Source organism: Pseudomonas putida (assembly GCF_028682455.1).
GTDB classification, from domain to species: Bacteria; Pseudomonadota; Gammaproteobacteria; order Pseudomonadales; family Pseudomonadaceae; genus Aquipseudomonas; species Aquipseudomonas putida_AA.
Genome location: NZ_JANHLD010000002.1, coordinates 1,197,198 through 1,254,321, shown reverse-complemented (window position 1 = coordinate 1,254,321; position 57,124 = coordinate 1,197,198). Strand labels below are relative to the sequence as shown.

The following is a 57,124-nucleotide window of genomic DNA, read 5'->3' as shown; positions in this document are numbered from 1 at the left end:
TAGGTCGAGGCACGTTGCACGCCGACCCTGTGGCCCTTGAGGTCCGTGGCGAGGTCCTGAAGCTGACTGCCGACCTTCATCGCGAACTTGCCGGGGGTGTGATAGTACTTGTCGCTGAAATCGACCGATTTCAAACGATCCTCCGTGATCGACATGGACGACAGTACCGCGTCGATCTTGCGCACTTTCAACGACGGGATCATGCCGTCGAATTCCTGCACGACCCATTGGCACTTGACCTGCATTTGCGCGCACAGGGCATTGCCGATGTCGTAGTCAAAACCTGCGATCTCACCTTGCGGGGTGCGGTAGGAGAAGGGCGGGTAGGCAGCCTCGATGCCAATGCGCAGGCTGTCCTGGGCGGCGTGGGTCATGGCGCTGCAGGCACACAGGGCCAGTGCGCCTAGAAGTCCGGTCTTGTTCATATTCTTGACTCCGGTGGGTAGGGCTATACCAGCCAACGCCGTCGTGGGCGACTGGTCAGGCGGGTATAGGAATGACATGAATTATTTCAAAAATCAAATTCATGAAAATATAAATATCAAAAACGCGACTGGCGGTGACCGGGGGTGGCGTTAGACTGGGGAAATAGCGAGCAAGAAAGGGGAAGCGGTATGGACCTGAGTGGTCGCGAGTCGGGCGAGCCGTTCAAGCGGCTGTTTTTCGCCCTGGAATGTGCGCCGGCACAGCGCCGGGACATTGCCCACTGGCGTAGTGCGCTGGGATCGGGGTTGGGGCGGCCGGTGGCGTCGGCCAATTTTCATCTGACGTTGATGTTTCTGGGGGCGGTTTCCACGGCGCAGTTGCCGGCCATCCTGGCGGCTGCCGCACAGGTGAAGGTGCCGCAAAAGCCGTTGACGGTGATGCTGGACCGGTTGGAAGTCTGGCGCCCGGCCAAGGCCCTGGTATTGATGCCTACCCAGCCGCCGGCCGCTTTGCGCCAACTGGTGTACACCCTGCAACAGGCCATGTTGCCCTTGGGCTTTGCCGATGCCCCACGAGAGTACCGACCGCACCTGACCCTGGCTCGCGACTGCCACAGCCCGGTGCCAGAGGCTCCGGTAGCGGCGAATTTCACCTTGCGGGCCCGGCACTTCACCTTGCTCGAGTCACGCAAGGGGCAATACTGGCCACTGGCGCAGTGGCCGCTGCAGGTTCAGGGCTGAGTGCAGGCCACCCGCATGGCTGCCCACGTTGGCGCATCGGCGGTGTTCGTCTCGGTGGGAGCGGATTCATCCGCGATCGGCCGTGAAGCGGTCGAAATACGGCTACGCCGGATTCGCAGGCTGTGCCGGCCTCTCGAGGGGCAAGCCCGCTCCTACCCTGTGTTCATGCCGCTGGCGAGGCGGGTCAGAACTGCGGCGTGTATTTCACGCTGAACATGAAATTGCGCGGCTCGCCAAAGTTGTTGTTGCCATTGAGCTGGTTGTAGGCCGCCACGTAGTAGCGCTTGTCGAACAGGTTCTTGCCGTTGACTGCCAGGCTAACCTCAGGTGTCAGCTGATAGGCCAGGCGCGCATCCCACACGGCATAACCGGCGACGTCGTAGGTGTGTTCGTACCCCAGCGTGTGGCTTTGTGCGCTAAAGCCAAGACCTGCACTGACCTTGCTCCAGTCACCCGGCAACTGGTAGTCGCTCCACACCCGCAGCATGTGCTTGGGCGTCCAGGTGCTGAAGACCTTGCCTTCGTTTTCCGGGTCATCCATGTACTTCGTGGTGTTGTAGGTATAGCCGGCAAACAGTTGCAGGCCGGTGAGCACTTCGCCGCTGATCTCGGCCTCGATGCCCTGGCTGCGCACCTTGCCCGTGGCAGTGGAGCAGTACCAGTCGTCGCAGGCAAAGCCTGAAGCCAGGTCCTGGATCGCGCGGTTTTCCTGATCGAAGCGGAACACCGCAAGGGAGGTTTTGACCCGTCCGGCGAAGAGCTCGCCCTTGATGCCCATCTCGTAGTTGCTGCCGATGATCGGCTTGAGCACCGAGCCACTGCTGTCACGCTCGGACTGAGGCACGAAGACGTCGGTGTAGCTGGCGTACACCGCCCACTCGCGGCTCAGGTCGTAGACGATGCCGGCGTACGGGGTAACTTCGCCGGATTCGGTAATTTTGCTGGGTGCATTGACGGTGGCGGCGTGGGTGAGCGGGGCATAGTCGGTCGAGTCGTAGGTCTGCTCGAACCAGCTCACGCGAGTGCCAAGCACCAGGGTCAGCGGGTCGGCCAGCTTTACCCGCCAGCTGCCATACAGGCCTTTCTGGCGTACGTCATAGGCGCTGCCGGTACCGCGGCCATTGGCTTTGGCCAGCAGGCTGTCGAAGTCGATGTCCGGGCGGTGGTGATCGATATCGAAGATGTTGTCGGTGCTTGCATTGAACGTACGCGCCATCAGGTCATCGGTGGTCAGCTTGGAATAGTTGCCGCCCAGGGTGACTTCCTGCTCAAGGCCGAACCCTTCGAAGCGTCCAACCACGTTCATGTCCACGCCGACCTTGGTGGAGTCAAAGTCGGTCACCCAGTCGGCGTAGGTAATGCCAGTGCCATCGGGCTCTAGGCCGTCGCCGGTGGATTGCACGCGCTGGTGGGCAGAGGTGTTGGTCTCGCTCATGCGCACGGCAGCAACGCGAAACTTCCAGTCGTCGTTGAAGCGGTGCTCAAGATCGGCGTATAGGGTAGTGACGTCGATTTCCGAGTGATTCCAGCGCGACCCGGCAAAGGTCGAGCGCGATACATCCAGGGGGCTGCCGTCGGCATAGCGCGGCAGGCCGCGCAGCATGGGTCGCGATTCGGCGTCGGAGCGGCTGACCGCCAGGCCCAGGGTGGTGTCTTCACGCAGGTCGAAGTCCAGGGCGCCGTAGAGCGAGTGGGTCTTGCTCCACTCGTAGTCGACGAACGAATCGCTCTGGTCTTCATCGGCGACAAAACGCCCGCGAATGGTGCCCGCGTCGTTCAGCGGACCGCCGGCATCCAGCTGCAGGCCATAGTGGTCCCAGCTGCCGGCCTTGCCGGTGAGCGTCACGGTCGGGGCGCTCTGGCCGCGCTTGCGCACCAGGTTGACCGCGCCACCGGGGCTGCCGGTACCTTGCAGCAGGCCCGAGGCGCCGCGCAGCACTTCCATGCGGTCGAAGAAGATCAGGTCCTGGGTCGCCCAGTTGCCCAGGGAGTAGGTGTTGCGTGGAATGGGCACGCCGTCGTACTGCCAGTCGTCGATCTGAAAACCTCGCGAGGAGATGATCAGCCCCGGGCCCACGCCCTGCAGGCCGACCAGGCCGGTGGTCTTGTTGACGGCGTCCTTGAGGTCGACGATGTCCTGATCGTCCATCTGCTTGCGGGTCATGACCGAGACCGACTGGGGGATCTCCTTGAGGGTGTGGCTGCCCTTGCCGATGGTGGTCGCCCGCGCCGCGTAGGAGCCCGAACCCTCGGTGGTGGCGTCCAGGCCGCTGTCGTTGATGCTGGTGGCGCCCAGCTCCAGGGCGTTGCCCGCATCGATGGCCGGCAACACGCTGAAGTTGCCCTGATCGGTCACCAGCAACTGCAGGCCGCTTCCGGCCAGGGCCGTTTGCATGGCCTGGGTGGCACTCATGCGGCCGCTGATGGCAGGCGCCCGTTTGCCCTGGACCAGCGCAGGGTCGAGCGACACGATGCGCCCGCTCTGGCTGGCGATGGCGTTGAGGGTGCTGGCCAGCGACGCGGCGGGCAGGTTGAAGCTCAGGGTCTGTTCCTGGGCGTGGGCAGCGCTGGCCAGTGTGGCCAGGGCCACGGCGACAGGCAAGGCGTGGGACCAAGGGTTGAGCACGGAATTCTCCCGATTAGGTTGGCGTTGTCAGGAGATAGGTGCGACGAAAAATGAAAACCGGACACAAATACGAGTGATTTTCATGAATATTTATTCAAGACGCGTGTTTCGCCCGAATCAAGGTCAGCCAGGGGCTGTAGTGATCGATGCGCACCGGCAAGGTTTCGGCCAGGGCGTCAAAGGCGCGCTGTGGCTCGTCCAGCGGGAACACCCCCTGCACGCGCAGCCCACGCACCTGGGGTTCGACCCGCACAAAGCCCCGGTAGTAGGGGCGCAATGCCTCGACCACCGCCTCGAGCGAATCATCGAGCACATTCAGGCGGCCGTTGAGCCAGTCGGCACGGTGAGCCTCGCCATTGCCCAAGGCATCGATTCGCTGGGACAGCAGCAGGGCGGCCCGGCCTTCCTGCACGTCCTGCCCGGTGCCGTTGAACAGGCTGGCCCGCACACTGTGCTCAAGCACCAGCAGGCGCGTTGCCCCCGCTTCCTGGCTGACCAGGAAGCGGGTACCCAGGGCGCGTAACTCACCTTGGGCGGTGCGTACCCGCAACGGCCGCCGTGGGTCGCTCGCCACCTGGATCACCAGCTCACCCTGACGCAGGATCAACAGCCGCTGGTGCTCGTCGAACTGCAGGTCGACCGCACTGCCGGCATTGAGGCTCAGGCGGCTGCCGTCGGCCAGGTCGAAGGTACGCCGCTCGCCGCGACCGGTACGCAGATCGGCCAGCAATGCTTCGCCCATGGGGCTGCGCGCGCCGAGCCACACGCCGCCGCCCAGCATCCCGAGGGCGGCAATGCTGCGCAGCACGTCCCGGCGCGAGGTACTGGGTTGCAGCAATACCCGGCGGGCTTCCCCGGCCTGGCCCGGTACGCGGCGGTCGAGGCTGCGCACCGTCTGGCAGGCGCCGCCCAGGCGTTCTTGCAGCCGGTTCCAGGCCTGGGCATGGCTGGGTTCGCTGGCCAGCCACTGATCGAACTGCGCCTGTAGCGTGGCGTCGGTGTTGCCGGCGCTCAGTCGCACCATCCAGTCGATGGCGCCTTCGGCGGCCGGGTCCAGGCGCGCTTGGCTCATGGTGCCAGCTCGCTCAGGTAGCACTGCAGCAAGGCCTGCTTCATGTAGCGGCTCACCGTACGCTCGGAGAGCTCCAGCTTGCGCGCGATGTCTACATAGCTCAGGCCGTCCAGCTGGCTGTAGAGGAAGGTGGCCTTGACGATCGTCGGCAACCCGTCGAGCACTTGGTCGATGGCCACCAGCGCTTCGATCAGCAGCAGTTCCTCTTGCGGGGAAGGCGCCAAAGGCTCGGGCAGTGCCGATAGGCGCTCAAGATAGGCCAGCTCCAGTTGCCGGCGACGGTGACGGTCGAAGATCAGTCGGCGGGCGATGGTCGAGAGGTACGCGCGCGGCTGCTGGATGCTGTCCGGATCGACCCGGGCGGTGAGCATCTGGCAGAAGGTTTCGGCGGCGGTATCTTCGGCGTCGGCGCGGTTGCGCAGGCGTTTGTGGATGTGCTGCAGGAGCCACCGGTGATGGTCGCTGAAGAAGAAGCCCAGTTTGCGGGTCGACGGAGTATGCACCGGTGGAAGTCCAGATGTTAGTGTGAATCGTTCTCAATGCTACCTGTCTCCGGTCTGACAACGCAATTGTCCGATTCCCACAAAAGCGAAGGGCCGCATCAGCGGCCCTTCGGCAGGTGTATCAGGCGATCGGGATCAACGGGTCGGCGGCGGCCAGTGCGGCGGCGCGGTCGGCGGCTGGCGGGTAGATCCAGGTGGTGTTGATCTGGGTCTTGAGGTCCTTGGCCTCTTTCTGCAACAGCTTCACCTGGCGGTCCCAGCCTTCGGTGTACACCGCGCCCCAGGCGCCCAGGTCCAGGCAGGTCACGTACTTGGGCTGGCGGTACGGCGTCGGGGCCACGCCGAGCAGGTCGGCGGCCACGTTGTTGCCGCTGTGGCGGCCCAGGACGATGGCGTGCTGGCACGACATCACCGCGAAGTTGCCCAGGTCGTCGGTGGCGGCGTAGGCCACGTCACCGGCGGCGTAGACATGCTCCTGCCCCTTGACCTTGAGGTTGCGGTCCACATGCAGGCGGCCCTGGGCATCACGCTCGGCAGGCACTTGCGCGGTCAGCGAGCTGGCCCGCACGCCCACCGTCCAGACCACGGTCCTGGCCTCGATGCGCTGGCCGTCGGCGAGGGTGACGCCATTGGCGTCCACCGATGCCACCGAGGCATTGACCCGCCACTCCACGCCCAGTGCCTGGCACGCTTCGATGATCGTCGGGCTGATGCCTTCACCCAGTGCTGCGCCGATCTTCGCGCCACGGTCGACGATGATCACCCGCACCGCCGTATCGGCGCCGAGGATGGCGCGCAGGCGAGCCGGCATCTCGGTGGCGGTTTCAATCCCGGTGAAGCCGCCGCCGGCGACCACCACGGTGTTGCGTGCGGCCGAGTCGGGCTGGCTGGCCAGCAACTTGAGGTGCTGCTCGAGGCGAGCTGCAGACTCGATCTGGTCGACATCGAAGGCATGTTCGTGGAGGCCGTCCAGGTTGGGGCGCCATACGCCGCTGCCAGCTGCCATCACCAGGCGGTCGTAGGCGAGGGTGATTCGCTGGCCGTTGGCGTCGGTGTAGCCGACACGCTTGCCAGCCACGTCGATTTCATCGGCGGCACCCTGGATGAAGTTCACGCCCACGGCATTGAACAGGTCGATCAGCGGCGCTTTCATCTGGTGCACATCCGGCTCGTAGAAGCGTGGACGAATGCGCAGTTCCGCTTGCGGCGCGAGGACGCTGATGGCGACATCGCTGCGGCCATGTCGATCCAGCAGGCGGGCGGCGCTCAACGCGCTCCAGACACCACCAAAACCTGCGCCGACAATCAGAATGTGCTGTTTCATTTGCTGCTCCACATAAAAGAGATTGTTGTTTGCGGCTTTGAAGGGAGGGCTCCATCAGCGCCGAACAACTACGACTGTATTGATCGTAGTTTTCGGGGGCAAGGAATTTTTTTTGTCGATCCACCGATCGATCCGGGTAACCTTGCCTGCGGACCGCTCTGTTTCTGGCATCTGGCGCAGAATATAGCGCTGATGCGTGGGGTCGGAAGCCGATGGACGGCGGTCAGGGCAGACGGCTGGAAGCCGTGAAGGCGCTAATCGCTGTTAGCATATACGACAAAGTTAGTCGGAGATTGTCATGTCACTGTATAGCGCAGGGGTGGAGTACGGCATCCACTGCCTGGCCTTTTTGGTCGATGAACGAGGCGACAGCCGCGAAGCGAGCGTGCGTGACCTGGCCGAGTTGCAGGGCGTGCCCCAGGAGTACCTGGCCAAGGTCTTCACCCGGCTTGCAAAGGCAGGCCTGGTGGTCGCCACCGAAGGGGTGCGCGGGGGCTTCCGGCTGGCCCGGCCTGCCGATGAAATCACCGTGCTGGATATCGTCACCGCCATCGACGGGCGCAAGATGATTTTCGAGTGCCGGGACGTGCGTGACCGATGCGCCTTGTTCGAAGGCTCGCCGCCGAGCTGGGCGCAGGAAGGCACCTGCTCCATTCATGCGGTGATGCTCACGGCGCAAAAGCGCATGGAAGAGGCGCTGGCCCAGCAGACCATTCTCGATATCGCCCGGCGCGTGGGGCGCAAGGCCCCGGCGGCGTTTTCCGAGCAACTGGCCAACTGGATGAATGACCGGCGCGCGGGCAAGGCCGGGGACATTGCCGTGGTGGATGTTTCGGAGTAGGAGCGGGCTGTGTACCGCGATCGGGTGCGAAGCGGCCGTAATCCAGGCAACCCCGAATATGCAGGCTGTACTGGCCTCATCGCGGGGCAAGCCCGCTCCTACCGACCCACCAAGGCTACCGTGCCGTCCCGTTACGCGGTTTGTAGAACAGGAAATCCCCCGTCTCGGTGGTCTTCACATACGCCCGCGCCCAGTCCGGTTTCACGTTGCGGTCATGAAAGTACAGCGCTCCGCGGGTGCGATCTTCCAGCTGGCGGTTCAGCGCCTTGCGCGCGATCTCCTTGGCAATCGCGTAACGGGTCTCTTCCTGGACCGCGTCGGAGCGCCCGTCACACCACCAGGAAAACTGGCAGTTGCCGGTTTCCGAGCCCTGCTTGACCACACCACACACCGTGTCCGGAAAGCCTTCATGGCCCAGGCGGTTCATGACCACGCTGGCCACCGCTTCCATGTCCCGTGACTGGCCGCCCTTGGATTCCCAATAGATGCTGCGCGCCATGCAGGTAATGGCGTCGTCCAGTGCCGCCTGGCCGGCCGGGTCCACGGCCTGCACTTCGGTCTGGGTAATGGCTTTGCTCTTGGGCGCCGGTGGCGCATCGGGTTGCACGGCCGCTTTGTGCTCCAGTACCTCGGCTTTATCTTCGGCGACTTGGGCCTTGGGTTCGGCGGCCAGTGCCAAGGGGCAACCGAGGGTCAGGAAAAGGCAGGTTACAATCGTTGTAAGGCGCATGGTCGGGCCCTTGGGTGGCGGGGGGAGAGATAAGACTTCCCGTTACAAGGTCGACCGCACGGCGCTCAAAACATTCCAGCTGTTCGACGACGGGCGACATCGCGCATCATGGACGCCGTCCGTTCAAGGGAGATTTGCATGCGCGTCCTGTCATCCGTTTTGCGTCTGTCCGGCCTGGCCCTGGCCCTGGCGCTCGCCACTGCCGCCCAGGCGAGCGAGCCGTCGCAGTTGGTCGATGCGATCAACAAGTACCGCAGCCAGGCCCAGCGCTGTGGCGGGCAAGCCTCGCTGGAGTTGCCGCCACTGGCCAGCGACCCGCGCCTGGTCCTGCCGGCCAGCGGCCCGGTCGATCTGCGTGAAGCGCTGGCGCAGGCCAGTTACCCGATGGTCAATGTCCAGGCCATCACGCTCAACGGCCCCCGCGACGCCCAGGCGGCGATGCAAGCGGTACAGGAAAGCTTCTGCCAGGTCGTACTCGCCCCGCAGTTCGTCGATATCGGTGTGAGCCAGCAAGGTCGCGACTGGCGCATTGTGCTGGCGCGGCCGTTGCTGGCCGGGCGTCTTGGCGACTGGCAGGCCGAAGGCCAGAAGCTGCTGGAGATGATCAACGCCGCTCGCGGCCAACAGCGCCAGTGCGGTTCCCAGGCGTTTGCCGCGACCACGCCGCTGGCCTGGAACGCGACCCTGGCCGGTGCCGCCGAATCCCACACCCGGGCGATGGCCAACCAGAGCTTTCTCGACCATGTGGATCGCGATGGCCGCACGCCGGGCGACCGGGCCGAGCTTGCCGGTTACGCCGGGCAATTGACCGGCGAGAACATCGCCGCCGGCCAGGACACCCCGCGCAAGGTAGTCGATGGCTGGCTGGCCAGCCCTGGCCATTGCGCCAACCTCATGAACCCGCAGTATCGCGAACTGGGTGCGGCCTATGCGGTCGATCCCAAGAGCGATGCCGGGATCTACTGGACCGCGATGTTCGGCGCCCCGTAAAGCCTTCAGCTGTAATGCAGGTCGGTGCGCTTGAGCAGTTGCTTGCAGCGGTCGGACAGGTGCACCACGCGCAGGTGCTTGCCATTGTTGCTGTAGCGCTCGCGCAGGGTCTTGAGCGCGGCAATGGCCGAGTAGTCGACAAAGTTCAGGTGCTGGCAATCCAGGGTGACCTGGGCCGGGTCGTTGGCCGGGTCGAACTGGTTCAGAAACGGCGTGGTCGAGGCGAAGAACAGCGTGCCGTGGACCCGGTACAGCTTGCTGCCATCGCTTTCCAGGTGGCTGTCGGCGTACAGCTCGCGGGCCTGTTGCCAGGCAAAGTTGATCGCGGCGATGACAATGCCGATCAATACTGCGGTAGCGAGGTCGGTGAATACCGTCACCACCGTTACCGCGATGATCGCCAGCATGTCGTGGGTCGGCACCTTGTGCAGCACCCGCAGCGAGGCCCACGAGAAGGTCTGCTGCGAAACCACGAACATCACCCCCACCAGCGCCGCCAGCGGAATGCGCTCGATCAGCGGCGAGAGAAACAGCACGAACAGCAGGATCATCACCCCGGCCACCACCCCGGAGAGTCGGCCACGGCCGCCGGAGCTGAGGTTGATCGCGGTCTGGCCGATCATGGCGCAACCACCCATGCCGCCGAACATGCCCGAGGTCATGTTGGCCACACCCAGGGCCACGCACTCGCGGTTGGGGTAGCCGCGGGTCTCGGTGATTTCGTCGGTGAGGTTGAGGGTCAGCAGGGTTTCCAGCAGGCCTACCAGGGCCATGAGCAGGGCGTAGGGGGCGATGATGCGCAGGGTGTCGAGGTTCCACGGGATGTCTGGCCAGCCCAGTTGTGGCAGGCCACCGGCGATATGGGCCAGGTCGCCCAGGGTGCGGGTGGGCAGGTCGAGCAGGTACACCCCGGCGCCGACCGCCAGGATCGCGACCAGCGCGGGCGGCACGCTGCGGGTCAGGCGCGGCAGCAGGTAGACCACCGCCATGGTCAGCGCCACCAGGCCGACCATCATGTACAGGGGCGAGCCGCTGAGCCAGGCGCCGTCGTGCTTGAAGTGCTCGAGCTGGGCCAGGGCAATGATGATCGCCAGGCCGTTGACGAATCCGAGCATCACCGAATACGGCACCATGCGCACCAGCTTGCCCAGGCGCAGCACGCCGAAGGCCACCATGATCAAGCCGCCCAGCAACACCGTGGCCAGCAGGTACTGCACCCCGTGCTGCACCACCAGCGCGACGATGACTACGGCCATCGACCCCGCGGCGCCGGAAATCATCCCCGGCCGTCCGCCGAGCAGGGCGGTGAGGGTGCAGATGATGAATGCGCCATACAGCCCCATCAACGGATTGAGATGCGCCACCAGGGCAAAGGCGATGCACTCGGGCACCAGGGCAAACGAGGTGGTGAGGCCTGCCAGGACATCGGCGCGGATAGAGCGTGTTTTCATGGGCTACCTGAAGAGCGGACCGGCACGGGGCAGCCGGCGGAAAAAGGGTAGGATGCTACGTAAAATCAAGGACGCAGACCAGCGCAAATGGAGGTGCAAACCGATGAAATACATCGTGGTGGAACGGTAGGGGCCTTGGCGGTGGTGCGGTGACAGGCTTGCCCTGCGACTCAGTGATCTCATCAGAGTCCTACCGATTTAGAGGATGAGTCCTACATTCATCTTTCGTCCTTCTTGTTAGCGTTTTCGGAATTTGACGCGTACCCAGGCCTGACCGGTTCGGGGTCGCGTTTTTTTCGGGCTCCGCTAAAGGACAAGCCTATGTTCGCATCGGCCAACACCGCGCATTTCGAGCTGCAAATCCCCGCTGTACGTCACGACTTCAAGGTGCTGGCCTTTGCAGGCAGTGAAACCATCAGCGGTTTGTATGCGATCGAGGTTGAACTGGTCAGCGAGTACCGCGATGTCAAGTTGGAGGGCCTGCTCGGCCAACCCGCATTTCTACGTTTTGGCCTCGACGGCGAAGGCCTGCACGGGCATATCGAAGAGGTGGAGGCGGGCGAACCCGGCACCCGCCTGACGCGTTATCAACTGGTCCTGGTACCGGCGCTGCACTACCTGCAGTTCAGTCACGACCAGCGGATTTTCCAGCAGCAGAGCGTGCCGCAGATCATCACCCAGGTTCTCCAGGGGCAGGGTATCCAGGCCGATGCGTTCGTCTTCAAGGTCGACCCCCGTCCCCCACGCGAGTACTGCACGCAGTACGGCGAAAGCAATTTCGACTTCGTACGCCGGCTGTGCGCCGAAGAGGGTATCGCCTGGCACCACCAGCACAGCCCGGACGGCCACCTGCTGGTGTTCACCAACCACCCGATGTATTTCCCCTGCCTAGGCACAACGCCCTACCAGCAAGACACCGCCATGGTCGCCGACCATCCGGTGGTCAGCCAGTTTTCCCAGCGCTTGAGCACCCGCACCAGCGCGGTGAGCCGACGCGACTATGACTTCAAGCGCCCCAGGCTGCTGCTGCAAAGCCAGGCAAACAGTGCCTTCTTCCCGCGGCTTGAAGACTACCGCTACCCGTTGTTGCAAGCGTCGCGAAAGCACGGCGAGCAATTGGCCAACGAGGCGCTGGAGCGCCACCGCAGCGACTACCTGGTGAGCGAAGGCAACAGCGACCAGCCTGCGCTGCGCAGCGGCCACTATTTCGACCTGAGCGAACATCCGCGCCCGTCGTGCAACGCGCGCTGGCTATTGCTCAGCGTCAGCCACGAAGGTAAACAGCCGCAAGTGCTCGAGGAGTCCACCCCCAGCGACCGCCCGGCAGCCGACGGCTTCACCCAGGGCTACCGCAACCACTTCAGCGCCATCCCCTGGGACGTGTTCTACCGCCCCCCGCTGGTCACCCGGCAGTCGCCGCTGGTGGCCCAGACGGCGCGGGTTTGCGGGCCGGCTGGCGAGGAGATCTTCTGTGACGAGTACGGCCGGGTAAAAGTCGAGTTTCCCTGGGACCGCGCCGGGCTTGGCAGCGACAAGAGCAGTTGCTGGCTGCGGGTGTCCTCCGCTTGGGCCGGCGAGCAGTTTGGCGCGGTGACCGTGCCGCGGGTGGGCATGGAAGTGCTGGTGACCTTCCTTGAGGGCGACCCGGACCGGCCGCTGATTACCGGTTGCGTACCCAACAAGGTCAACGCGGTGCCGTACCCGTTGCCGGCGAACAAGACCAAAACCGTGTTGCGCAGCCAAAGCTCGCCCGCCAATGGTGGCTACAACGAGTTGATGATCGAGGACCGCAGCGGCCAGGAACTGATCGCCTTGCATGCCCAGCGCGACATGCAGCAAACCATCACCCACGACAGCCGCCTGGACGTCGGCAACGAGCGCCGCGAAACCATCAAGGGCAACAGCATCGCGGTGCTGGAAGCCGAAGAGCAACGCACGGTAACCGGCGATCGCAAGGTCGAACTCAAGGCCAGCGACTATCTGCACGTCTCCAACAGTAGCCATACCCGGGTCGGGCAAACGTTGGTGGTCGAAGCCGGCCAGCAGGTGCACTTCAAGGCAGGGGCCAGCCTGGTCCTCGATGCCGGTGCCAGCATTAGCTTGACAGCGGGTGGCCAGCATCTGGTGATCGGGCCTGGCGGTGTCTTGACCAGCGTGCCGGTTCAAATCGGCGGCGCGCCCGAAGTGGGCGCCGCACTGCTGAAGAATCTGCCGGGTGGCCAGGCAACCTGCGTGCAGGCTCAGGTGCCATTGCTACCCTCTGCGCAACGTATCGCCAACCAGGGCAAGCACCCTATCTGCACCGTTTGCAGCACTGCTGCACAGCCGGGTGGGCCAGGCGATGAATGAGTCGTTCGCGTTGCCCGATGCTCTACCGTGGGGGATGCCGGCCTACCTGTTGCTCGATGGGGTGAGCATGCCAGGCTTGGCGCAGCAACTGCACCGTTGGGGCAATGCCCCGTATTGCCTGTACTGGAGTACACGCTGGCAAGAAATTTCCGATATTTCGCCTTATCTGGTCGCACTGGAGGGGCCGGATGACCCCCTGCTGGCGCACCTGGTGGCGCATGCCGGGCAAGAGTGGGGTTATCTGCTGTTCAGTGAGGCCGACGCCCATGCCCTCTGCGGCCATTGGCGCCGCCTGCTCAGCGTCGAACATCTGCATGGCGGTGAAGTCATGTTGCGCATCGCCGACCCTGCGGTAATGCATCCCCTGTTCAGCCTCGCCGCGCAAGCCGGCAGCGCCCGCTGGTTCGGTCCGCTGGCGAGGGTCTGCCTGCCGGATGGTGCAGCGGCCACCTGGACCTGCCTCGAGCGTCCCGACCCGGCCATCGCAGAGCCCGCGGCCTACCGCTTGACCGAGCAAGAGCTCACGGCGCTGGGCGAGGTGGAGTTTCGTAATTTCGTTTTGCGCCTGGGTGAACACATGCACGCTTATTTTCCAGAGTTCATGGCCAGGTTCGCTGCGCACGAATGGCGGCCGTACGTGCAAAAAATTGCCGACAAGGCGTACCAGCGAGGCTTTTGCTCGGAGCAGGAAATCACCCTGTTCGCGAACGTATTCGGCTATTTGGCCGGGCAGCCGGTGAGCGACTTCCCCGAGATCGTTCAACTGCTCAGCGAACCGACCTCCAATTCGCCATTGAGCCGCGTGCTACGCGCTGCCGAACTCGCCGAACACCAGGCTACCGATCGACAAGGACGCCCATGACCACCCCAATCCCCCATGTCAGCGCCAATACCGCAGCCCAGGCCAAAAACGCCAAGGACGTGCGCTCCCCCCTGGGCGTCTGCCCGCTGATGAAAACCCACCTGCAATTGCTGCCGCTGCGCTACGGCCTGGTCGAACAACCGGACCCGGCGGGCGAATTGTCCATGCCTTTTTCACTCAAGAGCCAGCCACTGGGCATTCGCCTGCTGCGCGATGGCTACCTGTACATCATCAACGCCAGCAAAGGTGTATTGCACGAGTACCGTATCGAGAACGGCCAGATCACCAAGCTGCTGTGGCACGGGCAGGAGGTTTCGAGCGACACGCGCACCACCGCGGTCGGCGAGCCGCACCTGGTGTTCAATCGCAAGCACACCCTGTACGCCAGCTACTGTGAACTTCAGTGGACGGCCTTCAAATGCGCGCAGGTACTCGGCTCCAGCGACCAGCGCCAACGCCTGATGCAGCGCGTCGACCTTCAGCAGGTCTGCCCCGAGAAAGGCGGCGCCCACCTGCTGAGCAAAGCGCAGGCCGACAAATGGCTGGCGGAAGTTGCGAAGAGCGCCTTGTCGACCGCCCCTGGTGGCTCCAACCCGCTGCCCGACGGCACCGACCCTGAAGAACACATGCCCTACCACTGGGAACATCAACCGTTGTTCGGCGCTACGGCCATCGAAGCGCTCACCAGCAAAGTGCAGGGCCCCTACAAGGACGACTACCTGTTCCTGGTACTGCACGATGACATCGGCGTCATGCGTGACCTGGCCGCCGCCCAATTGAAAGTGGCGCACTGGCTAGGGCAGTGGAGTGCCGATGATACCCGCCAGGTCCAGTACCTGAGCGGTAGCTACATCCAGTCCCTGTACGAGGTGACCGGCGCACAGCTCGAGGCAATGAGCGAAACCGACAAAGACATCCAGGCGTTGCTGGACGACACCAGCGACCAGCAGCAGGCGGCCATTGAAAAGTACCTGAAAGTGCGCCGCGATTGCCCCGATCCGGGCCGCTTCGGTAGCGAGGCGCAATGGCGGGAAGCGGCCCAATACAACGTGTTCGCCAAAGTCTATGTCGGCATGAAGGATGCTTTGGGCGATCAGCTTTACCAAAAGCACCAACACACCCTCAACACCCTCAATCTGCACAGTCACCAGGTGCTGAACGGGGCGGCACTGGGCGAGCGGGGCATCGACCACCTGATCGACCGGGCCGCGATGGAAACCTTCGTCAGCGCGCAGCAAACCCTGCTCAGCCACTGGCATACGCGCCTGCGCAACATTCGCGAAGACCGGCTCAAGCTGTTTACCGGGGGGCACTTTCACCGCGCGGCCTGGTATTACGACTTCACGCTCGATGCGCAGATCCAGCACCGCCTCGAAACCGAATTCATGTGTGTGGCGGCGATGTGTGCCGACCGCGAGGCCACTGAAAAACTCGCCGCCTACCTGGAAGCGAACCTGCTGACCGTGGTGCCGGGGCTCGACACCCTGGCCCTGGCTGAACACGCCGACGTCACGAAAAAACTGGTGGACCTGAGCCAGCTCACCGTCAAGGCGTTCGAAGCCCCGGAAAACCTCGGCAACGTCAGTGTGCTGAGCAACCAGTTTCATACCCTGATGACCCAGCGCCTGCCCAATTACGCCAGGCTCAGTAGCCAGTTCATGGGGTTGCAGAGCATGTTGGAGCAAGCCTATAACCCGGCGCACCAACTGGAGGCGGCGGATCAACTCGAAAAGGCTCACGACACCTTCAAGCGGGGGCAAAGCGTCGACCCCAATGACTTCATTCGGCATATCGGCGCACCGGCTAGGCTGCAGCTGTTGCGTGGTTTTTCCCGCGAGGGCCTGACCTTGCGCGCAGCCTCGGCAACAGAAATTGCGGCGTTCAACAACGCCCGCGAGCAGTCGATGGAACTGCGTCGTCAACTCAAGCAACTCTACAAGTTACGCAGGACATCACTGGGAAGGCAACACATTGGCGTCGAAATGCCGGGCAACGAGGAGGTTTACAACCGGCACATCGCCCAGTTGAAAAGCGCACTCGTTCCCCTCGAAGAACGCCTCACCGGCGCCTTGACCACCGGTGGCCACACCCCGGCGCAGATCGGAACGGTGATCGAGGGGATGGACTGGAACTTGCGGGTGGAGATGAGCAATGCTGCGCGAGACTTTCGGGCGACGGGGACTTTTACCAAGCCGCTGTCGGTAGCGGTGCAATCGAAGGCGGATGGGATTGCGTTTGCGTTGTTTGTTATTCAGGGGCGGAAGTTTATTGAGGCGATGAGTGCAGTTGATGAAAAGGGTACTCGTTCTAAAGGCGAATGGTGGGCAATTCTTGACTCGTTTGTGGGGATGTCGGCGGCTGGATTTGCAGCGGTACAAGGGTTGTCAGTCACTCTCTTTCAAGCTCATCTTGGGCAGATGCAAAGTGCCGCCGGTAAGTTGAATGCGATGAGTCGCTTGGGAAGCTGGAGCGGCATTGCTGGGCTTGGCGCTTTCGGTTTTGGTGCTCTGGCGGCGACAATCGGCTTCGGTAAACATTCCCAGCAATGGGGTGAAGCCTTGGCCGCAGGCAATTACAAAGCGCTGGGCGCCACGACCCTGCAAATTACCGGCGACGGAGTGCTGGCTGGCACCAGCACCTGGGCCGCGAAACACACGGGTTCGATCGTCAAGACGGTCATGAGGGCTCCGACCGAACTACGAGCCCTGGCGTGGGCCGAAGCCAGTCCGCGACTGCTTGGCATCGCCGCGCACGCCAACCTGATTGGTCTGATCGGCACGGCCCTGCAACTGACGGGTGAGGGACTGTACAACTTCTTCCACCGAACCCCCTTGCAAGACTGGATGCACACCAGCGCCTGGGGTAAACGCTCCAGTCGGCGCAGCCTGCAGGACGAGTGGAGTGCGCTCGCCAAGATTACGCAACAACCGACGTGCGAGCTGGTTCGCGATGACAACAAAACCTATCTGAAACTGGTGCTGCCCGGCGTCAGCACCCATGAAATGGACAGTCGCCAGGTGCAGTTGCTGGCCTATCAACAGGGGCGTTACAGCAGAATTTTCGAGCCTTATAACTCCAGGCTGCGACCGCTGGAGTGGCGGGAAAGCACTGCCCCCTGGGCCACGAGTCTCGTCGTCGCCAGTGAAGGGCGCGAAGCGCTGACGCTGCACCTGCCCATTGATAACTACTTTCACGAGCAGCCCTTTGCCTTGGCGCTCACCATCGCCTATCAACTGGATGCCGAATACAGAGTGATCCACCCAACCTGTTTCGTGCTGCGTAATCTGTACGTCATCCCGGTGCGTGGGGGGCAAATCAAGGTACAGGGTTCCTTCAAAGTCGACGCCGTCGACAGCATGCCGGTCAAAACCGGCCAGGCCTCTTTCTGGTTGATCAAGAAAGACGAGTTGGTGTCGCCTTGATGTTCAAGAACGTGTTCAAACGCAAAAATAAGTTAGCCACCGAGCCCGGCCCGGATCTGCGCAGCCAACGGCCCCGCGCCGGTGAAATTCGCGTCGGCGGGTTGAGTGAAACCTTGTTCTTGTCGCCCTTGCCGGTTTACACCGGCCAGGCACAGTCTTCCCGCCGTAATTTTTCGGAGATGAACGATACCTATCTGGAGTTGGGCGGTAATAATCGGGGCATGGTGCAGCAGGGAAAGATGTTGGCGGCCGCGATCTGGATGGTATTGGTTACCGCATTTGTAGTGCCAGTTCTTATCTCTATCTGGCTCGCTGTTGGTAGCCCTCCGGAAATCGATATAAGGTTCTTCGATATTGTGGGGGAGGGAGTGCAAGTATTTGCCACCGGTGCATTTTTTCTTATTATTCCGTTTGGTGCCTACCTTTACGGCATGATCTCCAGCGTCTACGAAGACGCCAAAACCTACCCCGTGCGTTTCAACCGCCAACGCCGCGAAGTCTGTTACGTCGATCCCAAGACCCACCGCGTATTGATCGTGCCCTGGGAAAGTGTGGTGGCCTGGGTTTCCTCTAGCCAGGGCATCACCAGTTACGGCGCTACCCGCCAGTACACCCTGGGCATGGGCCTGGAGGATAACGAGCACGACACCGTGCAATTCCTGCTGCTACCACAACCCAGCGATACCCACTCGCTGGGTATGTGGACATCGATTCGCAACTACATGGAAGAGGGCCAATTGGTGGATGCGCCGAACCCGCTGCTCGCCGCAATGGGGCTTATTCCAACCGGAGACCGGCTCAAGCCCTATGAAGGGCTGCACACCTTTGAAATCGAACGCGAAGACATGCGCAGCCGGTGCCATATGGATGACTGTGGTGCCCAGCTTTCCGCCAAGGAGCGAGCAAGATTCGGCTATCCGAAACGAAGTCCGTGGCCCTTGCGCTTCTGGTACCTGCGCCGCGTGCTGGTGTTCTGGAAAATGCCCTACATGATTGCCGAATGGGGCCATCGCAAGGGCCGCCCGACGTTCCCCGAACAGGTGCAAGCCTGGTCCCAACCGCTGCCGCCGGAGCAGTGGGCCAGGCCGAGTGCGGCCTTGGTGAAAGCCAACCAACAGGTCAAGCACGCCATGGACAAAAACGGCTCGACCTTCGTCGAGGCCTGCAAGGCGGCGGGATTGCATTGATGGCGGCTGACGATGTTTAGGAATGTATTCAAACGCAAAAATAAGGTAGCCACCGAGCCCGGCCCGGATCTGCGCAGCCAACGGCCCCGCGCCGGTGAAATTCGCGTCGGCGGGTTGACCGAAACCTTGTTCTTGTCGCCCTTGCCGGTTTACACCGGCCAGGCACAGTCTTCCCGCCGTAATTTTTCGGAGATGAACGATACCTATCTGGAGTTGGGCGGTAATAATCGGGGCATGGTTGAGCAGGGGAAAATACTGGGAGCCACGCTCTGGATGGTGTTGTTTTTTGCATTTGTGGTGCCAGTTCTTATTTCTATCTGGCTCGCTATTGGTAACCCTCCAGAAACCGATCTTAGGTTCTTCGATATTGTGGGGGAGGCCGTGCAAGTATTTGCCCTTGGTTCGCTCTCATTTGCACTCCCGATCGGTGCCTACCTCTACGGCATGATCTCCAGCGTCTACGAAGACGCCAAAACCTACCCCGTGCGTTTCAACCGCCAGCGCCGCGAAGTCTGCTACGTCGATCCCAAGACCCACCGCGTATTGATCGTGCCCTGGGAAAGTGTGGTGGCCTGGGTTTCCTCTAGCCAGGGCATCACCAGTTACGGCGCTACCCGCCAGTACACCCTGGGCATGGGCCTGGAGGATAACGAGCACGACACCGTGCAATTCCTGCTGCTACCACAACCCAGCGATGCCCACTCGCTGGGTATGTGGACATCGATCCGCAACTACATGGAAGAGGGCCAATTGGTGGATGCGCCGAACCCGCTGCTCGCTGCAATGGGGCTTATTCCAACCGGAGACCGGCTCAAGCCCTATGAAGGGCTGCACACCTTTGAAATCGAACGCGAAGACGCGCGCGCCATGGGCTCGCTGGATGATGGTGGAGACCATTTGACCGACGAGCAGCGGGAGCGTTATGGGTACACCAAACGCTCTTACTGGCCCTTGCGCTTCTGGTACCTGCGCCGCGTGCTGGTGTTCTGGAAAATGCCCTACATGATTGCCGAATGGGGCCATCGCAAGGGCCGCCCGACGTTCCCCGAACAGGTGCAAGCCTGGTCCCAACCGCTGCCGCCGGAGCAGTGGGCCAGGCCGAGTGCGGCCTTGGTGAAAGCCAACCAACAGGTCAAGCACGCCATGGACAAAAACGGCTCGACCTTCGTCGAGGCCTGCAAGGCGGCGGGATTGCATTGATGGCGGATGATGGTTGTCAAAGCGTTAGCTGAAAGGGCAGCGATAGCCCGATCAGCCCATCGCCGCCAGCATCAACTCCAGGTTCTGCACGGCTGCCCCGGAAGCCCCCTTGCCCAGGTTGTCGAACACCGCCGTCAACAGCACCTGCCCCTGGTTGGCAAACACCGCCAGGCGCAGGTCGTTGCTGTCGTTCAGTGCCTGCGGGTCGAGCTGGGTGGTACTGCCACCTGTTTCCAGCGCCGCCACCTGTACATGACGGGCGCCGTGGTAGTGCTGCTCCAGGCACGCCTGCAGCTGCCCGGCGGCTACGCCGTCGGGCAACAGCCGCTCTTGCAGGGCGATGGTCAGCACGATGCCCTGGCGGTAGCTGCCATAGCTGGGCACGAACACCGGCCGCTGCGACAGGCCGGCGTGCTGCTGGATCTCCGGCACGTGCTTGTGGTCCAGGTTGAGCCCATACACCAGCAAGCTGTGCGCTGCTTGCGCCCCGGCGGCTTCATGGCGCTCCACCGCCGCACGCCCGCCACCGGAATAGCCCGATACGGCATTGATGGTCAGCGGGTAATCGGCAGGCAGCAGCCCCGCACTCACCAGGGGCTGCAACAGGGCGATGGCGCCGGTGGGGTAGCAGCCCGGGTTGCTCACCCGCTTGGCCTGGGCGATACGCTCGGCCTGTTCCTCGTTCAGCTCCGGCAAGCCATACACCCACCCCGGCGTAGTGCGATGGGCGGAACTTGCATCGATCACCCGTACATTCGGGTTGACGATGGCGCCGACCGCTTCGCGTGCGGCGTCGTCGGGCAGGCACAGGATGGCCACGTCGGCGCTGTTGATCGCTTCGGCGCGGCGCACCGGGTCCTTGCGTTCGGCCGCTGGCAGGGTGAGCAGGCGCAGGTCGCCGCGACCGTTCAAGCGGGCATGGATTTGCAGGCCGGTGGTGCCTTGGTCGCCATCGATGAAAACAACGGGCTGGTGCATGGGGTACTCAACGAATCAGGTCAGGGAAGTGCCTATGCTCGCGCCGATCTGGACGAAAGAAAATTTGAATATCATGATGCTGACATTCATCAAATCTGAATGATCACACCCCATGCGTGAAATCAGTCTCGACCGCCTGCGCACCCTTGTGGTGATCGCCGACCTGGGTTCGTTCGCCCAAGCGGCCCGTGCCCTCAACCTCGCCCCGCCCACGGTGAGCCTGCACATTGCCGACCTCGAGGCGCGCATCGGTGCGCCGCTGCTGTCGCGCCGGCGTGGGCAGATCCATCCCACCGCCATTGGGGAAACCCTGCTCGAGCGTGCCCGGCGCTTGCTGGCCGACGCCGAACAGGCACTCGATGAGGTGCAACGCCAGGTCCAGGGCCTGAGCGGCCGGGTGCGCCTGGGCGCGTCGACCGGTGCCATCGCCCATTTGCTGCCGCAAGCGTTGGACACCCTCGGCGTGCGCCACCCGGGCATCGACGTCCAGGTGCAGGTACTGACCTCGCGTGAATCCCTGGCCCGCCTGCAGGACGGCACCCTCGACCTGGGGCTGGTGGCCTTGCCGCAGGCGGCGGCCAAGGGCGTGCAGATCCGGCCGTGGCGCCGCGATCCGATCATGGCGTTCGTGCCGACGAGTTGGGCGCCGCCTGCGCGTGTCACCCCGGCCTGGCTGGCCGGCCGTGCCCTGATCCTCAACGACAGCACTACCCAGTTGTCGCGGGTGACCGGTGAATGGTTCGCCACGGCCGGCCTGCAGCCGCAGGCGCGTATCCAGCTCAACTACAACGATGCAATCAAGAGCCTGGTGGCGGCTGGCTATGGCGCTACCTTGCTGCCCCACGAAGCCAGTTCGCCGGAGCCCGACCCGCGCCTGTGCATGCGCCCGCTACGGCCGGGGCTGTGGCGTCACCTGGGTATCGCCAGCCGTGAAGGGCAGGTGGAGCAGAGCACCCGGCATGTGCTGCAGGTGCTGGTGGAGTTGGCAGGGCAGGCCTAGACCAACTTTATCCGCGTGCCCGGTTGCACGGCCGCCGGGTCGAGCCGTTCGAGCACAAAGGCCTCGGCCTTGCGCTGCAATTGGTCCAGGTGCCGGTCGCGCTGCTTCTCGGCATCGACCATGGCCCGCTTGCCGTGTTGTTGCAGCAGGTAGGTATGAATCTGCCGCACCTCCAGGGTGCGATAGATCGGCGCTACATCCACCATAGCCACCTGGCCGTTGCTGGCGTGGTCGCGGGTGTTCATCAATACCTGCGGCCCTCGCACGCCAATCACCTGAAAGCCCAGCGCCTCGAAGCACGCCACCTTGCCCACTGCGCACGCCAGTTCCGCATGGGGAAAGCGTGCGGTCATCTGCTCCAGCATGGCTCGGGCGATGCCCTGGCGGCGGTAGTCCTGGTCCACGGCCAGGTATGCCAGGGTGCAGGCCTCGGGGTCACCCTGTACCGGCAGGTAGAGGGCAAAGCCGGTGACGGTCTGCGGCTCGTCCCGGTCGGTGGCGACGATCAGCTCGACCCTCAGTTCGCCAGCGGCCTTCATTGCCTCGATGTACAGGTGAACCTCGAAGCCGATGCCGTACTGGTACAGGTTGTACAGCGGGTTGCTCGGGGTGATGCCGACGGCGCTGATGTCGGTCAGGTTATCGACCACCAACTGCAGGACCTGGCTTTTGATCGCCTCCTCGGGCGGGGCGACAAAGTGGTGGATGACGGGCATCGGGGCAAACTCCAAACAGTAGAAAGGCCGGTGATTGGGCACCGGGTGCCAGTCTACAGGTCTGCGCGGGGGCCTGCTCGCGACCTTCCATCCCGTGCCGGCGCAATTGCGCTGAACTTCAGCTCGCGGCCGTCCTCATCTGCTAAACAGGGCACTTTCGCCCGGCAACCCGAGACGGCCGTCATGAAAATACATTACCTGCCTGGCCTGCTGTGCAGCCTGATACTGCTCCAAGGCTGCTTTGACCGACCCGATCACGCTGCAGCCGACGCGGACCAGAGCAAGCCGTCGTTGCAGATGCACAAGTCCGATGTGCCGGCCCCGGATCCACAACCGGGCCCCGAGCCAAAACCGCAACCCAATCCCGATCAGGACAACTGAAGGCAGGAGTGTGCCATGACTGCGTTGACTGCCTCGCCCGAGCACCCTCCGATTGCCTGGACTGCCCAGTCGCCCATGCAACAGCGTTACCACACCTTGCTCCAGGGCTGGCCGGGCGAGGGCCTGGATTGGCTGCAGAGCCAGTTGCAACTGGCCGACACCCTGCCTGACGATTTGCCCGACGACCCTGCCCAGCTGGCGTCGTGGTCGGCCTACCGCGCCAGCGAAGTGGCTCGCTGTTACGCCGCCTACCTGGCTGGGCGCAAGGCCGGCGCAACACGCCGCTATTTCAGCAACCGCGCCCATGCCCTGTACTTTCTCCAGCACGTGGCGCCGACCAAGGCGGTGGATGGTGCCTGGTTGGCCGGCACCTTGCGCCACTGGCCAGACCCACGCTTCCATGGCCTGATCCGCACCTACCTTGAAGAGCTTGGCGACGGTGACCCGGCCTGCAACCACGTATTGATCTTCCAGCGCCTGCTCAGCGAGCTGGGTTGCCACGAGCCTTTGGCCCTGGGTGCCGATCGTTACCTGCAAGGTTGTGTGCAACTGACCCTGGGCCTGAACACCGAAGCGCTGTTGCCTGAAGTGCTCGGCTACAACCTGGGTTACGAGCAACCGCCGCTGCACTTGTTGATTACGGCCTATGAACTCGACGAGCTTGGCATCGACCCCCAGTACTTTCGCCTGCACCTGACCATCGACAACGCCAGCAGCGGGCATGCCTGCAAGGCGCTTCACGCGCTGCAGCAATTGTGGCCCGGGCAAGGCAGTACCCCGTTCTACCAGCGCGTATCGCGCGGTTACCGGCTCAACGACCTGGGGCCGGGGGCGCTGGCGATCATCGACAGCTTCGACCTTGAAGCCGAACTGCTCGCCGCCCTGGAGCGCAAGCGCAGTTTTGGCCAGCACATGCACTCCGATTACTGCCGCTTTGAAGGGCGCACCGTCAACCAGTGGCTGGCCGAGACCAACTTGTTGTCGGGGTTCCTGGCGGTGTTGCAGCGCAAGGGTTGGATCAAGCGCCATCAGGATCCTGCGCACAGTCGCTTCTGGCAGCTGATCGACGGGCCGGCTGCGGTCATGTTCGGTGTGTTCAGCCCCTATGAGAAGCAACTGCTGCACGACTGGATTGCCGGCAATTGGACGCCTGCGGGCAAGCCCGGACGGGCCGCGATCATCAAGGCCGAACCTGCCGTGGACGCGCAACTCGAAGATGAGCTCGACGCCTTGCTCCAGAGCCTGCCAGCGCACACCCGCATCGAACAGTTGGTCGAGGAGATGAACGGCAACCGCCACGCCTTGCCCCGTGGCTTGTGGGCAACGCGACGCTTTGCACGGATGACCGGCCTGGACCATTGAGCCTGGACCGCCAAGGAGCACGGGATGCAATTGAGCGAGAAACAACGCCACGCCGACGAGGCCTTGCTGCAACTGGGGCGCCGGCTGCAGGCCGACGGGTATCGGTTCACCTGTGTCACCCCGCTGACCCAGGCGCGCAACAACGCCCGGCCGGGTGCCGAGCAGGCGCGTACCCTGCGCGATATCTTCGGCTGGAACCGGCCCTTCGATGCCTCGCTGCTGTCGCCCGACGAACTGGGGCAATTGCAGCGGGCCCAGCTGGTGGAGCGCCAGGGTGAGCGGTTGCGCAGCCGGATACGTTGGTCGAGCCTGGATGACGTGCTGTTCGCGCATTCAAGCTTCCCCACCGACAGCGTCGATGCGGTGTTCTTCGGCCCGGACAGCTATCGCTTTGCCCAGCTGATTCAAACGCACCTGCAAGACAGCGTGGCGCCCATAAACCATGCCGTGGACATCGGCTGCGGCGCAGGTGTAGGGGCGGTGCTGATCGCCAGGGCGCGCCGGCATGCCCAGGTCAGTGCCCTGGACATCAACGACCAGGCCCTGCGCATGACGGCCATCAACGTCGCGCTGGCCGGCCTGGCCAATGTCTCGGTGGAGCACAGCGATGTGCTGCAAGGCGTCACTGGCCAATTCGACCTGATCGTGGCCAATCCACCCTACATGCTTGATGCCGGCGAACGGGCCTACCGTCACGGCGGCGGTGCACTGGGCGAGCAGCTGTCGCTGCGAATTGTCGAAGAGGCGTTGCCGCGCCTCGCGCCCGGCGGCACCTTGTTGCTATACACCGGCGTGGCGATGGTCGAAGGCCGTGATCCGTTTCTGGCAGCCTTGCACGCACCGCTCGCCGATACCCGTTGGGCCTGGCGCTACCAGGAGCTTGACCCGGATGTGTTCGGCGAGCAGTTGCTCGAACCGGGGTACCAGCAGGTCGAACGCATTGCCGCGGTGGCGCTGAGCGTCAGTCGCCGATGAACAGCGCCTGCACCTTTGGCATCGAGGAGGAATACCTGCTGGTAAGCCTGGACAGCGGTCGCGTGCTGGCCAGGCCGACGTCGGCTGTCATCGACCTGTGTCGCCAGGTACTCGGCGCCCACTTTGCCCAGGAGATGTTCCAGAGCCAGATCGAAGTCGCCTCGCCTGTATTCGGCAGCCTGGCCCAGGCAGGCGAGTTCCTGGGCCAGAGCCGGCAGCGATTGTTGCAGGTGCTGGCGGGGGAAGGCGTGGGGGTGATCGCGGTGGGCAGCCACCCGATGGGGGGTTGGCGCCAGCAGTTGCCTGCCGACGAGGCGCATTTTCGTCAATTGTTCGAGGACTACCAGCAGGTGGCCCGGCGCAGCCTGTTGTGCGGCCTGCATGTGCATGTGGGGGTGGCGCCGGGGCACGACCGGATCAAACTGATCAACCAACTGCTGCCATGGATACCGCTGTTGTTGCTGCTGAGTGCCTCGTCGCCGTTCTGGGAAGGCCAGCCCACCGGCTACCAGAGCTACCGCCAGGTGGCGTGCGGGGAGTGGCCGCACATGGGCCTGCCGCAACGGCTGGGCGACTGGCAGGCCTACGAGCGCTACCTGGCGCTGCTCAAACGCACCGGTTCGCTGCGCGAGGGCAATGATTGCTGGTGGACGATTCGCCCGTCGCGCCATTACCCGACGGTAGAGCTGCGCATCGCCGATGCCTGCCCGCGGCTGGAGGATGCCTTGTGCATAGCGGGGCTGTTTCGTTGCATGGTCGAGCACTACCTGCACACTCCCGAGCCCACTCCGTTGACCCGTGAGCAGTACTGGATCGCCGAGCAGAACTACTGGCGGGCCATGCGCCATGGCCGCCACGGGCAGTACATCTGCCTGGGCAACCAGGGGCAGGGCAGCGCCCTGCAATGGCTGGCGCAGGCCCGGGCACGCTTCGAGGTGAGGCCGTGTGACAGCGAGCGCAGTTTTGACCGGGCCGAGGCGATCTTGCGTGACGGCACCGGTGCCGACCAGCAATTGGCGGACCATGCGCGCTGCCAGCAACGGCCCGAGCAGGCCTTGCTGGCAGTGGTGAAGGGGTTGCTTGAGCAGATGTCTGAGGCGCGCCTGTAGCAGCCGGCATTGTCGATGGCCGACCGCAAGGCGGCCGTTATCCTGACTGCGCTTCAGGCCTTTTTTTCTTCTGCAGGCTTTTCATGCGCTGGTTGGCCCGTTGCACCGCAGCCATTTTTTCTGGCCGCTTCATCCGCTTCCACTGGCGGATGTCGTCCTTGCTGCGACCGCAGCTCAGGCATAGGTCGCCGCTGAGCTGGCACACGGCAATGCACGGGTTTTCGATGTCCTTGGCCATGGCTCAACCTCGCGGGGTATACAGGCGTGCAAGGCGCTGGGACCAGTCGCCGCCATTGGCGCGTTGGCACTGTTGTTCGCAGTCAAAGTGCACCAACGTGTCGACCCGCTTCAGGGTCAGGCCGCAGGCCTGCAAGGCCATGGCGGTGAGCTCGACCATGGTGCGGTCCTGGCCGCCGGCCAGGGCGCGATCCTGATCTGCCTGGGTCTCGAACACCCAGATCACCTTGAGGCTGGCGGGAAAGCGTGCGTAGTCGACCACGTGCGTCAGCCAGGAAAACCCGATGATCTGCGCCTTGGCCGTCTCGCAGGCGTCGGTCAGGGTCGCCACCAGGCGTCGCTCGATCTGCGCTTGTTCGCGTTTGTTCAGCTGCATGATGGGCAATCCTTGAATCATTCGTGGAGCAAATGCGGGCGCATCATACGCGAACGCGCGGCGTGAGCCAGGGGACGTTTGGCCTGCTTTAATGAATCAGGCTTGTTTCCCGTCCCATTCGACAGAGTGCGCAACCATGGAACGTCTGACCGCCAAAGACTTTGCCCCGGAACTGCTCGAACTCTACGACTATTACGCCCATGGCCGGATCGACCGCCGCGAGTTTCTCGACCGGGCGGCGGCATTCGCCTTTGCCGGCATGACCGCTGGCGCCTTGCTGGCATCGCTGAGCCCCAACTACGCGCTGGCCGAGCAGGTGTCGTTCACCGACCCGGACATCATCGCCGACTACGTCATGTATCCCTCGCCCAAGGGCCACGGCCAGGTCCGCGGTTACCTGGTGCGTCCGGCCAAGGCCCAGGGCAAGGTGCCCGGGGTCGTGGTGGTGCATGAGAACCGTGGCCTGAACCCCTACATCGAAGACGTCGCCCGGCGCCTGGCCAAGGCCGGGTTCGTGGCCTTGGCGCCCGATGGCCTGACGTCGGTGGGTGGCTACCCCGGCAATGACGACAAGGGCCGCGCGCTGCAAGAGAAGGTCAATCCGGAAAAGCTCATGAATGACTTTTTCGCGGCCATCGAGTGGCTGATGAAGCAGGACATCACCACCGCAAAGGTTGGCATCACCGGTTTCTGCTATGGCGGCGGGGTGGCCAATGCCGCTGCCGTGGCCTATCCCGAACTGGGCGCGGCGGTACCGTTTTATGGTCGCCAGGCAGATGCCAAGGACGTGCCGAAAATCAAGGCGCCCTTGCTGTTGCACTACGGCGAACTGGACACCCGCATCAACGAGGGCTGGCCCGCCTACGAGCAGGCGCTCAAGGCCGCGGGCAAGACCTACGAGGCCTATTTCTACCCGGGCGCCAACCATGGCTTTCACAACGACTCCACACCGCGCTATGACGAAGCGGCGGCGAACCTGGCCTGGGAGCGCACCCTGGCCTGGTTCCGGCGCTATCTGGCATAGCCGGATAAGGCACATATCCTGATACAAGTGCCGGTTTGCCAAGTCATCAATGCCCTGTTTGCATGCCAGATCTTTCAGCAAGCCACGTAAGGAAACAGGCGATGAAAATAATGGTGGTGGGTGCCAGCAAAGGATTGGGCAGGGCATTGATCGAGGGCCTGGGCACAGATGGCGATACCTTGATCGGCGTATCGCGCAGCCAGCCTGACGGGCTGTTGCCGCGAGCAGGCGTACAGGTGCAGTGGGTCGAGGCCGACCTGGCCCATCCGCGCGACGCCGCGCAGCGTCTGGAGCAGGTGGTGGCCGGGCAGGGCCTCGATACGCTGATCTACAACCTGGGTATCTGGGAAGCGCAGGCCTTCTCACCGGCGTATGACTTTCAGGAAGATGACGACGGGCAAATCGAGGCCATTGTCAGCTGCAACATCACTGCACCGCTGCTGCTGATCAAGCGCTTGCTGCCAACCCTCCTGCAAAGCAGCCGCCCGCGCATCATCCTCACCGGTTCAACCTCGGGCCTGAGCCAGAGCGGCCGGCCGGAGGTTACCTTCGGCGCCTCCAAGTTCGCCCTGCGTGGCATGGCCGATGCCTTGCGCGAAGGCTATCGCGAGCAGCAACTGGGGGTGACCTGCCTGAACCTTGGCTACCTGAACACCGACGACGCGCTGGCGACCCCGCGCGAACTGGCCGCGCAGCGAGGCGAAGGGCAGTTGATCCCGGTGCATGACGTGGTCCAGGTCGTGCGCATGGCCCTGAGCCTGTCGGCGGCCAGCTTCGTCAAGGAGCTGACTTTGCCGGCCATAGGTGACGAGCGGTTCTAACCCGTAGGAACGGGTTTGCCCCGCGATCGCTAACCCAGGCGCCAGCCGATTTGCAGGCTGTACCGGCCGCTCGCGGGGCAAGCCCTTTGCTACACGCGATAGCCATGCTTGCCTGCATGCATGGCCGTACGCCCCAGCAATGCCACCGAGCCCAGCAATGGCAAGCTCACCAGTACCAGGGCATAGCGCAAGGACTGCTCGGCGAACTGCGCCACCAGCAGATCACTGAAAAAACCCGTCAACAGTGGCCCGATGCCTACGCCGAGCAAGGTGCTGACAATGGTCTGCAAGGCCATTGCGGTACCCCGGCGGCTGGCGGGCACCAGTTGGGTCACCAGGTTGTACGAAGGCGCTACCCACCACACCACGAAGAAGCTGTACAACGCGCACCAGAGCATGGCCACGGGGATGGGCACGCCCGCGAAGTGGGTCAGCACGCCCGCCGGCCACAGCAGGTAAATGATCAGGGCTGCCAGGGCGATCAGGTTACCCAGCACGGGGATGAGGATCTGCCAGTGCGGGCTGCGGTGGCTCAGGCGGTCGTTGAGCCAGCCGGCGAACATCCCGCCGATGCCGGCCGCTACGCCGCAGATGACCCCGGCCAGCATGCCGGCGTGCTGCAGCGACAGGTCATGGGAGCGGATCAGGAAACTGGTGTTCCACATGCCGATGGCATAGGAGCTCAAGGTGGTCAGCCCACCGGCCAGGATCAGGCAACGGTAAGCGGGCAGGGCCCAGAGCTTGCGCGCCTCACTGCCCAGGCCTTGTACGGGAGGAGTAGGGGCGCTGCTGGTCAGGTCCCAGCGACCACGCAAGGGGTCTCGCACCAGCGCCAGCAACGCGCAAAACAGTAGCGCCGGCACACCCAGGGCGATGAACGCGCTGCGCCAGCCATAGTGCTCGACCACCCAGGCGCCGATGCTCAAGCCGATGATCGAGGAAAAGGTCGGCGCAGCGGTAAAGCAGCTGATGGCGAACGAGCGCCGCTGCGGCGGGTACAGGTCGGCGATCAGCGACAGCGATGCCGAGGTAGTCGGCGACTCGCTCATCGCCACCAGCATGCGCGCAATCGCCAGCACCAGAAAGCTGCCGGCCAGGCCGCAGGCCATGGTGGCCAGCGCCCACAGCAGGCACGACACGGCCAGCAGCCGGGTGCGCGGCAGTCGGTCGACCAAGCGCCCGGCCGGCAGGCCGAGTACGGCGTACACGGCGGCAAAGGCCAGGCCCGAGATCAGCCCCATGGCGGTATCGCCGACACCGAATTCGGCCTTGATCGGGTCGATCATCACTGCCAGGATCTGCCGGCCGACAAAGTTGTCGGCGAACACCATCGCCAACAACAGCAGCAGGCCGTGGCTGCGCCAGCCGACAGCGCTGGCCGTCGGCATGCCCCGCGCGTCGGCGGTCAACGCGGTGCCCACAGATCCGGCAAGCCGGGGTCGCTGACCATAATCAGGCGCTTGAGCAATACCTTGAGCGCCTGGGCATCGGCCGGCCCGAGCTTGGCCGACAGTTCTTCTTCCACCACCTTGGCCAGGGCCAGTTGTTGCAGCGAAGCCTCGCGGCCGTTGGCGGTGAGGACAAAGCGCAGATGCCCAGGCTCGCCCTCGATGGCCACCATGTTCTGACGCTCCAGAAAGCGCATGCTCGCCAGGGTCACTTCATGGCCGGTGTAATCGACGAAGGTGTTTATCTCTTCGAGGCTGAGGTTGTCGCGAATGCACAGCACCGAGAGGATGAAAAACGCCTGCTCGTCCAGTTGCTGGTTGTTCAGCAGCAGGCGCAGGGCGTTGAGCAACTGGTAATGCGCGCGCCCCAGCAGGTAGCCGAGCAGGTCCTCGGTGTAGCTGCACTCCGGCGGCGGGGTGGTGGCCAGGCGCAGTTCGCTGCGCGGCTTGCGCATGGCCAGGGCGTACTGGCCGCTCTGGAACGCCAGTGGGGCACGTTCGCTGTGATCGAAGGCCAGCACTTCGCCGACGAAGATCACATGATCGCCGCCCTCGTACTGGAAGGCCGTGCGGCACTGAAAGCGGGCGGTGCAATCCTGCAGCAGCGGCGCTTCGCTGACCCCGTCGTCGAACTGGATCTCGGCGAACTTGTCCTCGCCCTGAGTGGCGAAGCGTCCGGACAGCTGCTCCTGTTCGGTCGACAGCACATGCACGTTCCAGTGCTTGCCATTGCTGAAAATCGGCAGGCTGCGGGCTTTTTTCGACAGGCTCCAGAGCACCAGCGGCGGGTTGAGCGACACCGAGTTGAAACTGTTGGCGGTGATGCCCACTGGCGAGCCGTCTTCGGCCTGGGTGGTGATGATAGTGACCCCGGTGGTGAAAGTGCCGAGCGCGGTGCGAAAGGCCTGGGGGTCGAAACCGATGTTTGGCGTTGCCATGACTGACCTCATGGGGTGGGATTTTCGTGGTGCCAGTATTGGTCGCAGGCCGTGTGTACACATCGTCTTAACGGACTAACGCAATTGCCGGGTTCTCGTCCGATCGGACGAGGCGCCAGCCCTTGTGCACCGCTAGTGTGGCGCCAGCCGCCACCCACGTGAGCCAAGGGGAAATCGATGACTTCAGCACACCCAGCCGTAGACCAATTGACCCGCCTGCTGGCGCGTCAGAAAGACGCCTTCAATGCCGCCGGTGCCGTCAGCGCCGCCACCCGTCGCCAGCGCCTGCAGCAGGTGATCGAGCTGTTGGTGCGCCACCACGGCGAACTGACCGAGGCCATCGACCTGGACTTTGGCGGTCGGCCGGCGGGGTTCTCGCTGATGAACGATGTGGTCGGCGCCCTGTCTTCGCTCAAGCACGCCCGCGATCACCTCGAACACTGGATGCAGGACGAGCAACGCCCGCCATTCGCGCCCTACGACCAGCTGGGCGCCCAGGCCTGGGTCATGCACCAACCCAAGGGCAGCGTCGGCATCATCGGCACCTGGAACGCGCCGCTGTACACATTGCTGAGCCCGCTGGCCTCGGCCCTGGCGGCAGGCAACCGGGCAATCCTCAAGCCGTCGGACGTGGTGCCGCGTACCGCGCAACTGCTCGAAAACCTGTTCGCCGAATACATCGACCCGCTGGAGGTGGCGGTGATCACTGGTGACTCCTCGGTGGCCAAGGTCTTTTCGGCCCAGCCGTTCGATCACCTGGTCTTCACCGGCAGCACCGAGGTGGGCCGCTCGGTCATGCGCAATGCGTCCCAGCACCTGGTGCCGGTGACCCTGGAGCTGGGAGGCAAGTCACCGGTGATTGTTTCATCCAGCGCCGACGTTGCCCGCGCCGCCTTCAGCATTGCCGTGGCCAAGGCCAGCAACGGCGGGCAGATCTGCATCAACCCGGACCTGGTCTATGTGCCCCAGGCAGCGCTTGAAGACTTCCTCGCCGCCCTGCGCAGCAGCTATTGCGAACTCAACCCCACCGTTGCCGGTAATCCGGATGTGGTGGCGGTGGTCAACCAGCGGCATGTGCAGCGGGTAGAAAGTTATGTGCGCGAAGCCCGCGAGCTGGGCGCCCGGGTTGAATGCCTGCCCGAGGCCGTGCCCCTGGATGCCGAGGACCGCCGGCGTCCGTTGCAGGTGGTGGTCAACCCGCCTCGTGACAGCCTGATCATGCGCGAAGAAATCTTCGGCCCGGCGCTGGTGGTGCTGACCTACCAGCAACTCGATCAGGTATTGGCCGAAATCAATGCTCGCCCACGGCCACTGGCCCTGTACTACTTCGGCAGCGACCTCAACGAACAGCGCCATGTGCTGGAACACAGCGTGTCGGGCGGGGTGACCATCAACGATGTGATGATGCATGCCGCCATGCACGATGCACCGTTCGGCGGCGTGGGTGCCTCGGGCCTCGGGCATTATCACGGCCGCGAGGGCTTCCTTGAGTTCAGCCACATGCGTACTGTGTTCAAGGCCCCGGCGCATGACCCTCGCCGTGAATGGGGCTTGCTGCCGCCGTACGGCGAGCACTACCTGGCGGCGATGACTGCATTGGTCACTGCCGATTGATCGTAGCCGCCCTCGATGCATGCCTTCAGAATCCAGCACAGGAAGTATTCATGACCCAGCACAGTACGGCCGAACCCAGCGCCGCCACCACGCTTTCCACCACCGACGCGCCTGTCACCTGGCCCCGGCGCAGCGTTCTCAAGGCCGGCGCCGTGGCCGCTGGCGTAGGCTTGCTCGGTCGCTTTGCCGATGCGCGTGCTGCCGGGTTGTCGGACCGTGAGTACCAGGGCCTGGATGCCTGGGCCATGAGCGAGGCGGTGCGCAAGGGCGAGCTCAGTGGCGAGGATCTGCTCGCCGCTGCGCTGGCCCGGTGCAGCGCGGTCAACGGCAAGGTCAAGGCGGTGAACATGCTGCATGAGGACTACGCCCGTGCCCTGTTGGCGCAGCGCCGGCAGGCCGGCATACAGGCCCAGGGTGCGCTGGCCGGGGTACCGATCCTGATCAAGGACCTGAACACCTACCTCAAGGGCACATCCACCAGCAATGGCAGCCGCCTGTTCAAGGATGCGCCACCGGCTGCCAGCACCAGTACCCTGATCACCCGCTACGAACAGGCCGGTGCGGTGCCGTTCGGCAAGACCACTTGCCCCGAATTCGGCCTGACCACCACCACCGAGTCGCTGCTCTGGGGCCAGACCCGCAACCCCTGGAACCTGGAGCACAGCGCCGGGGGGTCGTCAGGTGGCGCGGCCAGTGCGGTGGCGGCCGGTATCGTACCGGTGGCCCATGCCACCGACGGCGGTGGGTCGATTCGTATCCCGGCGTCTTACTGCGGCTTGATCGGGCTCAAGCCAAGCCGCTATCGCACGCCCAGTGGGCCAGCGCATTTCGAGGGCTGGTTCGGCGCCAGCGTGGGCAACGTGGTGTCGCGCAGCGTGCGCGACATGGCGTTGTTCCTGGACGCGGGGCAGGGGCACGAGGCCGGCAGCCCTTACTGGAGTGCGCCGCTGGCGCGGCCGTATGTGGATGAACTTGCGCGCGAACCGGGCAAGCTGCGCATTGCAGTGGTACGCCAGTCCTTGACCGGTGCAGCGCTGGAGCCGGCGATTGCCGCCACCCTGGAGCAGACCATCAAGCAACTGACGAATCTTGGACACGAACTGGAGGAGCTGACCTTGGCAGTCGATCCCCGGCAGATGTTCGGTGCCCACGGTACGGTGATCGGTACCGCCCTGACCACGCTGGTGAAAGACCGCGAGCAGGCGCTGGGCCGTGCGGCCACAACCCAGGACCTGGAGAAAATCACCCAGGTGGTACTTGAGCGGGCGCGGGGGACCACCGGCGAGGGACTGTACCGGGCGCGGCAGTCGTTCGAAACCATCGGTGCGCAGATGGAGGGCTACTTCGAGCGTTTCGACCTGATCCTCTCGCCGGTGACGGCCAACCTGACCCCACGCATAGGCTTGTTGTCGCTCGACCAGCCCTGGGACAGCTATGCCCAGCATGCGATGGGCAGTGCCGGGTTCACCGCGCTGGCCAACGTCAGCGGCCAGCCGGCGATTTCATTGCCACTGGGCTGGAGCCAGGAGGGGTTGCCGGTGGGGATGATGTTCACGGCGCGCCTGGGTGGGGAGGATGGCTTGCTGCGCATGGCACGGCAGTTGGAACAGGCGCAGCCTTGGGCGGGCAAGCGGGCTCTGCTTGGCTGATTCGTCGCTGGTTTTTTGCGCAGGGCAAGCCCGCTCCCACCGGATGTGAATCTGCACGGCAGGAGCGGACTTGACCCGCGATGAGGCAACTGCTGCCGCCACATCAAGCGTCGGTCCGGCGCCCGCATTGCCCCCGCATAGTCCGCTTTGACGATGAGCCCGCCAAACGCTGAGTCGATCATCAGGTCTGTCTCTCAGCCAATGGCATAACAATAATGACAGCTCAAGTTCAGACTCAAAGCGCCTATGACGTGATCGTCGTCGGCTCGGGTGCCGGCGCAATGACTTCGGCGGTGTTCCTCGCCGACCAGGGGTTCAGCGTGCTGATCGTCGAGAAGAGCGACAAGTACGGTGGCACCTCGGCGATTTCCGGTGGCGGGATCTGGATTCCCAACAACCACTATTTCACCCGCAAGGGCGGCAACGACAGCGTCGAGCAGGCCCTGACCTACCTCAAGGCGGCCGCGGGCGATCACGTCGACGAAGCGCGCTTGCGTGCCTACCTCGACAATGCGCCGAAGATGATCGAGACCCTTACCCGCACCAGCCGAGTGCGCTACGCGGTGGCAGAAAAGTACCCCGACTATTACCCGCACCTGCCAGGCGCCTTGCCCGGTGGCCGGACCCTGGACCCCGAGCTGTTCGACACCAGCCTGTTGGGCGAGGAACTGGACAACCTGCGCAAACCTTCGCCCTCGACCCTGCTGATGGGGCGCATCGCCTGGACCGCCCGCCATGCCCACAAGGCCATGGCCCGCGGCTTTGGCTGGCAGTTGCTGATCTTGCGCCTGATGCTGCGCTACAAGCTCGACTTCAAATGGCGGCGCAAGAGCAAGTACGACCGCCGCGCTGCCCTGGGCAGCTCGCTGGTGGCGTCGCTGCGCCGCTCGTTGATGGACCGCAATGTACCGCTGTGGCTGAACACCGACTTTTCCGGCCTGGTCAGCGAACAGGGCCGTGTCACCGGCGTGACGGTGGTGCGCGGCGGCCGCGAGATGACCCTCAAGGCGCGTCACGGGGTGATCCTCGGCTCCGGCGGTTTCGAACAGAACCAGGCACTGCGCGAGCAGTACCTGCCGCAACCTACGCGCATGGCCTGGAGTGCCACGCCGCCGGGTAACAACACCGGCGCCGCGCTGCAGGCCGGCCTGGCCCAGGGTGCGGCCACCGCGTTGATGGACTGGGCCTGGTGGGCGCCGACCATTGCCGTGCCGGGTGAGGAAAAGCCCCGCGGTATCTTTGCCGAGCGGGCGTTCCCTGGTGCCATCGTGGTCAACGGCCTGGGCCGGCGCTTCATCAACGAAGCCGCGCCGTACCTGGAATTTGTCGACGCCATGTACCGCGACAACGAAACCACCGCAGGCAAGAGCGTGCCGGCCTGGGTGATTTTCGACGGGCACTTTCGCCACAACTACGCCATGGGTCCGCTGATGCCGGCCCAGGTCATGCCCGACAGCCGCCTGCGCAAAGAGTGGCGCGACAGCCTGTACTGGAAGGCCGACACCCTGGGCGAACTGGCACAGATGATCGGCGTCGATGCCGCTGGCCTGGAAAACACCGTGGCCAAGGTCAACGACTATGCCCGCACCGGTATCGACCCGGATTTCGGCCGCGGCGGCAACGTGTTCGACCGCTACTACGGCGACAGCAACGTCAAGCCCAACCCGTGCCTGGCGCCGCTGCGCAAGGGCCCGTACTACGCCATGCGCATGGATGCCGGCGACATCGGCACCAAGGGCGGCCTGCTGACCAATGCCGACGCCCAGGTGGTGCGTGAAGACGGCCAGCCGATTGCCGGGTTGTATGCCATCGGCAATTGCTCGGCCTCGGTGATGGGCACCAGCTATCCCGGTGCCGGCGGCACCCTGGGGCCAGCGATGACTTTTGCCTACGTGGCCGCCAATCACCTTGCCAGCCAGCGCCAGGAGCCCGCATGAAGACCTCCGATAAGCTATCGAGCTGCAGCCCCATCCTGGCGCCCTTGCGGGTCGGCGACAGCAAGACGCTGAAATGGGATGCGCAGTGTGATGTGTTGGTCATTGGCTGGGGGGCGGCGGGTGCCTGCGTGGCCCTCGAGGCACGCGCCCAGGGCGCCGATGTACTGATTGCCGACCGCTTTACCGGCGGTGGCGCCAGCGCCAAGAGTGGCGGGGTGGTGTATGCCGGCGGTGGCACCCGCCAGCAGCAGGCCGCCGGGATCACTGACAGTCCGCAAGCCATGTTCGATTATCTCAAGCATGAAACCTGCGGCGTGGTCAGTGATACCACCTTGCGGCGCTTCTGCGAGCAGAGCGTGGCCAACCTCGAATGGTTGCAGGGCCACGGCGCGCCCTACGGCCACCAGATGCCACCGGGCGGCAAGACCTCGTACCCGGGCGATGGCTATTTTCTCTATTACTCCGGCAATGAGCTGGTGCCGTCGCACACCGACAGCTTGCCACCCGCACCCCGCGGTCATCGCACCGTGGGCAAGGGGCAATGCGGGGCGGTGCTCTATGGTCACCTGCAGGCCGCTTGCCTGAAGGCCGGTGTTCGTCCGTTGCTGCAGGCGGCAGCGCGGCGCCTGGTGCTGGACGGCCAGGGGCGGGTGATCGGCGCCGAGCTGTGGCGCTTGCCACCGGGCAGTGAAGCGGCCAAGACCCATGCCCGCCTTGCAGCTCGCGCCGAACGTTGGCAGAACCTGGCGCCGGGCTATTGCGACAAGCTGCGCCAGCGCGTCAGCCAGCTTGAGCGCGAGCATGCGCAGCCATATCGGGTGCAGGCGCGCCAGGGTGTGGTGCTCAGCACCGGCGGTTTTATTTTCAACCGTGAATTGATGCGCGAGCATGCCCCGGATTTTCGCCGCAACTTCAAGGTGGGCGCCACCGGCTGCGACGGCAGCGGCCTGCGCCTGGGGCAAAGTGCCGGGGCGGCCAGCGCCGGGCTCGAGCGGGTATCGGCCTGGCGTTTCATCAACCCGCCGCACTGCTGGCCCAAGGGCATCGTGGTCAACCGTGACGGCAAGCGCTTTTGCAACGAGGAAGTGTACGGCGCCACCCTTGGCCAGCCGCTGATGGAAGAGCAGGGTGGCCGCGCCTGGCTGGTGCTCGATGCGCGGCTGCGCGCCAAGGCTATTCGCCAGGCCTTGTTCGGTGGCTACTGGTGGTTCCAGAGCGTGCCGGCGCTGGCCTTGATGCTGCTCAAGCAGCGCAGGGGCAAGACCCCGGCCCAGCTCGCCCAGGCCACCGGCATGCAGGCCGAGGCACTGAGCCAGGCGCTGCAGCGCTACAACGCGGCGGCGCGGGGTGAGGCCGAGGATGAATTCGGCAAGTCGCCGGGGAGTCGCCAGGTGCTCGATCAAGGCCCGTTCTATGCCTGTGATATTTCCGTGGGCAATCCGATTTTTCCGCTGGGTGCGTTGACCCTGGGCGGGCTCAAGGTGAATGAGGACAGCGGTGCCGTGCTCGATGCGCAGGGGCAGGCGATTGCTGGCCTGTATGCCGCCGGGCGCACGGCGCTGGGGATTCCATCGCATTTGTATATCAGTGGTCTGTCGCTGGCGGACTGCGTGTTTTCCGGGCGTCGTGCGGGGGCTGCCATCGCGGCGCAGGCCCGTGCAGCCCACCACCATGAATCGTCGATGACAACGAGGAGCAGCGTATGAGTGGTCGAGTTCAAGGCAAGGTCGCCCTGGTCACCGGCGGCGCCAATGGTATCGGCCGCGCCTGTGCGCGGTTGCTGGCGGCTGAAGGTGCACAGGTGGTGATCAGCGATGTCGACGAGCAGGCTGGCCAGGCCCTGGCTGCCGAGATCGGCGCGGCGGCTGCGTTCATCCGCCATGACGCCAGCAGCGAGCATGACTGGCAGCAGGTCATGGCGTTGCTGCGCGACCGCTACGGGCGCCTGGACATCCTGTTCAACAACGCGGGCATCCTGCGCAGCGGGTCGGTCGAAGACACCACCCTGGACACCTGGCACCAGGTGCTGCGGGTCAACAGCGACAGTGTGTTCCTCGGTTGTCGCGAGGCCATTGCATTGATGAAGGCCACGGGTGGCTCGATCATCAACATGTCGTCGATTGCGGCACTGGGTGGGCGCGGTGACTACCTGGCCTACAGTGCTTCCAAAGGCGCGGTGGCGGCATTGTCGCGGTCGGTGGCGGTGCATTGTCGCCAGCGCAAGTACCGTATCCGCTGCAATACCTTGCATCCGGACAGCGTGCTCACCGCCATGACCCGTGGCAGTTATCCGGCGGGACTGGACCCGGAGCGCATGACCATCGACATCGACCCGATGCAGCGTATGTGCCTGCCTGAGGACGTGGCGGCCAGTGTGTTGTTCTTGGCCAGCGATGAGTCGCGAGCGATCAACGGGGTGGAATTGCGGGTCGACAGTGGGCAGTTGTTGATGAGCATTTGAGCCTGGGGGTGTGGGCTTTTTGGCCTTGTGTGTTGATCCACTCTCGAGGGTGATGCTGAGTCACTCGCCCCACCAGGGGCCCTACGCTTCGCGTCGGGCCCCCTCACTACGGGGCCTGAAGATAAAGATCAAGAGCACAATTCGCTACGCTCCTGCTGGCCTGCGCCGAACCTGTAGGAGCGGGCTTGCCCCGCGAGAGGCCGGTATTTTCAATACCCCTCAAACCGCGCCGGGCGCTTTTCGATGAATGCCTGCATGCCTTCCTTCTGGTCACGCGACGCAAACAACAATGCATTGGCCTTGCGTTCCAGGGCCAGGCCCGCTTCCAGCGGTGCATCCATGCCCGCCAGGATGACTTCCTTGATCTGTTCGGCCGCCAGCGCCGGCATGGCGGCGATCAGCGCTGCCAATTCCAGTGCCTTGGCCTGTACCTGGTCATCGTCCACCAGGTCACTCACCAAGCCGGCCACCCAGGCCTCTTCGGCACTGATCGGCTGCCCGGTCAGGGCCATGCGCATGGCCTTGACCTTGCCCACCGCACGGACCAGGCGCTGGGTGCCGCCGATGCCCGGCATGATGCCAATGCGGATCTCCGGCTGGCAGAAGCGCGCACCACGGCCAGCCACGATCAGGTCGGCCAGCATCGCCAGTTCGCAGCCGCCGCCATAGGCGTAGCCGCACACCGCGGCGATCACCGGTTTGGGGCAGTGCTGGATCGGCGCCCACACCCGCTCGGTATGGCGCTTGTAGATATCGATAGGGCCGACGCCGGCCATGCTGTTGATGTCGCCACCGGCGGCGAACACCTTGTCGCCACCGGTGAGCAGGATGCAGCGCACATCGGGATCCTCGGCCAGGGCCGTGAAGTGCCGGGACAGCAGGGCCTGCAGGTCCAGGCTCAGCGCATTGGTGGCCTGGGGACGGTTCAGGCGCAACAGGGCGACGCCAGGCAGGGGGTGTTCGAGCAGAACCGGTGGGGCGGTGGAATCGTCCATGGGCATCCTCGTGCGCGTAGTCGTTGGCTTGCAGTGTCGAGGCGTGCCCGCTGCAATTCATCGTCCGTTCAGACGAAGTACGGCGCTGAGGTTGTCCCTAGAGTGACCCTTGTCAAACGAACAAGGAGCACGACATGGGTCAGCACGCGGGGTTGGATTACAGCGGCAAGGTGGTGCTCGTCACGGGCGGCACCAAGGGGATCGGCGCGGGGATCGCCAGCGAGTTTCTCGCCGCCGGTGCCCAGGTGATTGTCTGTGCCCGGCATGCGCCGCTGCAGGTGCCGACGCATGGCAACAGCAGTGCGGCGTTCATACCGGCGGACGTGCGTGACAGCGACTCGCTGCAAGCGCTGTTCGATGCGATCCGCCACGAATACGGCCGCCTCGACGTGCTCGTCAACAACGCCGGCGGCAGCCCCCAGGCGCCGGCCGCCGAGGCATCGCCCCGGTTTCACGAGAGCATCATCCGCCTCAACCTGATCGCCCCCTTCAATGTCGCCCAGCACGCCAACCGGCTGATGCAGGGGCAGGCCGAAGGAGGCTGCATTCTCTTTATCGGCAGCATCAGTGCCCTGCGTTCTTCGCCCGGTACCGCTGCCTATGGCGCGGCCAAGGCTGGCGTCCTGGCGCTGGTGCAGTCGCTGGCGGTGGAGTGGGCGCCGAAGGTGCGGGTGGTGGCCGTCAGCCCAGGCCTGGTACTGACCGAGCAGGCGCACCTGCACTACGGCACCGACGCCGGTATTGCGGCGGTGAGCGCCGGCATTCCTGCCGGGCGCATGGCCGTGGCCCAGGACATCGCCAACGCCTGCCTGTACATGGCCTCGCCGCTGGCCGCCTATGCCAGCGGCTGCAACCTGTTGCTGCATGGCGGTGGCGAGCGCCCGGCCTTTCTCGATGCGGCCCAGGTGCTGCCGACCTGATCGACCCCGGCAGCACCGGCGTGCCGGTCGCTGCCCTCACTTTGCAGGAGACGACTGTGGCAGATCCACAATTGCTGTCCAATGTGAGCGCCCTGGTGGGGCGCCAATACGGGCGGGTGTATGCCTGGGATGAGGTGAACGCACCGATGATCCGCCAATGGTGCGAGATCATGGGCGTGGACAACCCGCTCTACACCGATCCGGCCGCGGCCCTTGAAAGCGTTCACGAAGGCCTGATCGCACCCCCGGGGATGCTCCAGGTGTGGACGATGGAAGGCTTTCACGCCAACAACTATCCGCCAGGGTCCACCGACGAGAACCCCTACGAAGTCCTCAAGTTGTTCGAGGCGTACGGCTACAACTCGGTAGTGGCGGTGAACTCCGAACTGAGCTTCACCCGGCCGTTGCACCTGGGCGAAAAACTCTACTACACCACTCGCCTGGAATCGGTGGGCGAGGAAAAAACCACCGGTCTTGGCACCGGCTTTTTCGTCACCCTGGTGATGAGCCATTTTGTCGAGAAATCCTCTGGCGACGAGCCGGTGGGCGAGTTGCTGTTTCGCGTGTTCAAGTTCCGCCCGGCTGCCCAGGCGCCGGCAGCGCCTGCACCTGCCAGCGAAGCGCCGGTGGTGGCCAAGCGGCCGTTGCCGGGCATCAGCGACGACACCCGGTTCTTCTGGGAAGGCTGCGCCAAGGGCCAGTTGCTGATCCAGCGCTGCACGGCCTGCTCGACCCTGCGTCACCCGCCGGCGCCGGTGTGCATCCAGTGCCACAGCTTCGACTGGGACATCGTGCAGGCCAGTGGCCGGGCCAGCCTGTACTCCTTCGTGGTCATGCACTACCCGGTGGTGGCGCCGTTCGAGCACCCCAACCCCATCGGCCTGGTCGAGCTGGAGGAGGGCGTGCGCCTGGTTGCAGGCCTGGTCGGCGTGGAGCCTGGCCAGTTGCAGATCGGCCAGCGTCTGCAGGTGGAGTTCCAGGTCTTCGATGAGCAGCAGACCTTGCCGTTGTTCCGACCGGTCGCCGGGCAGGAGGCGCCATGAACTTCGAATTGAGCGAAGACCAGCGCGCCATTGCGCAAATGGCCGACAGCCTGTTTGCCGACCACTGCGACGACGACGCCCTGCGCCAGTGGGACAGCAGCGGCGAAGCGATGATGAATGACCTCTGGGGTCTGTGCGTGGAGACCGGGCTGCATGCCCTGGCGATTCCCGAACGGGCCGGTGGCAGCGACCTGGGCCTGACCGAGCTGATGCTGGTGCTCCAGGCCCAGGGCCGCAGCCTGGCCCAGGTCCCGCTGTGGCGTCATCAACTGGCAGCGGCGACCCTGGCGCACTTTGCCCTGGGCGAGGCTGCCAGCTGGGCCGAACGGGCAGCGTCGGCCGAGGCGATCCTGACCTTGTCCATCGACGCCCGGGCCAGTGCCGGCGGCATCGAACTCAGGGCCCGCCCGTGCGAAGGGGGTTGGTTGCTCGATGGCCGGGTATCGGCACTCGCCTTCGGCCAGCAGGCCCAGGCTGCACTGGTGCTGGCCGAGGCCGAGGGCCAGCCACGGCTGGTGCTGCTGGAGCTGGGCGCGGCACAGATTCGCCGGGTGCCCGGCGTGCTGACGCATGGCGAGGCGGTGGCCGAAATCGAGGTCCAGGACCTGCGCATCGGTGCCGAGCAACTGCTGCCGGGCCCGGCGCTGGACTGGTTGGAGCCGCGCGCCCAGGCCGCATTGGCCGCGCTGCAACTGGGCGTCAGTGCCGAGCACATCCGCCGCACCGTGGCCTACGTCAGCGAGCGCGAGCAGTTCGGTCGGCCGATCGGCAGCTTCCAGGCCGTGCAGATGAGCATGGCCGATGCCCACATCGCCCTCGAAGCCTTGCGCAGCAGCCTCTGGCAACTGTGCTACCGGCTCGACGCCGGCCTTGGCAGCAGCGCCCAGGCCCTGGCCACGGCGTACCTGGCCTGCGAGGCAGGGCATCGCATTGGCCACAACGCGCAGCATGTGCACGGCGGTATCGGCGTGGACCTTACCTACCCGATCCACCGTTTTCTCTATTGGAGCCGCGCCCTGGGCCTTGCCCTGGGGGGATCGGCGGCAAGCCTGGAACGCCTTGGCGACTGGCTGGGCGATAACGACAAGCTGGGATGGAAATATGACCTCGAAGAACACGCTGCGCTTTGAAGACGTGCACCCCGGCGATGCGCTGCCGGAGCTGGTGATCCCGATCACCGTGGGCCTGATCGCGGGCGGTGCGATCGCCACCCGTGACTACTTCCCGGGGCATCACGACCTGGAAGCGGCCAAGGCATTGGGCTCGCCACACATCTTCATGAACATCCTCACCACCAACGGCCTGGTGCAGCGCTTTGTCGAAGACTGGGCCGGCCCGCTGGCCCGCTTCGTGTCGCTGAAGATCAAGCTGGGCGCGCCCAACTACCCCGGCGACAGCATGACCTTCAGCGGCAGCGTTGCCAGCAAGGATACCGACACCGGCACGGTGCACGTGACCCTGAGCGGCAAGAATTCCATGGGCAATCACGTGACCGGTACGGTCGCGCTGATCCTGCCCTGACAGGCGGAGACACACAGATGACCGATTCATCGCTTGGCGGGCGCGCCGCCATTGTTGGCCTGGGCGCCACCGAATTTTCCAAGAACTCCGGGCGCACCGAACTGCGCCTGGCCCTGGAAGCCACCTTGAGCGCGCTCAAGGATGCCGGTATCGACCCCTCCGAAGTCGAGGGCTTCAGCTCCTACTCGGTGGACAAGGTGCCCGAGTACGAAATTGCCCGACTGCTGGGGTGCAAGGACGTCAAGTTCTTCTCCCAGGTGCCCCACGGCGGCGGCGCCGCCTGCGGGCCGGTGATGCATGCGGCCATGGCCGTGGCCACCGGCGTTGCCAAGGTGGTGGTGGTCTACCGGGCCATGAACGAGCGTTCCTGGTATCGCTTTGGTACCGGTACCTACGGCTTTGCCTCGACGCCGATCTTCGAGAACGTCAACTACGGCTGGTACATGCCCCACGGTTTCCACACCCCGGCGGCCTGGGTGGGCATGTTCGCCCAGCGCTACATGCACACCTACGGCGCCACGTCCGAAGACTTCGGTCGGGTGGCGGTGGCGGTGCGCGACTTTGCCGCCACCAACCCGGCGGCGTTCTTCCATGGCAAACCGATCACCCTGGAGGAGCACCAGGCCTCGCGCTGGATCTGCGAGCCGTTGCACCTGCTCGACTGCTGCCAGGAGTCCGACGGCGCGGTGGCCATGGTGATCACCTCGGCCGAACGCGCCCGTGACTTGCCGCAGAAGCCGGTGATCATCAAGGCCGGCTCCCAGGGCATCACCGATGGCCAGCAGATCATGACCTCGTTCTACCGTGACGACATCACCGGCCTGCCGGAGATGGGCGTGGTGGCCCGCGAGTTGTACCGCCAGTCGAAGCTCGGCCCGGACGACCTGCAGACCGCGGTGATCTACGACCATTTCACCCCCTTCGTACTGCCGCAGCTTGAAGAATTCGGCTTCGCCCGTCGCGGCGAGGCCAAGGAATTCATTCGCGCCGGCCACCACGCCCGCGGCGGCAAGTTGCCGATCAACACCCACGGCGGCCAATTGGGCGAGGCCTATATCCACGGCATGAACGGCGTGGCCGAAGCGGTGCGCCAGGTGCGCGGCACAGCGGTCAACCAGGTGGACGATGTGCACAACGTGCTGGTGACCGCCGGTACCGGCGTGCCCACCAGCGGCCTGATTCTCGGCGCGGCCTAAGGAGCAGCTCATGTTCGTCGATCTCACCCCCGAACAACAGGCGCTGCGCCACAAGGTGCGCGACTACTTCCAGGCCCTGATGACCCCGCAACTGCGCGAGCAACTGCGCGGCCAGGAGGGCGGCGAGCTGTTTCGCCAGACGGTGCGCCAGATGGGCCGCGATGGCTGGCTGGCGGTGGGCTGGCCCAAGGAGCACGGTGGCCAGGGCTACGCCGCCACCGAGCAGTTGATTTTCTTCGAAGAGGCCAACATTGCCGGTGCACCCCTGCCGTTCGTGACCATCAGCACCGTGGGCCCGGCGCTGATCGCCCATGGCAGCACGCAGCAGAAAGAGCGCTTTCTGCCCGGCATCGCCGGGGGCGAAATCATGTTCGCCATTGGCTACTCCGAGCCCGGGGCCGGCAGCGACCTGGCGGTACTCAAGACCACCGCGCGGCCCGAAGCGGACCACTTCGTGGTCAACGGCAACAAGCTGTGGACCTCGGGCGCGGAGTCGGCCGACTACATCTGGCTGGCGGCGCGTACCGACCCCACCCAGGCACGGCACAAGGGAGTGTCGATCCTGATTCTCGACACCCGTCTGCCGGGCTTTTCCAGCACCTTGATCCCGACCACCAGCAATCCCACCGCGGCCACTTACTACGACAACGTTCGGGTGCCCAACGACATGCTGGTGGGCGAACTGCACGGTGGCTGGAAGCTGATCACCGCCCAGCTCAACCACGAGCGCCTGGGCCTGGGTTCCTGGTCGGACAAGGTGGCCGGGCTGTTTCGCCGGGTCTACCTATGGGCCCGCTGCCGCGACGAGCAGGGCCACCGGGCGATGGACAGGGCCTGGGTACGCACCTCGCTCGCCGAGTGTTATGCGCGCCTGGAGGCCATGCGCCTGATCAACTTCCGTATTGCCGCCGACCTCGAACACGACCGCGTCGACGTGGCACTGGCCTCGACCACCAAGGTCTACGGCTCGGAGTCGGCCATCGAAATCCTGCGCAGGCTGTCGGCCATTGTCGGCGCCAACGGCTCACTGCGCAGCGGTTCGGCGGCGGCCTTGCTGCATGGCGACCTGGAGTACGAGGTGCGTGCCTCGGTGACCGTGACCTTTGGGGGCGGCACCAACGAGATCCAGCGTGAGCTGATCGCCCAGTTCGGCCTGGGCATGCCACGGCCGCAAAGGTAGGGGGGCTTGCCCCGCGATAGCGGTGTGTCAAACACCCGGTATCGCGGGGCGGGCTCGCTCCCACAGGCCACGCAACCCAACAACAATAAAGGTCAATCTCATGAGCACCATCGAGCAATTTCGGCACGACACCCGGGCTTGGCTTGAGGCCAATTGCCCGCCCTCCATGCGCACCGCCATGGGCGAGGGCGACGTGGTCTGGGGCGCGCAGCAGCCACAGTTCCCAAGCCCAGACGCGCAACTGTGGTTCGAGCGCATGCGCGACAAGGGCTGGTTCTGCCCCGAGTGGCCGCGGGAATACGGCGGCGCCGGCCTGAGCGCCGAGCAACTGGCGGTGCTCGAGAGCGAGATGCGCCGGCTCAAGTGCCGGCCGCCGCAGATCAACCTGGGGGTGTGGATGCTCGGCCCGGTGCTGCTGGAATTCGGCAGCGAGGAGCAAAAGCGCAGCCTGCTGCCGCCCATGGCCCGCGGCGAAGTGCGTTGGTGCCAGGGCTTTTCCGAGCCCAATGCCGGCTCCGACCTTGCCAGCCTGAAGATGAGCGCCCGCGATGCCGGTGACCACTTCGTGGTCGATGGCAGCAAGATCTGGACGTCCTATGGCGACAAGTCCGACTGGATGTACGCCCTGGTGCGCACCGACCCCAGCGCACCCAAGCACGAGGGCATCAGCCTGATCGTGCTCGACATGCGCAGCCCAGGGGTGAACCCGGTGCCGATCGATCTGATCAGCGGAAAATCGGCGTTTTGCCAGGTGTTCTTCGACGGCGTCAAAGTGCCCAGGCAGCAGTTGATCGGCCCGCTCAACGGCGGCTGGAACCTGGCCAAGCGCCTGCTGCAACACGAACGCAAGGCGATGTCCAAGTTCGGCGAGATCAGCCTGCCGTCCCACGTCGATCTGCTGGCCCTGCTGCGCGAGTACCTGCCGCAGCCACGCAGCCAGAGCGAGCATGGGTTGCAGGCGCGGGCAATGGCCTGCGTCATGAACGAGCGCAGCTACGACCTCACGGTGCAGCGCATGGGCCAGGCGGCCCAGGCAGGGGACGACATCAGCGGCCTGATGGCGATCATGAAGCTGGTGCACACCGAGCAGGAGCGCGACAAGTTCGAAGTGCTGCTCGACCTCATGGGCGGCCACGCCATGGGCTGGCAAGCCGATGCGTTCACCGAGCAGCAGCAAGCGATCACCCGCGGCTGGCTCAACAGCTATGCCCTGACCATTTCCGGCGGCGCGTCGGAGGTGCAGCTCAACGTAATCGCCAAGCGCGTGCTTGGCCTGCCCGATGCCAAGAAAGGAGTGACGCCATGAACCTGGTCTACAGCGACGAGCAGCGTTTGCTGGCCGACAGTGCGCGGGATTTTCTTGCCGCCCGTAGCCCGGTGAGTGCCCAGCGCCGGTTGCGTGACGAGGCCGGCGGTAGCGGTTTCGACCCGCAGCTGTGGCGCGATGCCGTGGCGCTGGGCTGGAGCGCCATTCCCTTTCCCGAACAGCTGGGTGGCCTGGATTTCGGTTGCATGGGCCTGGGGCCGATCTTCGAATCCATCGGCCGCAATCTTGCGGCCACGCCATTGTTGTCCAGCGTGGTACTGGGCGGCTCGCTGCTGCACCTGGCCGGTAGCGCCGCGCAGCAGGATCGCTGGCTGGCGCCGCTGATCGCAGGCGACCTGCGCCTGGCCCTGGCCCTGGACGAGCAGGCCCGCCATGCGCCGCAGGGCACTGTGCTTGAAGCGCGCGCCGACGGCGACGGCTATTGCCTGGAGGGCGACAAGTACTGGGTCCTCGATGGCCTGGGCGCCGATGCCTACCTGGTGGCAGCGCGGGTGGCCGGCATGGCGGGCGACGAGCAGGGCATCAGCCTGTTCCTGCTGCCGGCCAGTACCCCGGGGCTCACGTGCAGCGCCTTGCCGCTGATCGATGCGCGCAACTGCGCACGCTTGCGCCTGGAGCAGGTACGGGTGGGGCGCGATGCCTTGCTGGGGGAACCGGGCCAGGGCTGGACCAGCCTGGACCTGGCCCTGGACCGTGGCCGGGCGTGCCTGGCGGCCGAACTGCTGGGCGCTGCCGAGCAGTTGTTCGAGACCACCCTGGAATACCTGAAGACCCGTGTGCAGTTCGACACCCCGATCGGCAGCTTCCAGGCCCTGCAGCATCGCGCCGCCCAGCTCTACGTGGACCTGGCCCTGAGCCGCAGCGCGGTGATGGCCGCCTTGTCGGCGCTCGATGACAGCAGCCTGGACGCCGCTGCCCGTGGCCGGCTGGTCAGCCTGGCCAAGTGGAAGGCCGGCGATACCGCGCTCAAGGTCTGCAATGAGGCGGTGCAGATGCACGGCGGCATTGGCGTCACCGACGAGCTGGATGTGGGCCTGTACCTCAAGCGGGTGCGGGTGGCCCAGGCCTGCCTGGGTGATCGCGACTTTCATTGCGAGCGCTACGCGGCCCTGGCCCTGGCGAGCGCCTGAGCGGAGAACACTATGATCGAGCAACGCTGGCAAAGCGCCTGGGAGCAACTGATTGCTCCGGGCTCGCCTTTTGAAGTGGTGACACCGGCCGATGGTGGCCCGCGCTATTTTCGCCACGCGGCATCCGACCTGCTGCAGGTCATCGACGCTGCGCGGGTGCATGGCAACCGCGAGTTCGTGGTGTGGCAGGAGCAGCGCCTGACGTTCGACCAGTACTTCGACCAGGTCGATCGCCTGGCCGGGCAACTGGTGGGCAGTTACAACGTTCAGCCCGGCGAACGCGTGGCCATCGCCATGCGCAACCAGCCGGCCTGGTTGGTGGCCTTTGCCGCCATCCAGCGCTGCGGGGCGGTGTGCGTGCCGCTCAACAGCTGGGGCCTGCGCGAGGAGTTGCTGCACGGTGTGCAGGACAGCGGTGCCTGCCTGCTGCTGTGCGATGACGCCCGCCTGCAGGTGGTCGCCCAGGACCTGGCGGCGATCAATCTGCCGACCATTGTGGTCGGCGCCACGCCGGGCCTGGCACTGCCTGACCATTGTCGTCGCTACGAGTACCTGCTGGCCGCGCCGCCCTTGCCGGTGCCGACCCTGCAGCCGGATCCGGATGCCCCGGCACTGATCCTCTACACCTCAGGTACCACCAGCCGCGCCAAAGGGGTGTTGTCCAGCCATCGAGCGATCTGCCAGGCGCTGACCGCGCTGGAGTTCCAGGGCGCGCACTGTGCCATGAGTTCGCCGGAGCGCATTGGCGCGGTGATCGACAGCGGCTTTGCCCCCACCAGCCTGATTGCCGTGCCGCTGTTTCATGTCAGTGGCCTGCATGCGCAGTTCTTGCTGGCCCTGCGCACTGGCCGGCGCCTGGTGCTGATGTACAAGTGGGATGTAGAGCGGGCCCTGGACCTGATTCGCGACGAGCACTGCACCCAGTTCAACGGCGCGCCGGTGATGATGCAGCAACTGGTGGATTCGCCGCGCTTTGGTGGCGAGCACACCGCCAGTCTGTTCGGCCTGGGGCTGGGTGGTGGCGCCTCGACCAGCGGCCTGCTGGCCAGCATGAACGAGCGCAAACCCACGGCCATCGGCGGCAGCGGCTATGGCCTTACCGAGAGCAATGGCATCGGCGCGGCCGTAGGTGGCGACCAGTTCGTCTATAAGCCGGCCAGCTGTGGCTGGCCGTTGCCCATCGTCGATGTGCGTATCGGCGATGACCCGCAGCAGCCGTTGCCCAACGGCAGCAGCGGCCTGATCTGGCTGCGTTCGCCGACCCTGATGAACGGCTACTGGAACCTGGCGCAGGAAAGCGCTGCCGCCTTGCGCGGTGGATGGCTCGATACCGGCGACACCGGCTACCTCGACGAGGAGGGCTTCTTGTGCATCAGCGGCCGGATCAAGGACCTGATCAACCGGGGCGGCGAGAAGATCTCGGCGGCCGAGATCGAGGCCTGCATCGGTGAGATGCCGGGGGTGGAGGAGGCGGCCGCCTTCGCCATCCCGCATCCGCAACTGGGAGAGGCGGTGGCGCTGGCCGTGCGTGCCGTGCAGCACCTCGATGCCCAGGCCATCTGCACCTACATCGCTGAACGCCTGGCGGCCTACAAGGTGCCGGTGCGGGTGTTCCTGCACGCAGACCCGTTGCCGCGCAATGCCTCCGGCAAAGTGATCAAGAGCGAGCTGCAAAAAACCGCCGCACTGGCCGATTTTTAGTCTTTCCGGACGATGAATGCTGCGCCAGAACGCGAAGAATGAGCTGTACCCGAAAGCCTTATCAGCGAAGGAGGCAATACATGAAAATAACAACAACAGGTGTCGTGCTCGCGACCGCGATGGTGGTCAATACCGGTCTGATCGGTAGCGCACTGGCGCAGGTGTCGCCCCAGGAAGCAGACAAATTGGGCAAGGAGCTGACCTGTGTCGGCGCCGAACAGGCCGGCAACGCCGCCGGCACCATCCCGCCCTACACCGGCAAGTACCTGGGTGAGGTACCGGGCTGGAACCATGTGAAATTCTCCGGCGACCAGCCCGTGGACCCATACGCCGCAGAGAAGCCGATTCTGGTGATCACTGCACAGAACATGGCCCAGTACGAAGAGCACCTGACCGATGGGCAGAAAGCCCTGCTGAAGAAATACCCCACCAGCTACAAGATGAACATCTACCCGGGGCATCGGGATTTCCGCTACCCGGACTACGTCTGTAACCGGGCCAAGTACAACGCCCTGAACGCCAAGCTGGTCAACGACGGCCTGGGTATCGAAGGCCTCGGCCAGGTGCCGTTCCCGATTCCCAAGAACGGCATGGAGGTGCTGTGGAACCACCAATTGCCGGCTCGCGCCTACACAGAAGAGAAGATCAGCGACCTGGCCTCGGTGTTGCCCAACGGCAGCATCGGCTGGGGCCGCGCCCATGCGCGCAACCTGTCCCAGGCCAACTCGCCGACGGTCGAGCCCAAGACCGAAGACCGGATCCAGGCCATGAGCTACAACACCACCCTCAAGCCTGCGCGTGACAACGGCGTGATCAGCATCTCCCACGAACCCTACAACTTCGCCACCGATGCGCGGCAGGCGTGGAACTACAGCCCCTCGACCCGACGTGTGCGCCAGTTGCCGGGCTATGGCTACGACCAACCGATGATCGGCACCAACGGCACCATGATTGTCGACGAGGACCGCCTGTTCAACGGCGGGCCGGAGCGCTACACCTGGAAGCTGATCGGCAAGCGCGAGATCTACAGCCCGGCCAACGCCTTCAAGGCCAACGCTGCCAACGTCAAGTACGCCGAACTGCTGACGCCCAACCATCCCAACCCCGAGTACATGCGTTATGAACTGCGCCGGGTGTGGGTGGTGGAAGCCGACCTGAAGGAAGGCTATCGCCATGTGTATGGCAAGCGTGTGCTGTTTATCGATGAAGACACCTGGAACGCGGTGATGGCCGATAACTTCGATGCCCGTGGGCAGTTGTGGAAGCACGCCATGATCAACTACTACTACCACCCGGACATGAGTGGCTGGCAGGCCGGGTCGCAGTTTTTCATGGACTTGAACTCGGGGCAGTACACCGGGTATGGCATGACCAACGAGGCGAAGAAGGGGCCGATTCTCAACGAGTCCAAGTTCACGCCGGATATGTATACCGCGGATGCGGCACGGGCTATCGGTCGCTGAAACCATCGCAGGGCCCGTTCCCACCTCATGACCTCGGTGGAAGCGGGCTTGCCCCGCGATTGGGCCTTGAGTGTTGATCCTTTGATGAGGGTGATGTCGAGTCACCCTTTGCGCCCTCGCTGCGGTGTCGCTACGGGGCAATGCGAGCTACGAGTTGCAAGCGACTCTACGCTTCGCATCTTCGGCATTCGCCGAAGCGCTGCGCGCTAGCCCCTCCACGACACTTCCGTTCGGCCCTTTTGGTTAACGGGGCCTGAAGATCAAGAACACAATTCGCTACGCTCTTGCTGGCCTGTGGTGAACCTGCGGGAGTGGACATGTCCGCGATCGGCCGCAATTCAGACACCACTCGATAGGCAAGCCGCACCGGTCTCATCGCTGGCAAGCCAGCTCCCACTGGTTTGGTGTGCTGGTGAGCCCAGCCACCCAAACATTTCATTCCCTATTCCCTGCACGCTTGCGCTGGCTTCGGCTTTTCGATTTGCTGTGTGTTCTACGGCGATCGTTCAAGGGTGTACATGTCCTCCATCAAGCACCGCTCGGCAGGCCTCGATCTGGTCAAGTGGTTGGCCATGGTCACGATGGTGGCCGATCATTCGCGGTTTGTCTGGCCTTCGGCCGAGTGGCTGTTCGTTGTCGGTCGTCTCGCGTTCCCGCTGTTCTGCCTGGCCATCGCCGCCAACGTCGCGCGATCGGGAGCAGGGCAGGTGTTCAGCGCTGCCAATGGCCGTTATCTGGGCTGGATGCTGGTGTTCTCGGTGCTGTCGCAGTGGCCGTATCAGGTGCTGGATGTCGGCACTCGCACGTTCAATATCATGCCAACCCTGACCCTGGGGCTGTTGATGGCCTGGGGCTTTCATTACCCTGCCCGGGGCATGAGGTTGCTGGCCCTGGGGACGTTGCTGGTGTCATTGCTGGCGTCGGATGTGTTGATGTACGGCTGGCCGGGGGTGGTGCTGCCGTCGGCATTCCTGCTGGCGCTGCGCGGCGGCAGGGGCACCTGGCTGGTGCCCGGGTTTGTCGCGGTGATGGCTAACCTGAGCAACGACTGGTTGCGGGCCAATCTGGCCGAGCCGATCACGCTGATGACGATGGCGGCGGCAGGGTTGTCGGCGCCATTGGGGATGAGGATGCTACGCGGGCAGTATTCGATGCATGTCTGGCGGGTAGGGCGCTGGGGGTATTGGTTCTACCCCCTGCATTTGCTGCTGATTATCTGGGTTACGCGGTAGGTGCGGGTTTGATGCGTGAGGATGGGGTGGCCGTTGCCACCGTACCGCGGGGCAAGCCCGCTCCCACAGAGGCCTGGAGTTGGCGACGGTATGCTGGCAACGCCATCGCCAGGAAGATCGCCGCCAAGGCCAGCATCGATACCGACGCCGCCAGTGCATAGCGAAGGGATTCAGCCCCCAGGGTCGGCAGGAAAAAGTCGCTGAGCATGCCGATCAGCAACGGACCGACACCCACCCCGAGCAAGGTCATCGACATCACGAAGATCGCTGTCGCCTGGGCCAGGCGGGTGGCCGGGAACAGGTGGGTGATCGCGCCCAGGCACGGCGTTGCCCACCACACGCCAAAGAAGCCGAACACGCTGTAGAACAGGAACGCCGTCGGCACGTCGATGCCGCCGATCTGCAAGGCCGTGCCCTGCGGCCAGAGGAAGTAGGCCAGGGCGAACGGGATGCTGATCAGCGTGCCCAGCAGCGGTACACCGACCTGCCAGCCCACGTCGCGACGGGCCATGCGGTCGGTGACGATGCCGCACACCAGGGTGCCCAGGGTCGAGCCGGTACCGCCGACCACGCCGACCAGAAAGCCCGCCTGCTGGATGTTCAATCCGTGGGAGCGAATCAGGAAGCTCGGGCTCCAGGTGCCGATGGCGTAGCCGGCAATCGCCGCGGCGCCGCCGGTCAGTACCAGCCACAGGAACGACGGCGTCTTCATCAGCTCCTGCAGGGTCTTGACCCAGCCTTCATGCTGCGTGGCCACCAGGTGCGCCGGCACCGGCGCGGTTTTGGGGGTGCGCACGGTAAACAGCAACAGCAGGCCGAGGAAGATCCCCGGCGCGCCGATCAGCAAGAAGGCCAGGCGCCAACCGTGATGCTGGGCGATCCATCCGCCCAGGCCCAGGCCGACGATGGCACCCAGGCTTGAGCCGAGCATCAGCACCGCAAGGGCGGTGGAGCGGCGCCGCGCCGGGTACAGGTCCGAGACCATCGCCACCGACGGCGCGGTGCCGCCAGCCTCGCCAACTGCCACGCCGATGCGCGCCAGCACCAGCATCAAGAAGCTGCCGGCCACCCCGCAGAGCATGGTCATCAGGCTCCAGGCGATGCAGCTCAGCGCAATCACCGGCTTGCGTCCTATGCGGTCGGACAAGCGCCCCAGCGGGAAGCCGAACAGGGTGTAGAACACCGCGAACGTCACCCCGGAAAGCAGGCCGATGCCGGTGTCGGAAATGCCGAATTCGAGCTTTACCGGTTCGATGAGAATCGCCATCAACTGGCGGTCGATGTAGTTGAAGACATAGATCGCGGCAAGCACGAACAACGCATAGTGCGTGCGCCATGTCACAGGGGTCGAGGTCGTCACAGCGGGTGCTCCCGGTCTTGTTCTAGTCGGCAGATCGTCGGGGGTTGAGCAGGGTAATTCATCGTCCGTTCAGACCAGTTCTGCAGACTTCCCGCCTGCCGGCAAATCTAGTCTCGACGGACGATGTTTCGTCTCGGCCGTGGGTCAATCATTCAGCCCATCTTCGGCGTTTCACCAATCCCTGCCGCCGTGCAGCGCGATTCTGGCACGGCCGGAACATTCCAAGAAGTGAAGGAGCTGACATGAGCATCTTGTTCGAGCCGCTGCGACTGGGCGACCTGCAACTGGCCAATCGCATTGTCATGGCGCCGATGACCCGCAGCCGTGCCGGCAGCGATGCGCTGCCGGGCGCCGAGATGGTCGAATACTACCGCCAGCGTGCCAGTGCCGGGCTGATCGTGGCCGAAGGCACCGCGCCGTCGGCCAATGGCCTGGGCTATTGCCGCACCCCGGCAATCTACAGCGTTGAACAGATTGCCGCCTGGCGCCGGGTGACCGATGCGGTGCATGAGCGTGGCGGCCAGATCGTGCTGCAGCTGATGCATGTGGGCCGCGCGGCCAGCCACCACAACAAGCCGCGGGGCGCGGGCACCGTGGCGCCTTCGGCACTGCGCGCCAACACCCGGTTGTTCACCGATATCGCCGGAATGGTGGACACCGATACACCCCAGGCCCTGACCCTGGACGGCATCAATGCGGTGATCGGCGAATACCGACAGGCGGCACTCAATGCCCGCGATGCCGGGTTCGATGGCGTCGAACTGCACTGCACCAGCGGCTACCTGCCGATGCAGTTCATGGCCTCGGGCAGCAACCAGCGCGAAGACGCCTACGGCGGCAGCGCGGCCAACCGGGTGCGCTTCGTCAAGGAAGTGCTCGAGGCCATGGCCGCCGCCATTGGTGCCGGCCGGGTGGGCTACCGCCAGTGCCCGGGCAACCCCTACAACGACATCTGCGATGCCGCCCCGGCCGAAACCGCTGCTGCCCTATGCGCCGCCGTGGCGCCGCTGCGCCTGGCCTACCTGCATATCATGCGCTCGCCGGTGGCAGGGCTCGATGCCTTTGCCCTGGCACGCCTGCACAGCGATTGCGGCCTGATTCTGAACGACGGCTTCGATGGGCCGTCGGCCCAGGCTGCGCTGGAGGCGGGCGAGGGCGATGCGGTGTCGTTCGGTCGGCACTTCATCGCCAACCCGGACCTGGTCGAGCGCCTGCAACGCGGCGTGCCGCTGGCCGGATTCGACCGCCACACGCTCTACACCCCAGGCGCCAAGGGCTATTCGGATTACCCCGCCTACCAGGCCGCGACCCTGGAGGTGACGCCATGAACCTGCCGCAACGGGTGAGCCCGGCGGCTGCGGCGCCAGTGCCCCGCGCACAGACCCAGGCGCTGCTCGATCGCCGCGCCGCGGCCAGTGCGCAGATCAAGCCACGCGACCTCTACACCCTGGCCGACCGCTTCGAAGACCAGGTCCGCGAACAGGGCCAGCGGCCTTTTCTGATCTATGCCGGCCAGCCGCTGAGCTACGCGCAGATCGACGCCCAGGCCAACCAGATGGCCCACACGTTTTACGCCAAGGGCCTGCGCGCCGGTGATGTGTGCGCGCTGGCGATGGAAAACCGCCCGGCGTTTTTCTGCACCTGGTTCGGCCTGGTCAAGCTCGGCGTGGTGGTGGCGTTCATCAACACCCAGGTCACCGGTCGAGCACTGCTGCATGCCCTGGACACCACTGCCGCCAAGGCCATGGTGGTGGGCGAGGAGTGCCTGGCCAACCTGCAGGCCACCGACGAGCTGCCCAATCTTGCCTACTGGCTGGTGCCCGATGCCGAGAACCCGTGGACCGGCCCGCTGCCCCGGGGCGTGGACGGCCACTTCGCCGCGCGCCTGCACAGTGCCCCGGCCACCACTTTCCCACGGGAGATGCGCGCCGGTATCGAGGCCCAGGCCACGACCTTGCTGATCTTCACCTCCGGCACCACTGGCCTGCCCAAGGCCGCGCGCTACAGCCACATGCGCTGGATGTCGTCTGGCGATGTGATGGAAGCGACCCTGCCGGCCACTTGCGAAGACGTGTTCTATTGCTGCCTGCCGCTGTACCACGGCGCTGCGGCCACCTCGGTAACCTCCACCGCGCTGCGCGCCGGCGCCAGCATCGTGGTGCGGCGCAAGTTCAGCGTGCGCGAGTTCTGGAAGGACGTGCGCCAGTACCGCATCAGCGTGTTCCAGTACATCGGTGAAATCTGCCGCTACCTGCTCAACCAGCCGGTGGTTGCCGGTGAGCGCGAGCACAGCTTGCGTTGCATGCTCGGCGCCGGTTTGACGCCCGAGTCGTGGCAGCGTTGGCTGGAGCGTTTCGGGCCGATCCAGATCTTCGAAGGCTGGGGGGCCACCGAGGCCAACGCCAACCTGATCAACGTCGACAACTACCCCGGCTCCTGTGGCCGGGTGCCGGACTGGAGCCGCACCAACCTGCGCCTGGTGCGCTACGACATCGAGAACGACTGCCACCCGCGGGACGAGCAGGGCTTCTATCAGCTCTGCGAAGTGGGCGAGGTAGGCGAGGCCATGGGCTTTATCGTCGACCACCCCGAGATCGGGGGCGGGCGTTTCGAGGGTTACACCTCGGCCGAGGCCAGCGAAAGCAAGATCCGCCGCAATGTACTGCGCGAAGGCGATGCCTACTGGAGTTCGGGCGACCTGCTGCGCCAGGACGCCGATGGCTATTGCTACTTCGTCGACCGTATCGGCGACACCTTCCGCTGGAAGAGCGAGAACGTCTCGACCCAGGAAGTCGCCGATGCCCTGGGTGATTTCCCGGGCCTCGAACTGATCAATATCTATGGCGTGCAAGTGCCCGGCCACGAAGGTCGCGCCGGCATGGCGGCGGTGCTGATGCAGGCGGGTCAGGGCTTCGACCCCGAGGCGTTCTATGCCCTGACCGACAGGTGCCTGCCGCGCTATGCCGCGCCGGTGTTCGTGCGGGTCAGCGCTGCGGCCGATCTCACCAGCACCTTCAAGCTGCGCAAGGTCGACCTGCAACGCCAGGGCTATTGCCCCGATGCCTGCAAAGACCCGCTGTTTATCCGCGACGAGCAGTCGCGCAGCTATCAGCCGTATTCGGCCCAGGTGCTGCAACGCGCCGGCCTGCTGCCTTTTGCAGGTGCCCATCATGGCTGACCTTGATGCCAGCGGTGCTGAAGTGCGCGACGGCCTGCGTTATCCCTGGTCACAACCACCGGCCAGCGGCCAGGTGTGCGAGGTGGCCGCCGGGGTGTTCTGGCTGCGCATGCCGCTGCCGTTTCGCCT

49 protein-coding genes (2 of these 49 only partly in view) are annotated in these 57,124 nt (G+C 64.6%); 34 read left to right on the top strand and 15 right to left on the bottom strand.

Translation table 11 applies throughout. The annotated features are described in order from the left end of the window. On the bottom strand, positions 1 to 425 hold the 5' portion of the coding sequence (locus NPS58_RS16230) for an ABC transporter substrate-binding protein (RefSeq protein ID WP_274116369.1). Its footprint begins 352 nt before the window's first position; only the first 425 of its 777 coding nucleotides appear in the window; the start codon lies at positions 423 to 425; its stop codon lies beyond the left edge, outside the window. Between the two features lie 189 nt (positions 426 to 614). Here NPS58_RS16230 and thpR point away from each other — a divergent pair, with 189 nt between their 5' ends. Continuing rightward, positions 615 to 1,166: an RNA 2',3'-cyclic phosphodiesterase gene (thpR, locus tag NPS58_RS16225; protein WP_274116368.1), complete on the top strand. Its 552-nt coding sequence runs from the start codon at positions 615 to 617 to the stop codon at positions 1,164 to 1,166. 184 nt (positions 1,167 to 1,350) lie between these two features. Here the strand turns inward: thpR and NPS58_RS16220 are convergent, their stop codons facing one another. From NPS58_RS16220 to NPS58_RS16205, 4 genes are all read right to left on the bottom strand, one after another. Further along, positions 1,351 to 3,792, bottom strand: a complete 2,442-nt coding sequence (locus NPS58_RS16220; protein WP_274116367.1) for a TonB-dependent siderophore receptor — start codon at positions 3,790 to 3,792, stop codon at positions 1,351 to 1,353. Positions 3,793 to 3,886: 94 nt separating this feature from the next. After that, a complete protein-coding gene (locus NPS58_RS16215; protein ID WP_274116366.1) occupies positions 3,887 to 4,864 on the bottom strand; it encodes a FecR domain-containing protein in 978 nt (325 codons plus the stop codon). After that, positions 4,861 to 5,367 carry a sigma-70 family RNA polymerase sigma factor gene (locus NPS58_RS16210; RefSeq protein WP_274116365.1) on the bottom strand — a complete coding sequence of 169 codons (507 nt, stop codon included), beginning with the start codon at positions 5,365 to 5,367 and terminating at the stop codon, positions 4,861 to 4,863. Before NPS58_RS16210 ends, NPS58_RS16215 begins: the two co-directional genes overlap by 4 nt. Positions 5,368 to 5,488: 121 nt before the next feature. Further along, entirely contained in the window at positions 5,489 to 6,691 is a 1,203-nt protein-coding gene (locus NPS58_RS16205; RefSeq protein ID WP_274116364.1) for an NAD(P)/FAD-dependent oxidoreductase, read from the bottom strand. 298 nt (positions 6,692 to 6,989) lie between these two features. On the opposite strand from NPS58_RS16205, the gene NPS58_RS16200 reads away from it, so the two are divergent. Then, positions 6,990 to 7,532: an RrF2 family transcriptional regulator gene (locus NPS58_RS16200; protein ID WP_274116363.1), complete on the top strand. Its 543-nt coding sequence runs from the start codon at positions 6,990 to 6,992 to the stop codon at positions 7,530 to 7,532. 115 nt (positions 7,533 to 7,647) lie between these two features. Here NPS58_RS16200 and NPS58_RS16195 read toward each other — a convergent pair whose 3' ends face one another. Beyond that, a complete protein-coding gene (locus tag NPS58_RS16195) occupies positions 7,648 to 8,262 on the bottom strand; it encodes a cell wall hydrolase (protein WP_274116362.1) in 615 nt (204 codons plus the stop codon). 138 nt (positions 8,263 to 8,400) lie between these two features. Here NPS58_RS16195 and NPS58_RS16190 point away from each other — a divergent pair, with 138 nt between their 5' ends. Further along, positions 8,401 to 9,252, top strand: a complete 852-nt coding sequence (locus NPS58_RS16190; RefSeq protein WP_274116361.1) for a CAP domain-containing protein — start codon at positions 8,401 to 8,403, stop codon at positions 9,250 to 9,252. A gap of 5 nt (positions 9,253 to 9,257) precedes the next feature. Here NPS58_RS16190 and NPS58_RS16185 read toward each other — a convergent pair whose 3' ends face one another. Beyond that, the gene (locus tag NPS58_RS16185; protein WP_274116360.1) at positions 9,258 to 10,703 is read right to left on the bottom strand and encodes a SulP family inorganic anion transporter; all 1,446 of its coding nucleotides are present in this window, start codon (positions 10,701 to 10,703) and stop codon (positions 9,258 to 9,260) included. A 321-nt stretch (positions 10,704 to 11,024) separates the two neighbouring features. Here NPS58_RS16185 and NPS58_RS16180 point away from each other — a divergent pair, with 321 nt between their 5' ends. The 5 genes from NPS58_RS16180 to NPS58_RS16160 are packed head-to-tail and all read left to right on the top strand — an operon-like array spanning position 11,025 to position 19,723. Next, entirely contained in the window at positions 11,025 to 13,052 is a 2,028-nt protein-coding gene (locus tag NPS58_RS16180; RefSeq protein WP_274116359.1) for a type VI secretion system tip protein VgrG, read from the top strand. After that, complete coding sequence (locus tag NPS58_RS16175) at positions 13,045 to 13,914, top strand: DUF4123 domain-containing protein (RefSeq protein ID WP_274116358.1); 870 nt, start codon at positions 13,045 to 13,047, stop codon at positions 13,912 to 13,914. The genes NPS58_RS16180 and NPS58_RS16175 overlap by 8 nt, the downstream gene beginning before the upstream one ends. Continuing rightward, positions 13,911 to 17,336, top strand: coding sequence for a toxin VasX (locus NPS58_RS16170; protein ID WP_274116357.1), 3,426 nt, complete (start codon positions 13,911 to 13,913; stop codon positions 17,334 to 17,336). The genes NPS58_RS16175 and NPS58_RS16170 overlap by 4 nt, the downstream gene beginning before the upstream one ends. Further along, positions 17,336 to 18,523 carry a DUF6708 domain-containing protein gene (locus tag NPS58_RS16165; protein WP_274116356.1) on the top strand — a complete coding sequence of 396 codons (1,188 nt, stop codon included), beginning with the start codon at positions 17,336 to 17,338 and terminating at the stop codon, positions 18,521 to 18,523. The genes NPS58_RS16170 and NPS58_RS16165 overlap by 1 nt, the downstream gene beginning before the upstream one ends. A gap of 12 nt (positions 18,524 to 18,535) precedes the next feature. Beyond that, positions 18,536 to 19,723 carry a DUF6708 domain-containing protein gene (locus NPS58_RS16160; protein ID WP_274116355.1) on the top strand — a complete coding sequence of 396 codons (1,188 nt, stop codon included), beginning with the start codon at positions 18,536 to 18,538 and terminating at the stop codon, positions 19,721 to 19,723. A gap of 51 nt (positions 19,724 to 19,774) precedes the next feature. Here the strand turns inward: NPS58_RS16160 and argC are convergent, their stop codons facing one another. After that, on the bottom strand, positions 19,775 to 20,701 hold the full coding sequence (gene argC / locus NPS58_RS16155; RefSeq protein ID WP_274116354.1) for an N-acetyl-gamma-glutamyl-phosphate reductase: 927 nt from the start codon (positions 20,699 to 20,701) through the stop codon (positions 19,775 to 19,777). A 112-nt stretch (positions 20,702 to 20,813) separates the two neighbouring features. Between argC and NPS58_RS16150 the strand changes: the two genes are divergently transcribed. Then, a complete protein-coding gene (locus tag NPS58_RS16150) occupies positions 20,814 to 21,701 on the top strand; it encodes a LysR family transcriptional regulator (protein ID WP_274116353.1) in 888 nt (295 codons plus the stop codon). Here NPS58_RS16150 and NPS58_RS16145 read toward each other — a convergent pair. Next, the gene (locus NPS58_RS16145; protein ID WP_274116352.1) at positions 21,698 to 22,417 is read right to left on the bottom strand and encodes a GNAT family N-acetyltransferase; all 720 of its coding nucleotides are present in this window, start codon (positions 22,415 to 22,417) and stop codon (positions 21,698 to 21,700) included. The two genes, NPS58_RS16150 and NPS58_RS16145, sit on opposite strands and share 4 nt — an antisense overlap. Before the next feature lie 183 nt (positions 22,418 to 22,600). Between NPS58_RS16145 and NPS58_RS16140 the strand changes: the two genes are divergently transcribed. The 4 genes from NPS58_RS16140 to NPS58_RS16125 are packed head-to-tail and all read left to right on the top strand — an operon-like array spanning position 22,601 to position 26,244. Continuing rightward, positions 22,601 to 22,798 (top strand): hypothetical protein, encoded by a 198-nt coding sequence (locus NPS58_RS16140; RefSeq protein ID WP_274116351.1) that lies wholly within the window; start codon positions 22,601 to 22,603, stop codon positions 22,796 to 22,798. Positions 22,799 to 22,813: 15 nt separating this feature from the next. Then, positions 22,814 to 24,160, top strand: coding sequence for an iron-containing redox enzyme family protein (locus NPS58_RS16135; RefSeq protein ID WP_274116350.1), 1,347 nt, complete (start codon positions 22,814 to 22,816; stop codon positions 24,158 to 24,160). A 24-nt stretch (positions 24,161 to 24,184) separates the two neighbouring features. Further along, the gene (locus NPS58_RS16130) at positions 24,185 to 25,135 is read left to right on the top strand and encodes a class I SAM-dependent methyltransferase (RefSeq protein WP_274116349.1); all 951 of its coding nucleotides are present in this window, start codon (positions 24,185 to 24,187) and stop codon (positions 25,133 to 25,135) included. Next, positions 25,132 to 26,244: a carboxylate-amine ligase gene (locus NPS58_RS16125; protein WP_274116348.1), complete on the top strand. Its 1,113-nt coding sequence runs from the start codon at positions 25,132 to 25,134 to the stop codon at positions 26,242 to 26,244. The genes NPS58_RS16130 and NPS58_RS16125 overlap by 4 nt, the downstream gene beginning before the upstream one ends. Before the next feature lie 37 nt (positions 26,245 to 26,281). On the opposite strand, the gene NPS58_RS16120 is transcribed toward NPS58_RS16125, so the two are convergent. Both NPS58_RS16120 and NPS58_RS16115 read right to left on the bottom strand, forming a co-directional pair. Continuing rightward, complete coding sequence (locus NPS58_RS16120; protein ID WP_274116347.1) at positions 26,282 to 26,482, bottom strand: DUF1289 domain-containing protein; 201 nt, start codon at positions 26,480 to 26,482, stop codon at positions 26,282 to 26,284. A 3-nt stretch (positions 26,483 to 26,485) separates the two neighbouring features. Next, positions 26,486 to 26,857 carry a hypothetical protein gene (locus tag NPS58_RS16115; protein ID WP_274116346.1) on the bottom strand — a complete coding sequence of 124 codons (372 nt, stop codon included), beginning with the start codon at positions 26,855 to 26,857 and terminating at the stop codon, positions 26,486 to 26,488. Between the two features lie 136 nt (positions 26,858 to 26,993). Between NPS58_RS16115 and yghX the strand changes: the two genes are divergently transcribed. Continuing rightward, positions 26,994 to 27,881: a YghX family hydrolase gene (gene yghX / locus NPS58_RS16110; protein ID WP_274116345.1), complete on the top strand. Its 888-nt coding sequence runs from the start codon at positions 26,994 to 26,996 to the stop codon at positions 27,879 to 27,881. Between the two features lie 101 nt (positions 27,882 to 27,982). After that, positions 27,983 to 28,702, top strand: coding sequence for an SDR family NAD(P)-dependent oxidoreductase (locus tag NPS58_RS16105; RefSeq protein WP_274116344.1), 720 nt, complete (start codon positions 27,983 to 27,985; stop codon positions 28,700 to 28,702). Positions 28,703 to 28,791: 89 nt separating this feature from the next. Here NPS58_RS16105 and NPS58_RS16100 read toward each other — a convergent pair whose 3' ends face one another. Next, complete coding sequence (locus NPS58_RS16100; RefSeq protein ID WP_274116343.1) at positions 28,792 to 30,090, bottom strand: spinster family MFS transporter; 1,299 nt, start codon at positions 30,088 to 30,090, stop codon at positions 28,792 to 28,794. Between the two features lie 17 nt (positions 30,091 to 30,107). Beyond that, a complete protein-coding gene (locus NPS58_RS16095; RefSeq protein ID WP_274116342.1) occupies positions 30,108 to 31,088 on the bottom strand; it encodes a flavin reductase family protein in 981 nt (326 codons plus the stop codon). A gap of 177 nt (positions 31,089 to 31,265) precedes the next feature. On the opposite strand from NPS58_RS16095, the gene NPS58_RS16090 reads away from it, so the two are divergent. The 5 genes from NPS58_RS16090 (at position 31,266) to NPS58_RS16070 (ending at position 38,749) form a co-directional block, all read left to right on the top strand. After that, on the top strand, positions 31,266 to 32,702 hold the full coding sequence (locus NPS58_RS16090; protein ID WP_274116341.1) for a coniferyl aldehyde dehydrogenase: 1,437 nt from the start codon (positions 31,266 to 31,268) through the stop codon (positions 32,700 to 32,702). A gap of 50 nt (positions 32,703 to 32,752) precedes the next feature. Next, on the top strand, positions 32,753 to 34,351 hold the full coding sequence (locus NPS58_RS16085) for an amidase (RefSeq protein ID WP_274116340.1): 1,599 nt from the start codon (positions 32,753 to 32,755) through the stop codon (positions 34,349 to 34,351). Between the two features lie 215 nt (positions 34,352 to 34,566). Beyond that, the gene (locus tag NPS58_RS16080; protein ID WP_274116339.1) at positions 34,567 to 36,288 is read left to right on the top strand and encodes an FAD-binding protein; all 1,722 of its coding nucleotides are present in this window, start codon (positions 34,567 to 34,569) and stop codon (positions 36,286 to 36,288) included. Continuing rightward, the gene (locus NPS58_RS16075) at positions 36,285 to 37,994 is read left to right on the top strand and encodes an FAD-binding protein (RefSeq protein ID WP_274116338.1); all 1,710 of its coding nucleotides are present in this window, start codon (positions 36,285 to 36,287) and stop codon (positions 37,992 to 37,994) included. The genes NPS58_RS16080 and NPS58_RS16075 overlap by 4 nt, the downstream gene beginning before the upstream one ends. After that, positions 37,991 to 38,749, top strand: a complete 759-nt coding sequence (locus NPS58_RS16070; protein WP_274116337.1) for an SDR family oxidoreductase — start codon at positions 37,991 to 37,993, stop codon at positions 38,747 to 38,749. Before NPS58_RS16075 ends, NPS58_RS16070 begins: the two co-directional genes overlap by 4 nt. Before the next feature lie 209 nt (positions 38,750 to 38,958). Here the strand turns inward: NPS58_RS16070 and NPS58_RS16065 are convergent, their stop codons facing one another. Further along, complete coding sequence (locus NPS58_RS16065) at positions 38,959 to 39,744, bottom strand: enoyl-CoA hydratase (RefSeq protein ID WP_274116336.1); 786 nt, start codon at positions 39,742 to 39,744, stop codon at positions 38,959 to 38,961. Between the two features lie 134 nt (positions 39,745 to 39,878). Here NPS58_RS16065 and NPS58_RS16060 point away from each other — a divergent pair, with 134 nt between their 5' ends. The 11 genes from NPS58_RS16060 to NPS58_RS16010 all read left to right on the top strand — a co-directional run bounded on the left by NPS58_RS16060 (position 39,879) and on the right by NPS58_RS16010 (position 52,457). Then, entirely contained in the window at positions 39,879 to 40,664 is a 786-nt protein-coding gene (locus NPS58_RS16060; protein ID WP_274116335.1) for an SDR family oxidoreductase, read from the top strand. Positions 40,665 to 40,720: 56 nt separating this feature from the next. Then, positions 40,721 to 41,707 (top strand): bifunctional MaoC family dehydratase N-terminal/OB-fold nucleic acid binding domain-containing protein, encoded by a 987-nt coding sequence (locus tag NPS58_RS16055; RefSeq protein WP_274116334.1) that lies wholly within the window; start codon positions 40,721 to 40,723, stop codon positions 41,705 to 41,707. Continuing rightward, on the top strand, positions 41,704 to 42,837 hold the full coding sequence (locus NPS58_RS16050; protein ID WP_274116333.1) for an acyl-CoA dehydrogenase family protein: 1,134 nt from the start codon (positions 41,704 to 41,706) through the stop codon (positions 42,835 to 42,837). Before NPS58_RS16055 ends, NPS58_RS16050 begins: the two co-directional genes overlap by 4 nt. Then, entirely contained in the window at positions 42,809 to 43,228 is a 420-nt protein-coding gene (locus tag NPS58_RS16045; protein WP_274116332.1) for a MaoC family dehydratase, read from the top strand. The genes NPS58_RS16050 and NPS58_RS16045 overlap by 29 nt, the downstream gene beginning before the upstream one ends. A gap of 17 nt (positions 43,229 to 43,245) precedes the next feature. Then, on the top strand, positions 43,246 to 44,424 hold the full coding sequence (locus tag NPS58_RS16040) for a lipid-transfer protein (protein ID WP_274116331.1): 1,179 nt from the start codon (positions 43,246 to 43,248) through the stop codon (positions 44,422 to 44,424). 10 nt (positions 44,425 to 44,434) lie between these two features. Next, a complete protein-coding gene (locus tag NPS58_RS16035; protein ID WP_274116330.1) occupies positions 44,435 to 45,604 on the top strand; it encodes an acyl-CoA dehydrogenase family protein in 1,170 nt (389 codons plus the stop codon). 100 nt (positions 45,605 to 45,704) lie between these two features. Beyond that, the gene (locus tag NPS58_RS16030) at positions 45,705 to 46,910 is read left to right on the top strand and encodes an acyl-CoA dehydrogenase family protein (protein ID WP_274116329.1); all 1,206 of its coding nucleotides are present in this window, start codon (positions 45,705 to 45,707) and stop codon (positions 46,908 to 46,910) included. Beyond that, complete coding sequence (locus tag NPS58_RS16025; protein ID WP_274116328.1) at positions 46,907 to 48,061, top strand: acyl-CoA dehydrogenase family protein; 1,155 nt, start codon at positions 46,907 to 46,909, stop codon at positions 48,059 to 48,061. Before NPS58_RS16030 ends, NPS58_RS16025 begins: the two co-directional genes overlap by 4 nt. 12 nt (positions 48,062 to 48,073) lie before the next feature. Then, entirely contained in the window at positions 48,074 to 49,762 is a 1,689-nt protein-coding gene (locus NPS58_RS16020) for a class I adenylate-forming enzyme family protein (RefSeq protein ID WP_274116327.1), read from the top strand. Positions 49,763 to 49,842: 80 nt separating this feature from the next. Continuing rightward, a complete protein-coding gene (locus NPS58_RS16015; protein WP_274116326.1) occupies positions 49,843 to 51,225 on the top strand; it encodes a DUF1329 domain-containing protein in 1,383 nt (460 codons plus the stop codon). 518 nt (positions 51,226 to 51,743) lie between these two features. Further along, positions 51,744 to 52,457 (top strand): TraX family protein, encoded by a 714-nt coding sequence (locus NPS58_RS16010; RefSeq protein WP_274116325.1) that lies wholly within the window; start codon positions 51,744 to 51,746, stop codon positions 52,455 to 52,457. On the opposite strand, the gene NPS58_RS16005 is transcribed toward NPS58_RS16010, so the two are convergent. Beyond that, on the bottom strand, positions 52,447 to 53,817 hold the full coding sequence (locus tag NPS58_RS16005; RefSeq protein WP_274116324.1) for a spinster family MFS transporter: 1,371 nt from the start codon (positions 53,815 to 53,817) through the stop codon (positions 52,447 to 52,449). The two genes, NPS58_RS16010 and NPS58_RS16005, sit on opposite strands and share 11 nt — an antisense overlap. A 242-nt stretch (positions 53,818 to 54,059) precedes the next feature. Here NPS58_RS16005 and NPS58_RS16000 point away from each other — a divergent pair, with 242 nt between their 5' ends. The 3 genes in view from NPS58_RS16000 to NPS58_RS15990 are tightly spaced (each overlapping or abutting the next) and all read left to right on the top strand, a layout consistent with a single transcriptional unit that may run on beyond the window. Continuing rightward, positions 54,060 to 55,145, top strand: a complete 1,086-nt coding sequence (locus tag NPS58_RS16000) for an alkene reductase (protein ID WP_274116323.1) — start codon at positions 54,060 to 54,062, stop codon at positions 55,143 to 55,145. Next, positions 55,142 to 56,995 carry a long-chain-acyl-CoA synthetase gene (locus tag NPS58_RS15995; protein WP_274116322.1) on the top strand — a complete coding sequence of 618 codons (1,854 nt, stop codon included), beginning with the start codon at positions 55,142 to 55,144 and terminating at the stop codon, positions 56,993 to 56,995. The genes NPS58_RS16000 and NPS58_RS15995 overlap by 4 nt, the downstream gene beginning before the upstream one ends. Then, positions 56,988 to 57,124, top strand: the 5' end (the start) of a protein-coding gene (locus NPS58_RS15990; protein WP_274116321.1) for an MBL fold metallo-hydrolase. Its footprint extends 949 nt past the window's final position; only the first 137 of its 1,086 coding nucleotides appear in the window; its start codon is at positions 56,988 to 56,990; its stop codon lies off the right edge, out of view. Before NPS58_RS15995 ends, NPS58_RS15990 begins: the two co-directional genes overlap by 8 nt.

Coding starts and splice junctions, on each gene's coding strand:
- thpR (WP_274116368.1), top strand. CDS start 615: ATGGACCTGAGTGGTCGCGAGTCGGGCGAGCCGTTCAAGCGGCTGTTT.
- NPS58_RS16215 (WP_274116366.1), bottom strand. CDS start 4,864: ATGAGCCAAGCGCGCCTGGACCCGGCCGCCGAAGGCGCCATCGACTGG.
- NPS58_RS16205 (WP_274116364.1), bottom strand. CDS start 6,691: ATGAAACAGCACATTCTGATTGTCGGCGCAGGTTTTGGTGGTGTCTGG.
- NPS58_RS16200 (WP_274116363.1), top strand. CDS start 6,990: ATGTCACTGTATAGCGCAGGGGTGGAGTACGGCATCCACTGCCTGGCC.
- NPS58_RS16195 (WP_274116362.1), bottom strand. CDS start 8,262: ATGCGCCTTACAACGATTGTAACCTGCCTTTTCCTGACCCTCGGTTGC.
- NPS58_RS16190 (WP_274116361.1), top strand. CDS start 8,401: ATGCGCGTCCTGTCATCCGTTTTGCGTCTGTCCGGCCTGGCCCTGGCC.
- NPS58_RS16185 (WP_274116360.1), bottom strand. CDS start 10,703: ATGAAAACACGCTCTATCCGCGCCGATGTCCTGGCAGGCCTCACCACC.
- NPS58_RS16180 (WP_274116359.1), top strand. CDS start 11,025: ATGTTCGCATCGGCCAACACCGCGCATTTCGAGCTGCAAATCCCCGCT.
- NPS58_RS16175 (WP_274116358.1), top strand. CDS start 13,045: ATGAATGAGTCGTTCGCGTTGCCCGATGCTCTACCGTGGGGGATGCCG.
- NPS58_RS16170 (WP_274116357.1), top strand. CDS start 13,911: ATGACCACCCCAATCCCCCATGTCAGCGCCAATACCGCAGCCCAGGCC.
- NPS58_RS16165 (WP_274116356.1), top strand. CDS start 17,336: ATGTTCAAGAACGTGTTCAAACGCAAAAATAAGTTAGCCACCGAGCCC.
- NPS58_RS16160 (WP_274116355.1), top strand. CDS start 18,536: ATGTTTAGGAATGTATTCAAACGCAAAAATAAGGTAGCCACCGAGCCC.
- argC (WP_274116354.1), bottom strand. CDS start 20,701: ATGCACCAGCCCGTTGTTTTCATCGATGGCGACCAAGGCACCACCGGC.
- NPS58_RS16150 (WP_274116353.1), top strand. CDS start 20,814: ATGCGTGAAATCAGTCTCGACCGCCTGCGCACCCTTGTGGTGATCGCC.
- NPS58_RS16145 (WP_274116352.1), bottom strand. CDS start 22,417: ATGCCCGTCATCCACCACTTTGTCGCCCCGCCCGAGGAGGCGATCAAA.
- NPS58_RS16140 (WP_274116351.1), top strand. CDS start 22,601: ATGAAAATACATTACCTGCCTGGCCTGCTGTGCAGCCTGATACTGCTC.
- NPS58_RS16135 (WP_274116350.1), top strand. CDS start 22,814: ATGACTGCGTTGACTGCCTCGCCCGAGCACCCTCCGATTGCCTGGACT.
- NPS58_RS16130 (WP_274116349.1), top strand. CDS start 24,185: ATGCAATTGAGCGAGAAACAACGCCACGCCGACGAGGCCTTGCTGCAA.
- NPS58_RS16125 (WP_274116348.1), top strand. CDS start 25,132: ATGAACAGCGCCTGCACCTTTGGCATCGAGGAGGAATACCTGCTGGTA.
- NPS58_RS16120 (WP_274116347.1), bottom strand. CDS start 26,482: ATGGCCAAGGACATCGAAAACCCGTGCATTGCCGTGTGCCAGCTCAGC.
- NPS58_RS16115 (WP_274116346.1), bottom strand. CDS start 26,857: ATGCAGCTGAACAAACGCGAACAAGCGCAGATCGAGCGACGCCTGGTG.
- yghX (WP_274116345.1), top strand. CDS start 26,994: ATGGAACGTCTGACCGCCAAAGACTTTGCCCCGGAACTGCTCGAACTC.
- NPS58_RS16105 (WP_274116344.1), top strand. CDS start 27,983: ATGAAAATAATGGTGGTGGGTGCCAGCAAAGGATTGGGCAGGGCATTG.
- NPS58_RS16100 (WP_274116343.1), bottom strand. CDS start 30,090: ATGCCGACGGCCAGCGCTGTCGGCTGGCGCAGCCACGGCCTGCTGCTG.
- NPS58_RS16095 (WP_274116342.1), bottom strand. CDS start 31,088: ATGGCAACGCCAAACATCGGTTTCGACCCCCAGGCCTTTCGCACCGCG.
- NPS58_RS16090 (WP_274116341.1), top strand. CDS start 31,266: ATGACTTCAGCACACCCAGCCGTAGACCAATTGACCCGCCTGCTGGCG.
- NPS58_RS16085 (WP_274116340.1), top strand. CDS start 32,753: ATGACCCAGCACAGTACGGCCGAACCCAGCGCCGCCACCACGCTTTCC.
- NPS58_RS16080 (WP_274116339.1), top strand. CDS start 34,567: ATGACAGCTCAAGTTCAGACTCAAAGCGCCTATGACGTGATCGTCGTC.
- NPS58_RS16075 (WP_274116338.1), top strand. CDS start 36,285: ATGAAGACCTCCGATAAGCTATCGAGCTGCAGCCCCATCCTGGCGCCC.
- NPS58_RS16070 (WP_274116337.1), top strand. CDS start 37,991: ATGAGTGGTCGAGTTCAAGGCAAGGTCGCCCTGGTCACCGGCGGCGCC.
- NPS58_RS16065 (WP_274116336.1), bottom strand. CDS start 39,744: ATGGACGATTCCACCGCCCCACCGGTTCTGCTCGAACACCCCCTGCCT.
- NPS58_RS16060 (WP_274116335.1), top strand. CDS start 39,879: ATGGGTCAGCACGCGGGGTTGGATTACAGCGGCAAGGTGGTGCTCGTC.
- NPS58_RS16050 (WP_274116333.1), top strand. CDS start 41,704: ATGAACTTCGAATTGAGCGAAGACCAGCGCGCCATTGCGCAAATGGCC.
- NPS58_RS16045 (WP_274116332.1), top strand. CDS start 42,809: ATGACCTCGAAGAACACGCTGCGCTTTGAAGACGTGCACCCCGGCGAT.
- NPS58_RS16040 (WP_274116331.1), top strand. CDS start 43,246: ATGACCGATTCATCGCTTGGCGGGCGCGCCGCCATTGTTGGCCTGGGC.
- NPS58_RS16035 (WP_274116330.1), top strand. CDS start 44,435: ATGTTCGTCGATCTCACCCCCGAACAACAGGCGCTGCGCCACAAGGTG.
- NPS58_RS16030 (WP_274116329.1), top strand. CDS start 45,705: ATGAGCACCATCGAGCAATTTCGGCACGACACCCGGGCTTGGCTTGAG.
- NPS58_RS16025 (WP_274116328.1), top strand. CDS start 46,907: ATGAACCTGGTCTACAGCGACGAGCAGCGTTTGCTGGCCGACAGTGCG.
- NPS58_RS16020 (WP_274116327.1), top strand. CDS start 48,074: ATGATCGAGCAACGCTGGCAAAGCGCCTGGGAGCAACTGATTGCTCCG.
- NPS58_RS16015 (WP_274116326.1), top strand. CDS start 49,843: ATGAAAATAACAACAACAGGTGTCGTGCTCGCGACCGCGATGGTGGTC.
- NPS58_RS16010 (WP_274116325.1), top strand. CDS start 51,744: ATGTCCTCCATCAAGCACCGCTCGGCAGGCCTCGATCTGGTCAAGTGG.
- NPS58_RS16000 (WP_274116323.1), top strand. CDS start 54,060: ATGAGCATCTTGTTCGAGCCGCTGCGACTGGGCGACCTGCAACTGGCC.
- NPS58_RS15995 (WP_274116322.1), top strand. CDS start 55,142: ATGAACCTGCCGCAACGGGTGAGCCCGGCGGCTGCGGCGCCAGTGCCC.